Raw genomic sequence first — 57,671 nt, 5'->3', positions numbered from 1 at the left:
CAATACTACCGGATAGGTACTATTGATATCTTGGCTTCTGGCTTCAAATATTATAGTAAACATTACTATGGCGAATAATTTTATCCTATTTAACATAAAGATCTTTTTTATAGTAATGATTATGGACAAGGGGTGGTGTCTATTAAAAAGTTGGCGTTTGTAACAGCCCTTAAGTCCAGCGTGTAGTTTAAAGTACTAACTGAAAATTCATCACAGGATATATTTGTTCCATCAAAGTTTATTCGTAGTTTATTTGTAAGTGGTACATCGGAATCAGGCGGCAAGTCTTGTTCTCCGTTATTTATTAAGTGTGCATGCACCTCATAAATTCCTTTTGGAACTGTACATTGCGCCGCTGCCAGTTGCGCACTGGTGAATGTGTACAGTAAAACAGAGTTTTGATAGAAATCGAAAGTAGCCTGACTTGTATTGTAATTGTTGTAGTTTATCTTAGTAGGAATGTCTGTAATAACAAGTGTCATTGTTTTGCTATACTGTATATTATCGGGCGACGTAACTGTCAGCGTTACGGTGTAGTTGCCTGGCTGGGTATAACTGTGTTTAACAGGGTCATATGACGTGGATGTCTCAATTTGCCCATCTCCAAAATCCCATTTTAATGTGGCTCCCGCATATGTGCAAGTGGTTAGGCTATTAATAATACTAAAAGTAATTAGCGAATTAATATATTGATTAGCTGCAGAATATGTAAAGGTAGGCTGCACAAAGGTTTTATAACTCTCAGTGTAATTATATGATTTTTTCAAAAGTATTTGTTTGTCTTTATCAAACAGATAATTTAAGCGCCCATACTGATCTATTGAATAATAATGCGCTATGCCATTGGTGTTGGTTTCGGCTACTTTAACATTTGTTAATCCATCATATTGATAAGTAGAAACTTCCGCAACTTCGGGATAAAACAACGTTTCATCAATAATAACACCGGTACTTACCTGAAATTTCGCGGTAAAATCAGATGACATGTTAGTTACAGGAACTTTGATTTCGCTATATTTCCACGGGGTGTTAGTGGCTAATGATATCGTATAATTTGTTGTTTGATTAACGCTATTGGTTAATGATAGAGTAACTGTCCCGGCGGTTGTGGTCGTTGCCCACACTGAAAAAATATAATTTTTGCTTAGGCTATTTTTGTGAATTGTTTTACTATAAAATGTATTTGCCCCAGCACGTACTGCGAATTGTCCGGTACGGGTACTGTGTATTAAATCGCCATCGCCTAATACAGCGAAACCAGCGTTATCTACCGGACTATTGATATTAAAATATCCGACCTCATTACTTGATGCATTTTTTATTGTAGCAACGGGTAACTCTGTATAAGCACTTCTTAGTATTGTTTCAATATGTTTGTTATTATCATCTTTGGTTTGAACGATACCAAAATGGTCATATATTAGGTCGTTTTCTACAATACCCGAGTTATATCTATTATAATTTGTAAATATATTCGAAGTGATATCACTCGGGGCAAAATCAGTTACACCGTTAGCATCTGAAAACTTTAATACCTGAGATAAATTGTACCAACTACTAACGGTAGAATATGGCATCGGTGCATTAAATAATTTAAACTTGACTAAGTTACCACTTACAGTTTTATTAACACCATTACGCTCATCTTGAAACCATGTTTCTACCGGCAGATTTATGTTTAGTTGCTGAAGATGGTATATGGCATCAGCATTAGCATCAGAGCTTGCACCTGCAGTATAATCTTTAACATATTTATAAAAAGTTCTTTTTATCGCACCGTCGCTATTAATTGTTTTTTTCTGAGTTAACAGTTTATGATAAGGGCTATCAAAAAAATAAAAGGTTGAATTGGTTTGTGCTTGTGTTAATGTTCCTGAATCAAAAACCGTTTCATCACTTTTTACCAAAAGCTCACCAGTTGATGCGTAAATATTGTATTTAGAATACATCTTGGCATTTGAGTTATCCTCTAATATTAAACCGGTTATGATGTCCGGACTCTGAGTTCTTTGGTAGGTATAGGAAGTTTCACTTACCTCATTACCCAAATCATTATAGTTGACGACCTTTTTTATGATCCCCCGTTCAAAATCGTAATTAATATTTGGTGCAAACGGATAATTATATTTGGCGTTAACCACATTTCCTACAGATGTACACAATGGTTTTCCTGCATAAATAATTGTTGGTGTCCAATCGGCAGATACATTTGCATCAGCCGGGGATGCGGAATTATCCCAATATGTTCCCGGTAGAAAAGATTCATTGAGCGTACTACCCGCATGTGCCTGGCTTTTTCGCACAAAACGATAATAGATACTATGGTCTTCTTTAGACAGGTCCTCAGTTGATCTTATCGTCGAATTATCCCAATTTAGGCCCGTGCCCAGGTATGGCCTTGTAAATGCAAACTGGGGTAATGAAATTGGTTTCCCACTTGATAAACCTGTGACTGGATCTTCATAGCTGTAATTGGTAGCTATATTGTTTGCTACATCCACACCGTCATAATCAATAACACTTTTAACCCGTATTCCACCACCCTGGATTACATGAGAGGCGGGAACGTCATAATAATCATTGGACTCGTATAGGATAGTAGTGCTGGCATTATCGCCGTAGCCTATTTGACTTAAAGCTCCAGCCATTGCATCGTTAGCGCTAGCACTTCTATTAGTTCCTCCTGTTAATGAAACAGAATAGTCAGTTCTAACATAATTGTCAGTTACAATTTGATATCTTGGCAATGTATTATTGGAAGGGTTAACAATTAAAGCTGGCAGCAGGGTAATATTAGAGTTGGCATTGCCATTATAATATCCCCAATAGTCTATGGATTTAGATGCAGAATCTGGCAACGTAGTATAAGTTGTTGCACCGTTCGGACTGGAAAGCTCATTTTCACCCAAATAAGAGAAATGATATTTAAAGGGAGTATTGCAATCTGTAGTTGTGATATCTCTTAAAAAGCATCTCATGTAGCTATTGTTGCTATATGAGTAAACGCTTGTGTAATTTAAAATGAATGTTACTGCTCTGTTTGTAATTGTTTTTAATAGAGACCGATTTGTAACACCATTATTTGAGTAGTCGAAAACATATGAATTTGTTGCTCCTGAAACAGATGTTGGGATAATTGCGCTATAAATGTCTTCTGTGTTGTATTGATGCTCTTCTGTACTGCCAAAATATAAATTTAATGGCGTTGCCGAATCCATGTACTGACCTTCTCTATAGGTAAATATCACTGTATTATTAGTTGCATCAGTTATCGATGTTAAATACCAGCCCATATTAAACCTAACTCCATCTACATATCTGTCGTATTCTTTCTTAAAAAAGCCTATGTTAAACTCATTATTCGATCTGGTAAATCGTTCAACTTTTTGTGCTAATGTGAATTTATATACAACCCCTTTGTTGTTTACCACATGGAACTGCGAAATCAAACCCTCGCTATCTGTGGTATAGCTGATTTTTAAATCCTGGTAAGGAATTGTTTTGATGTTATGGTCTTTATCAAAAATAAAGCTACAGGACATTCCTGGAGCATTGATGTGAAATATATCCGGCTCGGTATCTGCATTATCCGAAAAATACGTCGTCAAATAATTGAGGTCATTCGTTTCACTGCAATTGCTTGGGTTGCCATCATTAGAAACAGTAAGGTTTACAAAAGCATTATTGGGAGCATATAGCCAACCTTTCCTAGGATGCCCCTGCATATCTTGAGAACAATCATCAGGTAAGCCTCGCAGTTCACGGCTTATTTGCCCGCTGGCATTCAAATGCCATCCCATCCCGGCCTGATCCTCTACATCTTTAACTCTCACACCGCTGGTATAATAGGTTAGACTAATAGGAACTGAAATATCACCGGTTTTAACTATACCAATTGGAATATCAAGGCTTGCAGACCCAGTTACAGGGTTAACGGCTACTTTATTTTTTTGACACAGCGCGTTAAGCGTTGATATTTGAAGAATTATAAACAATATTGTTCTTTTTGCTATCATTTGATCTATCTACTGTTTTTTCAATGTTTTAACTATTGCATTTATTTGTTGTTTCATCTCATTGATTACCGCATTTTGCTCTTTGACTTCCTTATCTTTCTCTATTAAGTACAACGTGAGTTCTTCAACTTTTTTGGTTAATAATTTATTCATTTCCCCTAAATCCAAGCCATCTTTCTCGATCTTTTCGGCAGATGGCATGCCTGGTAAATGATGATTTTGGTCAATATAGGTTTTGATTTCTGAAAGCGGTTTTAGAATATATTTCGGTTGAAAGACATAATCAGGCCAAGCCGACCGCAGCTTCACAGTAACGGCAGTAGCAATCACGCTTCCGCCCACAGCAAGTTTATAGCTCGAATTAGCCAGTTGCCAGTTTGAATCGTCTGTTGTACCAATGCCCAGGTTGCCGTTTGGTGATAATGCCATAGTCGGCGTGAACGTACCAGTCCCGTCCATTGCACTCGAAGTGCCCCAGAATAAAGGTGCACCAGATCCTGTCTTTGCATATACTTCCCGCATCGACGCATCCGAACCGTATGCAAAGTATCCCCAGTTTCCCATGTCAACTGCGGATCCACCATACACAATCAATCTGGCCTGGGTATAAGGAGCCATGTCGGCACCTGCACTATTTCGAATTAACCCGGCAGCCCCACTGTTAATAGCCTGACTTACACTTACAGGGCCAACATCTAATTTATACTGAGGAGAGGTTGTCCCGATACCTACATTACCCGTTTGTCCGGCAATAGTCATCCTCGGCGTTAATGAGCTCGCATCATTAACAGATGTTTCTTTTGATGCAAATATGAGTGTCCCAGGGTTAGCGCTTGCTGTTGTAAACGCAAACGTTGTATTGTTAGCAAGCCCCCACTGATCTAAGTATACCCCACCTTTTGACCCGTGATACGGCCCTGAAAAGTTATCGTTATACCAAAATAATGGATAATGGTAATTATTTTGTGTACCCGCATTTCCCAAATCTAATGTGGCTTGAGGGCTGGTTGTGCTCAAACCAACCGTACAGCCTGTGCAGCTTATTGTTGATGTTCCTGTAAATTGTGCATTTACGTGAAGTGCTACAGTGCATAGCACTGTCATGATTAGAAGCTTTTTCATTTGAATATTTTTTGTTATAAGCAGTGGTTTATATGATGGCTGGAGGAATCAAGCAACAGCGCTATAAAGACGTTTCCTAATAGTTATTTCCTGCTATAAACATTGGATTTATAATTAATAAAAACAAATATTTTATTAATTATCTAAAGCACAATTAAAATATTAATCCTGCCATTGATTTATTAATTTATAATCAACCGAATTATGCTAAATATCATAATATCTAATTATTCTCTGTTGTTAATTGGATATTTTAGTTTCACGAACCGGCCTACGAACTGAGAAAAACGTCTGAGCAGAGAGAGCCACCAGGCGACTGCTCAGAATGCATCACGAAGTAGTGGCGCATCCGTTTGACTATTGAACTTTTACGGTGCTTCAAACGGTGTGACGCTACTGATGCGTTTTTCGATGCGTAGGTGAGTTAAATTGTGATTCGCGACTGGCCGTTATAGGTTGAGTGTTGCAAGGATGCCTGGCTAAAAGCCAAGCTATACGAAGCATAAGCGAAACGTATATAAGGACAGAGAGAGCGAATATGATGAACGACTTTGCTATCTCAAACAGCATGACAAGCAAGCCACCGGCTGGTGAGGTATGATGTGGTGAAACCTTATCATACTGAACGGAGCTTGGCGTGAAGTTTTGAATAGCTTAGGAGTGAAGAATGCCTTATTTCCTCGTGCCATAAGTCAGTGTAGCGCACAATAACCACCCAAGCAAAGCTATCCTTACCCTCTTAAACAACTTCTTTGGGGTTAGGATAGCTTTTGCTTTGTGGTAACTGATAATAGTTTAGTAATTTAGATTTATGAAAATATGGAATAAGTATACAAAGGCTGCATTACAAGTCTTCGCTATGCCTACATTCTTTTTATGTTTTACTAATCTTAACCGCAAGTATTATAGTTCACTTCCAGATTGGTATCTTGAATACATGCCAATAACATTAATAATCCTTTGCTTCATTGTAGGTATATCTGCTATGGTGATAAAAATATGTAGCTATACATTTCCTTCAGGTGTTATTGACGACAATGATCCGAAAGTACCGAGCAACGAGCTATAGCTCGTTGCGATGGTTTAAACATAAGTGATAAAATCTCCAATGACAAATGGTTTAACCTGTATTGAGTAATCTTAGGGAACATGCTTTATATAATAGATTGCAATGGTTCAGCTACGGTATTGTTGGCAAAACAGGTTATAAGCAGTATAGAAAACACCTATTCACCTGAAACATTAATTAGGAGCCTACCGGATGGCAAGCTCCAATTTTTTACCTTATTAATAAGTCTGCCAACAAATGTTTCACCTAAATCACATCATTACGGCTCTGTTATTTCAGCAGAAACCAAATCTTCTGTATTGGCTCCTGCCCTGGCATAAACCGCTTTAATTTTATTACCTCTTGTTATGGCCAATTTCAAATCACTTTGAACTGCTGAAGAAGCATCTAATGGATAAAACTGAACAATATGCTCTTCGCCATCTGAATCCCTAACCTTCATTATGCCATTGGCATAGTTGGCATCCAATATAATTCCAGAACGTGTAAATTGTGTTAAGTCCAAATTATTCCTGTCGCTTTCCAAAGGATATAAATCTGTGATGGTAAACGTATAGGTTTTGGGCTTAATGGTGGTATTTTGTTCACCAGTAATAGCTTGTCCCAATGATTGTGATACTGGTGGTGCTGTTTCTATTTTAGTCGAATCAGTATTTGAAAAATACAGCTTGTAAAGTAGGCGTTGAATCCCACCATCTTTATACCAATACTCCCAGCTTTCAAACTTATTGAGTTCTGTAAGATCAATAGTGCCAATGTTGGCGTATATGGAAGATGATTTACCATACTTATCAGTTTGACTTTGCTCTAACTTTACAGTGCAGATACCTTGTTTACCTTTTAGAAGATCAAAAACATTATGGTCTAATGTTTCAAAGTCCCCATTGAATTTGTTTATCTCAGTAAGTCCATAGTTCCATTTAAAGTTAGAGATTTCCAGATAATAAGGTGCATTCTCTGATAAACTCAGTTGTGGTTTTGAATGATTACTGAGATAATTACAGCTTGATCCGACTATCAGAAAAGCTACGACAAGAAAGATGTTTTTCATTAATCTGTATGCTAAGATTATTTCAAGCTTCCTGACACATAACCCCTATAAACAAGCACATCAAGCGCCTCTGTGACTACTTTGCAAGTGAAAGCTGTTCCGTTGGGTTTATAAACCAGTTCCATAGTTATTGTTGCAGTACCTTGCTTGTTATCGTAAGAATTAGCATAAGACCATTTGAATTTATAGTTTTCAGACTTGTATTGGGTGCTTGTTGCGTCAACTTGGGAAGATTCCTGATCATAAATTCTTCCATAGGACTGAGTATGATCTGTATGTCTAATACTAGCAAAATAGAGTTCTTTTGAACCTGCCGGTGTGTACAATACCAAATAGGATTGACCATCAACGAATGTCTTTGTAACATCTATATCATTCATTCGGACGTCAGATATAATAAACCTGGCTAATTCGGTATTCTCTTGAGCATAAGTAGTTAGACCGAATATTAGGAATAACAATGTTGTAAATAAGTGTTTCATAATCAAGGTTAAGGTTGACCGATTAGTCCTTATCGGTTGGTGTGAATGCACGAAAGCGCCTGGACTAAACTCAATTTGTACACCAGAGGCACGTAGGAGAGCCTAACAGCAACAAACAAGTCTTCGCCCAGACGCTTTCGCGCTGGACGTTGAACTCATTTGTTTTTGCTGTTAAGTGAAATTTCCTACGTTTCCTGATGCAAAACAAACAAAGCTTAACGCTTTATATTTTTAAACAATTATGTTATTATAGATGCTATGTTGATGTTGACCTCCGGTTTTATGCGAAGTTAATCAATGAGATATTATATCTCACGCAACTGATAATATTTTTCTTTTAACTGCGGATGGCTTGTACTTAACCAATTTACAAGGGTACGATGGATGTTTGAACTGCAGTTCATCGAACAAACCACTGATATCGGTAATGATTGAATCAGTTTGGATGCAGTCCTCGATATCAACGTTTGTGTATTGGGCCATAGTGAGTTTGAAAACAGCCCTGATAAATTGGTTTGTAAAGACGTGGAAATCCCGATTGGTATCATATCCAAAGTGTATGAGGTAACCCATTTTAGAATCCCTCAGACAGAGATAAAAAATTGGTGATACTAACTCATGGATTTTGGGTTTAATACTCTCAAAAGCCTTGCGATCGATTTCTATCATATATCGAAGCGCCTCTTGCGGGATGCTCGAAATTATTTGTTTGGTGATTTTGGTGATCGCTAAATAGCTGGTTACGACAGCCTCATTTTTTAACTCCTGAAATGATTTTGATGGTTGTGTATTCATGTTGAAATGGTTTTTAGATGTTTATTTGAACAGTTACCTTGTAAATGAAAAAGCCCAATGGCATGAGCATTGGGCATCTGAGATATTTTTGAAAGCTGATTCAAAATCAGTTTATAAAGTATAAATGTACTGCGGATCCTGCTTGGTCAGAACGCTTTTGTGGTATTCAAAGCAGTTAGGTTGAAGTGGCCTGTGCCTGGCTTGCTGACTAAATTCAAATAGCTTGGCTATCCTTGTCCGAACCCTGTCCTCAATCCAACAATCATGGAAATCATATTCTATCCAGTAATGGAAATTGAGGTCGCACATTAGGTGCAAATAAATATTTGGTGTAATGAAGCTGTGCATAGCAAATGAATTTTCGCTGTTATCTTCCCTGTAATCCCTCTCGAATACGATTGGGTGCTGTGAACCCAAATAAATTTTCACTTCCGTTAGAATAAGGTTGTAATAGTACTCTATGGATGAGTTTTGTAGTTGGATTGTTTTAGTGACCTTTTGCTGTTTAGCGAGTTTCCACATTTTACCTAACCTGCTTCGTTGTTTTTTCTCAATTTGTTCTTCAAAATCTTTGATTTTGGGCGTGTCTTTTACTTCTTTCATGTCATTTTTTGGGTTTTAGGTTAATGATTTGATTGTTTTCTGTTTTGGGTCTGATGTGGTCTGCTGAACGTTGGCACTATTCATTGAGAATGATTTGTGCCTTGGACAAAGCGTTTCCTACGGAAACGAAATCCAGGTAAGCAGACCTGCATCTGTGCCCGAAAAGCAGAAAACATTTCGACTTATACTCGACTAAAGGAGAGGGGATGTAATACAAGCGACTTGTCCGGTCGCTGCATTCGTAATTTATTTCAAAACAATGTATCAATACATAAAAAGATCTAAAAAACTTTTAGGGGTATGGGTGTTAGAAAGGGTATGGGGATGTTTGTGGGTAAAAGGCTTTTAAGGAGTCTTACCTTTTAATGAAGTAAGGAGAAATTCCAGCTTGACTTATTACAAGGTAACTTGTTTGAATAACTTCTACAGAATTGTATTGGTATAAAAAAAGCTGCTTAAAGCAGCTTCTTTTTAGACATTCATAAGCTTTTTATAATAAATTGAACCAGTAATATCAATCGGTTCCTCTACAACCAACAAATCAAACCTAGTATGACCTATTGATTCGGCAACCTCCTTGTTTACTATGTACAACTTCTCTAGGTTTCTGTCTTGTGACGGTAGACCATTAACACGGTCCATAATACGCTTATAGATGGGTATAAGACCAAACTTGTTTACTTTATCTATTCTTTCGATCTCGCATTTGGCGTAACCCTCTGATGGTAGCCCTATCATGGGTTGTCCGTGTGCAGACGCAATACCAATCGGTCTTCCTGTATAATTTAGAACTTCCATAATTTTTATGAGTAATATTTAAACCTACACTTCATTAAATAGGGGCATAAAACCCTTTTTTTAATAGTGAAGTGTAGGTATTTGTTAACTTTTTAGTTTATCGTAATTTTTAAAACCCTATATCCCATGATGTTTTTTCCATTATCATTCGTGCCTATCCAGACTCTATCAGATAATTCACAGTATTTGGAAAGTAACTTTATAGATGGTTTTAAATGTCTTAAATTGTGGGCTGATACCCCTTGCTGTAAAACATTGACTAATGCATGAGCGGATGAGGTCTGGCCCACCTTGTAATTATTTTCAATGTACTGCATGAACCCAAAGTTTGATTGCTGACTCTCCAAATCCCTTTTGACAATTTCAGCTTTGATTTTTCGTGGGTCGAATTTCAATTCTTTTATGGCTTCATGCCCCAACCTATCAAAATCATCGGTAACCTTTTTAAACTCTTTTCTCAAAAACATCATCTGTATATTCTTTAGAAATTCACTAGTTAACTCAGGGTCATAAATATCTCGAATCAAGGGCATTATTTCGGAGTAAACTGTTTTCAATGGCATAGAGTTATGTTTTAAAACACGCTGATGGTCGGTTAATTTGTAGCTTTCAGTTTCACTACTCACCACAAAATGATTGCTCTTACTATAACCTTCCAATAAATTATTCAATGATTGATAATACCCTTTTACTTTTTCCTCATAAATAGTATTATCCTGCATGAAGAAGTTTCGGGAACCATCCTCATTAACATATTTAGCAAACTCAACACGGGTCATCATTTCTTTGATGGTGTCTACTGCGCCTTTGTCGTGGCTGCTTTTAAATAACGCTTTAAGACGCGAAAGACAACTTGGCATTCATTAATATAAGCTTTGACTTCTTCCGCTGTTTGGGAAGTTAATGTTGGCAAAAAATTAGAGATATGAATTATCTCTTTCTTTATAGTCCCATTTTCAGGTTTTCTAAACCGGCCAACAATCTGTATTGCTTCACTCATAGGATCAATCGTGGAGTGCAAAGCAGATACCAGGTCGGTTATCATTATTATTGTTGGGTCAACAATGCCCTCTATATCAACTGCTGAGAAAAAGCGGCTTGTCATCCAATTGTAAACCCTGAACTCACCTAATGAAGTAGAAACGTGCACGAAATTGTTTACTTTCAGTTTCTGCATACTTTCCTTGGCACAAAATATCGAACTTTCATCCTTTACTTCTAATTCTCTAAGAAAATGCGCGATTGTATCGGTAGAATTGAAAAAGATAAAGTATTGCTCACGTGGATTATTATCAATGAATTTCTTTAAAGTCAACATGATATTATTGGTATCAATCACTTTAATGGTTTCCTCATGGTTGAAATCCGGTTTAATGTAGACGTGGGTAAACTTTTGTGCTGAAAAACGGGGATCACTTGGAATAATGGGTGTTGCTGATACAAAAGCCTTATTTGTAAATAAAAAGAAATCATTGATTGGCAAAATAATCTTTGTTCTGTATCCTACGTCCTGTATGGTACGCTCACATTCATCCATTAATAAGAAATAATCTTCATACATGTCTATACCCAGCTCAGACATTGCTTCCTTAACCTTTAAAAATGATTCAGGCGTAGTTATGATTTTTTTGTATTTTATGTTAGATTGAAGATAATCAATGATCTGATCAACGGTCTTGCCTTCAAAAACACCTAGTACCTTTACTTTGCGCGTAGTATTATATTTTTTACATTTTCCTTGAATAACAGGTACGTTTGGTTCAATTATAATACTGTTACGATTTGATTCCAGTTCTAAAGTAGTAGCGCCAATACCTGTTAAGTTTTTAAATAGAATTATATTGGTATGTATTACTCCAATTATATCTTTAAGGTACTCGTGAAGCCCTATTTTATATGTTAAATATTTTTGCTTGTCCATGAAATTTTGAAAATAATGACCCAATCAGTAAAATTTCAGTTCCTGTGAGTTAAATTAAGGGAGGCCTAAACCTCCTTTTAAATTATTAATAATTAAATTTCACCTGCTGCGGTGCGAAGCAGATCTGCAAAAGATTTGGTTACTATAATGTTGCCCAAAGCGTACCCATTTATAAATTCAAACATGCCATTAATATTAGCAATGCGTAAATTATCAGTCGAATTTCCAAAGGCAAATCTGCACCAAATCACAGCCTCCCCATCTTCATGGGTAACGACTGGCTGTCGGGTTAACTTACGTTTCAACATACAGTTTTCAAACAATCGCTTCATGTGTTGAAGCTGCGCTGGGTGCTTTAATTTCATAGCCCTTATGTCTGATATAAGCTGCGCTTTTTCAAAAATGCCTCCATATACATTATCCTCTTTAAATAAGGATATCATTTCAGTCTCTGCTCCTGGAGCAGTACCGAATATTTCATCTAAAATACTCATTGTCATTTTGTTAATTTGAAGGCGGCGCCGACTTCAAAATGTTTAGACAAAAGTAATAAGATTATCAGTAAATTAACTCGTAACCAATTGTAAAACAATGGTTTGTGTGGGTATGAAAGCTTGGATTTTAACTACATTGATATCTTACAGCACTGTTTATTAATTATTTAACAAAAGCCATTAAGGTACTTGACATCAAACTCACTGTCATCATTTTTCTTCTCCTTATTGATTTGAATTTGCCTTTTGAGAGCAATTAAGTCTACATAAGGCTCAAATTTTCCTTCTCGAAGCAGTAGACCAGTCATTGTGAGGTAATGGAAAATTATTTTCTTTTGATTGCGACTTACTTTATTTCCCACTGATATTTTAATTTCTTCTTTATCTAAATATCTACTCATCAGCGAAATGAAATATTTAAATGTTGGTTTGTAATCAACCTTTTGTTTTAAATTTAAATATTGTTTCAACTTTTTCGCATAATTTTTGGGGTCTTCTTGGTGCTTTACTAAAATTTCAAAGAAATTAGGGTCGCGATATTTAACATCCTCGATCAATTCTTTGAGAACTAACGTAAGAATCTTGGTATTTTGGCTCTTAGGAGTTGATTTCGCTATTTTTCGTCCATTGACATTAAAAAGCAACTGTATATCCTTAGATATTATAAATAGATAACCATCAACTATAACTGATACGTTGACTTCCATGGTTAAGTTCTTAAAAATAATATCCCAGATTGCTTGCTTAATTTTAGTTCTGTCTAATTTGTTATTTGATATAAATTGCTCATGAGGTGGACTCGCATAAGAAATTATTAATCTATATAGGTCATCATCTTTTTCAAGGATTGAATTACCATGTAAAAACTCATCAACGTTAGCCTTGTTTATCATGGCAATTGGTGTCGTAACAAGTTTGTATATCAAATTGCTCTCCTCGTAACTTGCGATTTCTCGAAGATTTTTTTGTTTTGGATTTTTGCTAAACGCATAGCTCAAAAATAATAATTCATCAATTTGACTGGTTTTTAAATTATATTTTTCGTTTAGTTTCTCTAAAAAGAATTCCAAGTAATCTTTTGTATAATTAAGATGAAACGGTGGAAACTCAAAGTATACAGTGGAGGATTCAGGTATTTCACTAATCAAGTCAAATCCCCATTTTAGATAATATGCATACCTATATATTCTTTCTAGTTTGTAATCTTCAATAAATACTCTAGTGATTTGAATTTCAATTTTAAAAACACCTTCGACATCAACTATTTTAGCCATATAATTTTATTAATAAAGATATAAAAAGCACGATAGGTACTTACCCTGCTTTCCTTATTGTTCAAACATTTTCAGTTCCCAACTTTCAATTACACCAGTTTCAAATTCGTCAAGATATGTTTGTGTTTGAAATTCTGTAGAATGCCCTAATGATTCTTTTATATGGCTTACATTCGCTCCAGATCGTTTAAGTCCCGTGGCATAGCTATGCCGTAACACATTAGTTGTTAACTTTAAATCAGGTTCTTGTATAAGTTTCGCAAGCTTTTTTAAATTATCATTAACTGCCTTTAAAGCGGTTTTCTTTCTAGTATACTTTTGCTTGATTGTAATATGTATTTTGGGATTTATTATTGGGAAGACATACCCATCTTGAATTGTATATGTGGCTTTGAAATAGCCTAATATGTCCTTTATGAAACAATTTAAAGGTATTTCAAACTTACCACCTGTCTTCTTTCTAACATAACTGATATGGGTAGTACTAATTTGTTGCCATTTTAGAAATGTTATATCTATGAAGTTCATCCCCCTACAATAGTAGCTAAATAGCATAATTTGTTGAGCAAAGTGCAAAGCGGAACCAGGCTTTAACTTTAAATTTTTGAGCTTACTTATTTTATCAAGCTGTATAGCCAGCTTTTTAGTTTTATGATCAAGCCTTTTATTTATGCTGTATAGTTTCTCCCCAAACGGATAATTCTCTATTGGAAATAGCTTGTCGTCTATCGCTTGGTTAATTAAACGTTGTAAATTACGCATTTTAACACTTATAGTGGTGTCCATGTTTCCACGTACATTACGCATCCAGTATTCAAATGATTCCAACCAACGAACGTTGATATCTGAAAGAAAGGCATTTGGTTTAAACTTTTTGATAATGCTTTTATTTTCTCTGTAGATGCCAGCTAATCCTTCTCTTTGTTGTTCTTCCAAGATTAGTATTTGGCTAGTGTAGTATTCTTCAACAGTAGGAACGATTATTTTGTCTTCAGCAATAGGATTGTTTTTATTTTTAAAATCATTTTCAAACCTTTCAAAACTAAACGCGATACCAGAGTCATCGTAAGATTTTAAAATTGCATTTGCCTCCGAAAGCTTTTGATATAATAACGAATTACAATCTTGGTAATTAGGATGAGATTTTCTGAATTTGCCCAAGCCATTGTCTTCTTTTTCGGCTGGCTTCCAACCCTCCTTTGTAGACTGCAGTTTTAAAGATTGTTGATTTACAAGAGTGCTTATTACAAAATATTTGGGTTCGCGTAGATGAGTAACTCGAAGGGCTACTGAAAACTCATTGTTTAATAACTTTTTGGATGTTTTTAGAACGATTGCTGTTGTTGCCATAACTGTCGATGTTGCGACAGATTCCACAATATGGGAGTAAACAGGGGAGTAAACAAGGTAAAAAGAGCATACCATTTAAGCCTTAAAACCTAACAGATATGCTCTCAATTACTCTCTTTACAGTCGGGATGGCGGGATTCGAACCCACGACCTCCAGCACCCCATGCTGGCGCGATACCGGGCTACGCTACATCCCGAAAATGATTTGGTAGGGGATGCAAATATAATTGATGTGATAAAATCTGCAAATGCCTTTTCCAACCCATTAATAGTTTTCTGCAACGTATCTGTTATTATTCCTTTTAAAAATAAAAATTCATATTTATTATATAGTTAATAAATATTATCTATTTTAGGTTGTAAATTAAAAACCTATTTCTCAAGAGGTACGCCAGTTAACTATTGGGCATAAATTTTATAGTAATAAAATATAGTAATTTATAGGTTGAACTGTAAAATTTGCGGTTTTTAATGCAAACCAACACCCCTGATACCACCCCTAAACGTAAGTATAAACCAACAGAGGAAGCCGAAAATCTGAACCAGAGTAGGCACAAAAAAACCAATCTATTTTTATATGAAGAAGTATTTTTTAGTAACGGCGCTATTGATGCTATGTGTTTTTTTTAAAACTAATGCACAGGTAACGCACGATGATTATTACTCAAACCATACCGGCGCCCCTTATGCTTCATGGGGAAACGCCTATTTGGGCGGCACCACCTACGAGCTCTTTATAGGCTTTGAGGATAATGCCCCATATCCGGTTTTTCAGGAAATTGATTTAAACGGATTGGCAAGGGCGGGTAGCGGAGCCTCCGATTTTTCGTACCAGTCTAACATTGTAAATTTTGGCCCTTTTGGTGCCTACTGTTACCTTGATTATGATTTTGATTTAAACGATCTTACCAATTACGAATCAATAGGATACATCTACTGGGTCTCATTCTCCGACGGTAGCGTTGAATATTACTCACATACTGTAAGCGACCATTGATAAACCCTTTACGATAACTTTAATACTTATTTAACCTTAAAACCGCCCCTGTAATTTGGAGGGCGGTTTTTTATTTTTGAGGGCTATTATAAACCAAGCCCCGTCAATAAAAAATGCTAATAATGCCATAGGAGTAATTTGTCTGGTTATTTAACATAACGCGATAATTACATGCGGTAATTGCCGTTTTAATACAATCTTTTAATATATTAGCGTATTAAAGAAACCTATGCAGGGAGCAAGTAATTATGATCTGCTGATCGGGAAGATCGACACCTTTATACGCAGGTATTATCTCAATAAACTACTGCGTGGGGTTATCTTTTTGGGTGCAACCATTTTTACTGCCTACATACTTACCGTTTTAAGCGAATACTTTGGCAATTTTAGCACTATACTGCGTACTTGCTTGTTTTTTGGTTATATCCTGCTCAATTTGGGCGTTTTTGCCTGGCTGGTTTTACCGCCCCTAATGGCCTATTTTAAATTGGGTGGTGTAATATCGCATGATGAGGCTGCCGAAATTATCGGCACGCATTTTACTGATGTGCAGGATAAGCTGCTCAACACTCTTCAACTAAAACGCCTTGCCGATGAAACGCCCGGCCAGCGAAGTTTAATAGAAGCCAGTATCGATCAAAAGATCGGTACGCTTAAACCGGTAAGTTTTCCATCGGCTATTAAAATAAAAGAGAATACCAAATACCTTAAATGGGCATTGGCGCCGCTGGCAATTATTGTATTGCTCGCTTTTACGGTCCCATCGGTTTTAACAGACAGTACCGAGCGTTTGCTTAAGCATAACCAGTACTTCGCGCCAAAAGCGCCTTTTCAGTTTGTGATCACCAACGCGAAGCTATCGGCAGTGCAGGGCGAAGATTTTAAGCTTGAGCTGAAACTAAGCGGTGATAAATTCCCGAATGAGGTGTACCTGGAAACGGGTAACAATACCTTTAAGCTGGATAAGGAAAGCATCGGCAAGTTTCATTACGTTTTTAGCAACCTGCAGCAAAGCGTGCATTTTAAGCTAATGGGGAATGATTTTTCATCGCAGGAATATGAAATAAACGTTAACCTGAAACCATCCCTGCTGCACTTTGATGTTGACCTGCAATACCCGGCATACCTGCATAAGGCAACTGAGCATTTAAGCAATGCCGGCGATCTGACCATCCCCGAAGGAACAACGGTACGCTGGCAGTTACATACCCAGAATACGGATGAGGTTGCGTTTGAAATGAATAACCGCACGGCGCACTTAAAGCCTGCCGATAATGTTTTTATACATAGCGAACGGGTATTACAACCGGCTATCTACACCTTAAAGGCCGTAAACGTTGCAGTTGCCCATGGCGATTCGGCATCATACCGAATTAACGTGGTAAACGATCTGCCGCCAACCATAGCAGTTGAAGAGAAGCCGGATTCCATCAGTTCGAAGGCGTTGTATTTTAACGGGAATATTCAGGATGATCATGGTTTTTCAAACCTTACGTTTCATTATAAGATCGAATCGCATAACAATCAAAAGCCAACCATCATCACCAAAACAATTAAAGCTGACCTGAGCGCGGCCCAGTCGGACTTTTTTTACTATTGGGATTTGAAACAGCTTGGAGCCAAACCCGGCGACGAAGTAACTTACTATTTTGAAGTTGCCGATAATAACGGCGTTACCGGAGCTAAAACAGCCCGCACACCCGAACGTAATTTGCACATGCCTACCGAGCAGGAAATGAACCAGCAATTAGAAGCAGGGTCAAAATCTGTTAAAGATAAGATGCAATCGGCCATTAAACTTTCGGCACAGGTGGAGCGTGATGCGCAGAAGCTGAACCAGATGCTACTGAATAAAAATTCACTTTCGTTTGATGAGAAAAAGCAGATACAAGACTTGCTGGAGAAACGTAAAGAATTAGAGAACCTGGTGCAGGATATCCAGAAAGAGAACAAGCAAAACCTGTTTGACCGCCAGGAGAACAAGCAGCAGAGCCATGAGATAATGGAAAAGCAAAAACAGATAAAAGACCTGTTTGATAATGTGCTCGACCAGAAAACCCGCGATATGCTTAAAAACCTGCAAAAACTGCTGGAGCAAAACCAAAAGGATTTAACTCAGGATGAATTGCAGAAAATGCAAACTGATAGCAAATCGTTGAAGAAGGAGCTCGACAGGATGCTTGAGTTATACAAGCAACTGGAGTTTGACCAGAAAATGAACGAAAGCATTAGCAAGCTGGATAAAATGGCCGAGCAACAGCAAAAGGTTGCTGACCAGGCAAAACAACCCAATAGTGACCAGAAAGAACTACAGCAACAACAGGATAAACTGAATAAGGATTTTAAAGATGTAGAAAAAGGCCTTGATGAATTGAAAGAAAAAAACGAGCAATTAGAGCAGAAGAATAACCTGGAAGACCCTAAAGAAGACACCAAAAGTATTGACGATAAAATGCAGCAAAGCGCTGAAGAACTGAATAAGAACAACAAGCAGAAGGCTTCAAAATCGCAGCAGCAGGCAGCTAAAGAGATGAAGCAGCTATCGGAGAAACTGCAAAAAGAACAACAGGAGAGCGAAGAAAAGGACGATGCCATTAATGTGCAGCAACTACGCGAATTGATCAAAAGCCTGGTAAATAGCTCGTTTGATGAAGAAAAAACCATGCAAACCCTGCGCGGCATAAACACGAACGACCCAAGCTACATTGGCCTTGCCGAAAAACAAAAAGATATAAAAGACAATATGAAAAATGTGGAAGATAGCTTATATTCGTTGAGTAAGCGTGTTCCCCAGATTCAGTCGACAGTTAATAAAGAGGTTACTGCCATTAATACAAATATTGATGCGGCGATAGCCAGTTTAGGCGACCGCCGTACAGGCGAGGCTAACCGTAGCCAGCAATACGCCATGACATCGATGAACAATTTGGCACTAATGTTGGCAGAGGCGTTGGATAATGTACAAAACCAAATGAAAAATGCCAAAGGCGGCAAAGGAAAGGGGAAAAAGAAATCGCAATCCATGTCGCAACTGAGCAAGATGCAGCAGCAGTTGAACCAGAATATGCAGAAAATGCGCGATCAAATGCAGCAGCAGGGCCAAAAAGGTAACCCCGGCAAACAAGGCCAGGGCCAGGATGGCAACATGAGTGAACAGCTTGCAAAAATGGCCCGAGAGCAGCAGCAAATCAGGCAGGCCTTGCAAGAGTTTAATAACCAACAGTTAAAAAACGGGGGCAAAAGTGGGGGCAATTTGGATAATATTTCCAAAGAAATGGAACAAACTGAAAAAGATCTCGTAAACAGAAGAGTATTGGACGAAACACTGAAGAGGCAACAACAGATACAAACCCGCTTATTGGAAGCAGAAAAGGCAGAAAGGGAGCAAGAGCAGGACAAACAAAGAGAGAGCAATGCCGCAAAAGAATTACCCCCGGGTTATGTAAAGGCATTACAAAACTATCAGTTAATGAAAAACAAACAAACCGAGCAAATACAGACCGTTCCCCCGGCTTTAAACTATTATTATAAAACCAAAGTGAAGTTATATTTTGATCAAATTAATGGCAAATAATATGGAACAAGCCAATGTAGATACCGGCGCATTGTTTACTTTGCAGCTACCATCAAAAATGGAAAGTCTAACAGCGCTTGAAAACCTGATAGAGGAGCTGGCAGATAAGTATAAAATTGCTGATGATACTTTTGCAAATATGATGACCTGCCTTAACGAGGTTTTTATAAATGCTATTGTACATGGCAATAAATTGCAGGAAGATAAAAAAGTAATTATAAATGCCGAGGTTGATAACCGCCGCATTGTATGGACCCTTACCGATGAAGGCCCCGGGTTTGACTATAACCACCTGCCCGATCCAACCGCGCCCGAAAATTTAGAGAGCTTAACCGGCCGTGGGGTATTTATTATAAAGCAATTAGCCGACCAATGCATTTTTAATGCTACCGGTAATGAGGTTGAGCTGCATTTTAAAATATAGTAATGTCCATACCTGTTTTCTTTTTTGAAGAGGATATTAAATTTAAGCCTAAAAGCAAAACGGCGCTGCGTAACTGGATACACAATACCATAGTTGCCGAGGGCTACAGCCTGAGCGAGGTAAACTATATTTTCTGTTCGGATATGTATTTGCTGGCGCTAAACCAACAATACCTGGATCATGATACTTATACCGATATCATCACTTTTGATAATTCGGAGATAGAAAAGAGCGTAACCGGTGATATATTTATTTCTGTTGACCGCATCCGCGAAAACGCGCAAACTTTTGGTGTTGATACTACGCACGAGCTGCACCGCGTTATGATACATGGCGTTTTACATTTGCTTGGTTACACAGATAAAAGCAAAAAGGATAAAGCCCTGATGACGCAAAAAGAAAACCAATACCTTGCCGAAGTAAAATTTTAGCTACCTGGCTGATTTTCTTGATTATTATGTAAAAAACTTGTTAACATTGCTGACAATTAAATCATTAAAAAAATGAAAACATTAGCATTAATGCTTACCCTGTTGTTTATCGCGCCGGCATCAGTTTATGATTTTAAACTGAAAAATATTGATGGCGCCGAGTTTAGCCTCGCCAAATACAAAGGAAAAAAAGTATTGGTTGTTAATACTGCTTCAAAATGCGGTTATACTTACCAATATGAGCAATTACAAAAATTAGCCGATAAGTATAAGGGCAAATTGGTTGTAGTAGGCTTTCCGGCAAATAACTTTGGTGGCCAGGAGCCTGGCTCAAACCCGATGATAAAAGAGTTTTGCTCAAAAAACTTTGGTGTTACTTTCCCGCTTAGCGAAAAAGTAAGTGTAAAAGGAGAGGATATATCACCCTTATTTAAATACCTTACCAGTGCCGAGAATCCTGATTTTACAGGCGAGATAAAATGGAATTTTGAAAAATTCCTGATCGATGAGAATGGAAATCTGATTCACCGTTACCGTTCAACAGTTGAGCCGCTCGATCCGGCTATCACATCGAAACTTTAATATTTAAAAGCGCTGAATAAGCGCTTTTTTTATGCCTTGTGGGTGTGTAGTAACGTATTGGGATTGGAAAACTGTACCCGAAATTTTGTATATTTGTGCAAGGCTCTTTGTGTAAAAACCTATGTTGAGAAACGTAAAGATGGATATTTTAAAATACCTGATTTACCCCCCCTCCTGATAATTACACATCAGCACATTTAAAAATTTGCATACTGAATTTACCCATAAATACTCATGTGTTTTGGGGCCAATAACCTGCTTATGGTAAGATATAGATTACTGCTCATTGCTCTGCTTTTCGCAACAAGCGGCTTTGCACAAACCTATTTGGTAAAACCTTTAAACATTGAGGCTACCTATAAAAAGGAAACGCGTACACTTGGTGGCGCACCGGGCAAAAACTACTGGCAAAACACTGCCGATTACCGCATTAAAATAAACTTTAACCCCGATACCCGCTTGCTGACAGGGACAGTTGATATTGATTATATCAATAATAGCCCGGATACTTTAAAGGAGTTGGTATTTAAGTTATACCCCAACTTTTACAAAAAGAACGCGATGCGTAATTACAAGGTTGATGCCGCAGATATGGGAGATGGAGTTAAAATTAAAAAGCTAAGTATTAACCAAACTGATAAGGACCTTGGAAAAGTACAGATAGACGGCACAAATATGCGTACCGAGGTCAGTCCGTTGCTTAGTAAAGGTAAACTGCATGTAACGGTTGATTATAGCTATACACTCAATAAAACATCACATGTGCGTACCGGCCAGGTTGATTCGGGCTCATATTTTATTGCTTACTTTTTCCCCCGCATAGCAGTTTACGATGATATTGATGGTTGGAACAGGTACCAGTACCTGGGCAACGAAGAGTTTTACAATGACTTTTGCCACTTTAATGCTGATATTACCGTACCCGGCAAATACGCGGTATGGGCAACAGGCGATTTGATCAATGCCAATGAGGTTTACCAGCCTGGCATTGTAAAACAGATTGAAATTGCAGGTAAGGCTGACAGCGTTACCGATGTAATAACCGAAGCCGACCTAAAAAATGGTACAGTTACCAGTAAAAACACATTCAATACCTGGAAGTTTGAAGCTGATAATGTTACCGACCTTGCTTTTGCGTTAAGCGACCATTATTTATGGAAGGCATCCAGCCTGGTGGTTGATTCGGTTACGCGCAGGCGTACACGGGTTGATGCAGTATTCAACCCCATCCATAAAGATTATTTTGAAGTGGTTAACTATGCACGTAAAACGGTAGAAGCGATGAGCTTCAAATTTCCGAAATGGCCGTACCCTTACCCGCACGAAACTGTTTTTGACGGGCTGGACCAGATGGAATACCCTATGATGGTAAATGATAACCCACTTGATAAAATGGAAGATGAGATTGAGCTTACCGACCACGAGATATTCCATACCATGTTCCCCTTTTATATGGGCATTAACGAGACTAAATATGGCTGGATGGATGAAGGGTGGGCAACCATAGGCGAGTGGGTTATATCGCCTATAATTAACCCTACGATAGTGGATGATTACGCAATCGAATCCTACGAAAGTAATGCCGGTAAAGAAGATGATGTACCTATTATAACACTTACCCCACAATTGGCAGGAGTTAGTTTTTTAACAAACAGCTACCCTAAACCCGGTTTGGGTTATATGTATGTTAAGGATATGCTGGGTGATGCCTTATTTACCAAAGCGCTGCATTATTATATTGAGCAATGGCATGGCAAGCACCCTATGCCTTATGATTTTTTTAATTGCATGAATACAGGCTCGGGCATGAATTTGAATTGGTTTTGGAAAAACTGGTTCTTTGATAACGGCGCGCCCGATCAGGCTATCACGAAGGTAACCGTAACTAATAAAAAGGATTACCAGGTAATTATAACTAACATTGGTACCAAGATGGTGCCGGTTGATCTGACTGTACATTACATCAACGGCACTACCAAAAAGATACACCGTGATGTATCGTGCTGGAAAAATGGTAATAAGGCCATCGCCATTAATTTTATGGCCGAAAAAACGGTATTAAAAATTGACCTTGGCGGGACATATGATCCAGACGTGAATAAAAAGGATAATACCTATACGGTAACCAAATAGGTTTAGGCTTTTAACTCGGCTAAAACGGTTTTGCCGCCTTTTACAACCTCGTCTAAACCAACATTGATCTTGGTGCCTAAAGGCAAAAAGATATCAACCCGAGAGCCGAATTTGATAAAGCCGAATTGCTGGCCCTGCTCAACAACATCGCCTTCTTTTACGTACCAAACAATGCGGCGGGCCAAGGCGCCTGCTATTTGACGGAACAGTACCGTAGTGCCGTTGCTGTTTTCGATAGCGATGGTAGTACGTTCATTCTCGGTAGATGATTTTGGGTGCCATGCCACCAGGAATTTACCCGGGTGGTATTTAAAAAATTTTACAACACCACTGATAGGGTTACGGTTAATGTGCACGTTAACGGGCGACATAAATACCGATATCTGTATGCGTTTATCTTTTAAAAATTCTGTTTCTTCAACTTCTTCAATTACCACTACTTTGCCATCGGCAGGGCAAAGTACCATTTTCTCATCCATATTTATCTGAATGGCAGGGCTGCGGAAAAACTGGAGGATGATAACAAACAGTGCGAACGAAAGGATATAGATGATCCACTTAAAGGCGGTAGCACCGGGAAAATATAATTGTATAATGGCGTTAAGCACCATAATAAACAGTATGCAAAGCGCGATAGAGGTATAACCTTCTTTATGGATAGTCATGTAAATAAAATTTTATGCAAAATTACTAATTTGAAATTAAGTACAGGTATGCAAATACAATTGGTGCCGAAAGGAACAAGCCATCAAACCTGTCGAGCAGGCCGCCATGGCCGGGCAGCAGGCTGCCGGAGTCTTTTGCATTAAGGCTGCGTTTAAGCATAGATTCAACCAAATCGCCCATGGTGCCAAAGCAGGAGATAAGAATAGCCATTGATGCCCACTGGCGCCACGTAATATCGGTAAAATAGTAAGCTATAATCGCGCTGATAAAAACCGTGAACAGGGTGCCGCCAATAAAGCCTTCCCATGTTTTTTTAGGAGAGTGGCGCTCAAACAATTTTGTTTTACCCAGCCAGCGGCCAACAACATAAGCCCCGGTATCATTACTCCATAACAGTAAGAGGAATACCAGCGGAAAATGGTTGCTGTATGAGCCTTGTATAAAAGCGAGGCCAAAGAAAAAGCTAAAAGGTGCTATCGCGTAAGCTAAACCTAATATGGTATAACCAATATTAGTAAAAGGTGTTTCTGATTGCTTGTACAGTTCGGCAATAAAAATGCTGCCTATAACCGGGATTATGATGAGCAGCCATTTAGAGTCAATCATCAATACGTAGTGCAGGCCAATGCCGGCAAATATAAGGCCGCCGCCAATTAAACCGGCAATGCGGTTAGGGTTAATATCGGCCGATTTAACGATCTTGTAAAACTCGTTAAGGCATAAAAAGCTGAGTAAGGTGAAAAAGGCAGTGAAAACATATGGCCCGGTTAAAACCGAGGCAAGCATGATAGCAACAAAAAAGAAGCCTGTTATGGCACGAGTCTTCATATAAATTAAGCATTTGAGTTCAGTATGATCAGCTCAATAGCCTGGCTGAAATCTTCCTGATGTATATAAACTTCTATGTTACCAAAGGCGCGGTGCGATGAATCTTGCCTGTTAATTAGTACGCTGGCTATCTGGTGCTCTGTAAGCACTTGCTTTACAATTTCTGATTGATAATAATTAGCAGAGGTATATATTTTAACCCAATCCTTTTCCATTATAACCTTGTAACTGTTTTTTCGATAACGCTACCTTTTGATAAATAAAGAACAAAAATACAGTAAAAATTAAGCTGAGTGTGGTAATAATGTAATTATAATGAGACGAATCCGGATCGAACCCGATTATTTTTTGCTGAAAAAGGTAGGTGATGATAACAACACTGCCATTGTTGATGAAATGCCCCAGCACAGCCGTCCAGATGCTGCCGCTGTAATAAACAAAATAGCCAAAGCCAACACCCAGCATCATACGGGGTAAAAAGCCAAAAAACTCTACGTGGAAAGCACTGAACAAGATGGCGGATATCCATATGCCCGCATGCGCATTTTTTGTCCAGCGGGTAAATATCCCCTGAATGCCTCCCCTAAACAAAAACTCTTCGGCAACGGCGGTAAGCAGGCCCATTATTAACAAGGCCAGCAACATATCCCAAATGGTTTTAAACTGGGTTAACGCCTGTGTTGCTTTTTGCGCGGCATCTTCTTTTTCACGCATCCACTGCTGCAGCCAGTTTAATGATTGTGGCAATACCATTTTTTGGTTAAGCGTGACCAGGAAGTCCATTAATGGCGACGAAACGATCATGATGGCGAAGACCGTAACAAAGAACACCGGCGATACTTTAAATGTGTTTTTAAGGTAAAATTGAGGCTGTTTTACTATGTATTTGGCAAAAATGACAGGAGTTAAAAACAGGGGAATGGTGCCTCCTAACACTTGTATTATCCAAAGTCCGGATATAACATGGCTGGCTGATGTATTAAAATGAGTTATCTCGGTAAGGGTATTTGTACCATAAAGAACGAAAACGACAGCAAACCCCAATAAGCCACCGATGATCAATGATCCGATGGCAATAAACATGATATATAGGAACTGCATGCTCGGATGCATGCGGCTTTGAGCCTCTTCTGTCATTTTAGTTAATAATTTTGTATTTTTGCAGCGGTTAAAGATACTGATGTCTGTCAAAATAGGAAATATTGATTTAGGGAATTTCCCCTTATTGCTTGCGCCGATGGAGGATGTGAGCGATCCGCCTTTCCGTTATGTGTGCAAACAAAACGGGGCCGACATGATGTATACCGAGTTCATCTCATCGGAAGGATTGATACGGGATGCCGCCAAGAGCATTAAAAAGCTTGATATTTTTGAATATGAGCGCCCGATAGGCATCCAGATATTTGGTAGCGATATTAACTCGATGCGTGGTGCTACAGAAATATCTACACAAGCCAACCCCGACCTGGTTGATATTAATTACGGTTGCCCTGTAAAAAATGTAGCCTGCCGTGGTGCCGGTGCCAGCCTTTTGCAGGATATTGATAAGATGGTTGCCATGACAAAGGCCGTGGTTGAATCGACCCATTTGCCGGTAACCGTTAAAACGCGTTTAGGTTGGGATGACAACACCAAAAATGTGTATGAAGTTGCCGAACGCCTGCAGGATGTGGGGATAAAAGCCCTCACTATACACGGCCGTACCCGCGCGCAAATGTATAAAGGCGTTGCAGACTGGACGCTGATTAGCGAAATTAAAAAGAACCCGAGGATACAAATACCGATATTTGGGAACGGTGATATTGACTCGCCCGAAAAGGCTGCCAACTGGCGTTTAGAGTATGGTGTAGATGGGATGATGATAGGCCGGGCAGCTATTGGTTACCCATGGATATTCAGGGAAGTAAAGCATTTTTTTGAAACCGGGCAGCATAGGGATAAACCTACCATTGCCGAGCGTGTTGAGGTTTGCCGTACCCACCTCGAAAAATCGATTGAATGGAAAGGGCCTAAAACCGGAATTTTTGAAATGCGCCGCCATTACTCCAACTATTTTAAAGGCATCGAGAACTTTAAAGAAACCCGTATGAAGCTGGTATCATCTGATAATATCCAGGAGATATACGATATTCTGCAGTCTATCGAAAGCAATTTTTCGTTAGAACTGGCTTAATTATTGCCTGTTATAATTTATCATTACACAAATACGTTTACTATATTGTTAAACATTATGATGTTTATATGATGCTGTAAATTTCTTTAAGAGAAATTTTTGTTTAAGTTTGAATTGAAAGTTACGTTATATGATCAATACAATTACAGAAGGTGTTAAAGTTTCGGTAGAAACAATTTACCAGCCGGAGTACTCAAACCCGGCTAATGATCATTTTATGTTTGCCTACAAAATACATATTGAAAATGTAGGTAACTACGCTGTACAGTTACTGCGCCGCCATTGGACAATCTTTGATTCGAACGGAACCAAGCGTGAGGTTGAAGGCGAAGGTGTTGTTGGCTTACAGCCGATAATAGAGCCCGGGGCTTCGCATGAATATGTATCGGGCTGTAATTTAAAAACCGATACCGGCAGCATGAAAGGTGAGTATCAAATGATGAAACTGGTAGACGATACCTTGTTTAACGTTAAAATACCTGAGTTTTACTTGATAGCACCTTACAAGTTAAATTAATTACTGGTTTATTTAGCTTATAGGTTATTACCTCAAAATAAAAAAACCCGCTTTTGGCGGGTTTTCTGTTTTATGCTAAATGATAGAATACTACTATTCAAATTGATTTTTAATAGTGTACCCGTGTTTTTTCAACAGGGTTTCTTTGGTGAAGTGATCAACGTCAGCTTCAACCATTTCGTGTACCAGCATCGCCAGATCGTATTTAGGTGTCCAGCCTAATTTAGTTTTTGATTTGGTTGGATCGCCAATTAACAGATCAACCTCAGTAGGGCGGAAATATTTAGAATCAACAGCTACTACCAATTTACCGGCAGGCAATTGATATTTTTCGTTTGAGCAAGATACTACATATCCTTTTTCATCAGCGCCCTCACCTTTAAACTCAACTTCGATACCTACTTCTTTAAAGGCCATACGTACAAATTCGCGTACGCGGGTAGTAACACCTGTAGCAATTACAAAGTCTTCAGGGGTATCCTGCTGTAGTATCAGGTACATGGCTTCAACATAATCTTTGGCGTGGCCCCAATCGCGTTGTGCATCAAGGTTACCTAAAAACAGTTCATCTTGCAAGCCAAGGGCAATTTTAGCAACAGCACGTGTGATTTTGCGGGTTACAAAGGTTTCGCCGCGTAAAGGGCTTTCATGATTAAATAAAATACCGTTACAAGCAAATATACCATAAGCCTCACGGTAATTTACCGTGATCCAGTAAGCATACATTTTAGCTACAGCATAAGGCGAACGCGGATAGAACGGTGTAGTTTCTGATTGCGGAACTGCTTGTACCAAACCATAAAGCTCAGAAGTTGATGCCTGGTATATTTTGGTTTTTTTCTCTAATCCTAAAATGCGGATTGCTTCCAGTAAACGTAAAGTACCAATACCATCTGCATTCGCGGTATATTCAGGAGTGTCAAAGCTAACCTTAACGTGCGACATAGCGCCCAGGTTATAGATTTCGTCGGGTTGAACTTGTTGTATGATCCTGATCAGGTTTGTAGAATCAGAAAGGTCGCCATAATGAAGTGTGAAGTTTACATGCTCATCATGAGGATCCTGATACAAATGATCTATCCGGTCTGTATTAAATAAAGAGCTTCTTCTTTTAATACCATGTACTTCGTAGCCCTTTTTTAATAGCAACTCTGCTAAGTAAGCTCCATCTTGTCCGGTCACCCCGGTAATTAACGCTTTTTTCATTCCTGTTTTTTAATATATACCGACTTTAAAATCAAAACTAATCTCGCAAAATAACACAAAAATGCCAAGTATAATTGGTACTTAGGTGTTTTTAAATTAATATACTATGCAGTTGCATGGCACTCTCAATACACTTATCCATGTTATAGTATTCCCACTCTGCAAATCTGCCTAAAAGGTAGATGTTTCTTGTAGCAAGCAGTTGTTTTACGCGTTCTATTTTTTCGCGTGTTTGCTTTTGTTGTATAATGTACGAATTGGGCTCATAATTAAATGCCAGTGGTTTAAGGTTGCCAGGCAATAATTCCAGCTCTTTAACCATGTCAGCTTCATTATGCTTGCCCGAAAACTCTACCACACAGGTTTTTCTATTTGTGCCCTCGTTGTTTGTTGGGCTAAAGTTACCTGTATATATGATCCTGTGTGCCTTAAATTTATCTTCAGGCAAATAGAGCCATGAAATATCATTGTCATCAGTTTCACATAGCACATTCGATGTGCCGTTAGATAATAAACCGGTCACTTCTGCCAAAGCATCGTTTAATTTTTTATCGGATGTATCTATTATTGATGACAGCAACCGGATATCGCCACAATAGACCAATAAGTCACCATCCAACTCACCATTTACGATAATCCTACCATCATCGGATTTAATTGATGATACATTATATGATGGTGTAATATCTAAGCCTTGGGCAAGCCTGTTAATAATAAACTGCGAACCATCCCTTACCGGGTAGTAAAAGCGGGAGTGTACCATTTCGCTTTCTTCCTGTTTTACAATATTGCTGATGATCACATCGTCAATTTTGGGCATGGGTAATTTGCCTTCCAGCCACTCTAATGGTACCTTGCTGATATCAGTGTTCCATATTTTAGTGTTATATGGGCCAAAATATAGTTCATATAATGTTTCTCCAAAATTGCCCAGTAAAAAGGCTTTAAAATCTGAATAAGTTTCAGGTGCTTTGTAGCCTTCTTTAATGATGTTGAGTAAATCCTTCACTATCTTTTTTACCAAGTCTGGTGGTAACTGATGTAAAAAGTTCTCGATAGGGTAACCTATCAGCTTATCATTAAATAGGATCTTCGCATTCCTGATGGCTTCTAAAAACTCGGTTTCTTTATCAAAATGGTCCCAGAACCACTTTACAACTGCCGGATTTTTGCTGTTAAAAACATGCCCGCCAACGCGATGAAAAAGATTGCCATTAATACGTTCGCACTTTATCAAACCACCTATTGTAGGTGTCCGTTCAATTATTTTAACATCATATTGGGTTTGAAGCATACGGGCTATGCTAAGCCCTGATATGCCTGATCCAATTACTATAGCTTTTTGTGGCATTAATAAAGAGTAGCTGATTGTGAAGTTGAGAATATCAATGGAGTAAAGGAGGCTTTTTAGACGCTGGTTTTAGCCATTACCTGATCTTCTTTTTTGTCTAATTTTTCGAATTGAGAGTTTTTGCTAACAAACTCAGGAACAATCATTTTCATTTTCTCAACCAAAGGATTGTTATTGTTTTGTTTGTTCAGCGCTATCAACTCATCAATATCTATGGCAACCTGTTCGTACGGATAGGTGATAATCTTTGCTATCTTGATCTTTTCGTGATGAGTAGGTAGTGTTAACTCTTCCTGGTTTAGCAACTCTTCGTAAAGTTTTTCGCCCGGGCGTAATCCTGTATAGGTTATTTTGATATCCTTATCAGGTACAAGCCCTGCCAGTTTGATCATATTCATCGCCAGGTCTGATATTTTAACGGGTTTGCCCATGTCAAAAATATAGATCTCCCCACCCGACCCCATTACACCTGCTTCAAGTACCAATTGAACGGCTTCGGATATGGTCATAAAATACCGCATGATTTCGGGATGAGTAACCGTAATAGGCCCGCCTTTTTGTATCTGCGATCTGAAACGTGGAATTACCGATCCGTTCGAGCCCAGCACGTTGCCAAATCGGGTGGTAATAAAACGGGTGTTTATCACGTTTCCGTTAGCTGCATGTTTGTTTTTTAACGATTGTATATAGATCTCCGCAATACGCTTCGTTGCACCCATTACATTAGTAGGGTTAACTGCTTTATCGGTAGATATCATTACAAATTTTGCCGCCCCAAACGCCACCGAAAGATCCGCCACATGTTTAGTACCTAAAACGTTTGTATATACCGCTTCTGATGGGTTATCTTCCATCATGGGTACATGCTTATAGGCCGCCGCGTGGAAAACCATTTCTGGCTTATAGTTTAAGAACAGGCTTTTCATGCGCTGATAATTCCTTATATCGGCAATGTATATTATACTCGGAACATGGCTATAAGTTTCTTGTACCTCTAATTGCATATCATGTAAAGGCGACTCAGCCTGATCGCACAAAATAACCATAGCAGGTTCATAACTCATTACCTGTCTTACTATTTCTGAACCGATAGAGCCTGCTGCACCTGTAACTAATACCCGTTTGCCTTTAATATCTTCAGAAATTGTAGTCGTATCAATTTTTATAGGTTTCCTTTGCAGCAGGTCTTCAATTTTAAGATCTTTAACCTGTTGCATGTTGAGTTTACCATAAATCCATTGCTCGGCCGGCGGAACAGTAAGTACCTGTATATTAAGCGCCAGGCATTCATCCAAGGCTTCCTTTTTCCAATCATCCTCCAGGTTATCGTTCGTGATGATCAGTTTATCAATATTACGCCTTTCTTTAAGCTCACTTAGCTTGCTTATAGGGTATACCCTTACCTGCTCTATCTCTTTGTCAACCTTGCTTACATCTCCGTCAACAAATCCTACTATCTGGTAATCAGCCTGGCTATTTTCCAGGGCTTGCTTAATCAATACAGCTTTACTGTCTGATCCATATATAACTACTATAGTTTTTTTGGTATTAGAATAGTTCTTTAGGTAAAAGAACGTGCTCCGCACGGCGGTGCGTGTCATAATAAGTAAGGTACTTGATATTGAAAAGTTAACTAATAATACCATATAGATGTTTACAGAGTGAACACCCAAGGCAGGTATAACCCAAACCTTTACCAGGAATAAACAAATAAGGCTACTTAAAAATATAGAGCTGAAAATACGCAGTACATCGTGTGTGTTTGAATACCGCATTAAGCCGGTATGTATGCGCATAAAATACATTACCGCTATTGCAGGGATACAATAAACCGCATTATATACAAAGAAGTGACCCCTTAAAATACTGCTAAACTCAAAATGCTGTACCGTAAAATATGACGAAACGAACGACCATATTACAATTAGCATGTCTAAAAGTAGTATGATCCATCTCGGTACAGATTTACCTAACAGTAAAAAGCTTTTCATCCTATTTAATATTGATTAGTCAGGAGTGGTAAAGTTAATAAAATTACGACTATTTTTTTGCAAACCTATCAACTATACTTACGATATTTTAGCAGTATTAGTTGCCCGGTTACTTTAATTAAAAGTAAAACAGGGATTTTTTGTTTTATTGGATTTTAAATAAAGTAACAATTTCAATACAAATGCGTGAAGTCTGGATGATTTTCTGAGTGTAATTAGGTGTCATTTCTTCATTAATCGGGGCTTTAACCAAAGATAAGCTACGGCAAGGGGCAAAATTGTTATGATGAATAGTGTAAAGAATGGAAGTTGATCAAAATAGATAACCACAGCTATAATGGCTAATTGGATAATAGCATACATTGCTGAGACCACCAGGTGCGGGATCTTGTGTTCGTTGGCCAGCAGTTGGTAAAAATGCAATCTGTGAGCTTTAAATATATTTTGTTTCAGTATAATACGATGGATAATGGTAAAGATAGAATCGACGCCATATACTGCCAAAAACAGGATATAACTCCACTTGTGTGTTGTTATAAAAATGCTTAACAATAAGAATGCGATCCAGAATGCGATACTTACACTACCTACATCGCCTGCAAAACATTTAGCCCTTTTCCTGAAATTGAAGAACAGGAATACTACTGTTGCAACTATGGGCAGCCATATCAGATCGGGATTAATAAATTGCTGTTGGTAAAGGTTTATGTATTGCAGACCTAAAAATATAACCAGGCTATATGTTCCGGTTATTCCATTAATGCCGTCCATAAAGTTGTAGGCGTTAATAATACCAATAACCAAAATATATAGCATTACGCAATAGTAGAAAGGCCAAAAGGAGAATATTTTAAGAAATAAAAACAATAGGGTTACGGCAGCCAGGTGAAAGAGTATCCTTATTTTGCCCGATAATGTATGTGCATCATCTAAAAAACTTATGCTACCAATAATGAATGCGCCAAGTACAGGCAGCCAGTATTCGGCATGCAATATTACCGATAACAGCGCGGCAAACAAGAATATCACCCCGCCACCCCTGATCGTGATAGCACTGTGCGAACTGCGTTCATTAGGTTTATCAATGATATTATAACGATCCGCTATTTTGAAATAGAGAAGCATTACCGCAAAAAATACCGGGATAAGAATGATATAAAGCATGAAATTATTGGGACTGAAAACTACGAATTGTTTTTTTTAATCCTTCGGTTGATGAAACAGGGAAGCCGGAAATATTGAATGCCTTTTTGATCTTAGCGTTTGAAACCACATAACTCTCTGTTAATTTTTTTAAACGTTCAGCATTTAATGGTAAATGCAATACATCGCCAATTTTTGCCACTGCTGTAATAAGCGAGGAGTTGATCTTCCATAGTTTTGGTTTGCTGCCAACAACGTTAGCTATTAGCATGATAACGCTATTGGTTGATAAGGCTTCATCGTCGGCAAGGTTATATATTCCGCTTGCTATGGTACTACCGGTAATTATCTTTTCAATAGCATAAGTTAAATTATCAACTGATAAAAACGAACGCTTGTTTTGAAAAGCAGCTAAGGGATATGGAATGCCTTTTAAAACTACTTTATAGAGCAGGTTTAAATTACCTTTATTACCCGGCCCGTGTATCATACAAGGGCGAAGGATGAATAACCGCTTGCTTGCGTCAATGGTTTGGGCTAACAGGTATTTTTCGGCTTGCTCTTTTGATTGGCCGTATGGCGTTTTTGCCAGGTACGGAGCATCTTCATAAAGTACATCGTCAACTGTATCGGCCACAGCCTTTACACTGCTGAAATAGATAAAATCATGTACATTACTCTTTGCAAAAGCATCAAATATCTTTTGGGTAAGCCCGGTGTTCACTGCAAAGTATTCATCTGGGTTAGATGCATTTTTTACATCGTGAGCTTTACCGGCAAGGTGGATGATGGCATTAATACCGTCCAGTTCTTTAACAGTAAAATTATCCCAGGTAAAACTTTGTTTTATTTTTTTATCCGTATGATGCTTGCGGTTAAGTACCGAAACAGCAATCCCCTTATCATGTAAATGATCGATCAGGTTTGCACCTACAAAGCCCGAACTACCTGTTATTAATACGCTGATCATTTAAAAATAAACTCGAAGGGTTTGAAAATGTATTTTGAATAGATCATCAGGTAATTACTGTATATGCCATTATCGCGACAAGCACGTGCAATCTCCTTATTTAAAATCAGAATGCTTTTAATGCCTTGTGTGCTGGCACCACCCGGGCGCATTTTAGTGGTGATAAGCGGAATATATTTCCAGTTGATTTTATTCATGAACAGAAACCGGATAAGCAACTCATAATCAGATGCGATGCGATAATCTGTTTTATAATACCCAAAGCTTGTAAATAAATATTTTTTTGCAAAGAATGAAGGGTGGGCAGGCATATATCCCCATGCAAAACGGCTCGGCTGCCATTTGGCCGATGAGTATTTCCTAAGTACTTTATTTTCATCCCCATCTTTTATAAAAACGATATCGCCAATAACGGCATCAATACTTTCATTAACGAATGCTTTTGCAATATTGGTTAATACCCGGCTATCGTAAAAAAAATCGTCGGAGTTTAACGTACCCACCACATCGCCGGTGGCGAGTTTAATGCCCTTGTTCATGGCATCATATAATCCTTTATCTTTTTCGGAAACAAAGATGTTAATCTTATCACCAAAACTTTTAATAATGTCTATCGTTCCGTCGGTCGATCCTCCGTCAATAACAATGTATTCGACATTGGCATAGTCTTGCGCCAAAACCGATGTTATTGCATCTTTAATTGTTGCCGCGTTATTATAAACTACCGTTACTACGGATATCTTCATGCTATTGGTTAGTCTATTTTACGGTCTTTGATCTTCACAGCGGGATTGCCCTGGTAAATGGAGTAAGCATCCAGGTTTTTAGTGGCGATGGACCCCGCTGTCAATACCGCATGGCTTTGTACAGTAACGCCGGGGCAAACTACTGATTGTGCCCCTATCCAACCACCTTCGTTAATAACTATTGGCTTCACCATCAGATTGAAAGTTGGCTTTGAATAGTTATGGTTACCTGTGAGCAACATAGCACCTTGTGATATGCAAGCATTAGTTCCTATAGTAACCGTTGTCAAATTATCTATCCAAACGTTTTCGCCTATCCACACAAAATCGCCTACCTCTAAAAACCAGGGGTATTTAATGTTGATACAAGGTTTTAATTCAACACCTTTTCCTATTTTGGCCCCAAACATCCTGAGTAGTATTGCCTTTAAACCATTGGATGGGATGAGTGAAGTTTTAAAAACAACCGCGTTAACATAAAACCAAATGGTTCTTTTTAAAAAAGACGCACCCGGGTTATACCATGCGTTGTTATATGATGACAGATCTGTTTTCATGGTATTTTATAAACCAAAAAGCTGTTTGTATTTATTAGCGGCGTCCATTTGGTTATAATAATTAATAGCTAACTGGTGCGCACCATTACAATACTCATTATATTCCTGCTGGTCCATAGCTTTAAACTTCTCTATAGCTGTAATTAAACTTTCATCGGTTGTTATATCAGCATTAATACCTGCTTTATACTGCTCAAGGTTATTCCAGGGGGTAAAAAAACTGGTGATAATTGGCCTGCCAACACTCAGGCTTTCATACAATGCGTGCCCGAAATTTTCGCCCTTGGTTGGCAAAATAAACACATGCGCTGATGATAGCACCTGCTGTACATTAACAGGTTTTACATTACCCATGTATTTTACCTTGTTGGGTATGGTTTTCATTACCTCTTCGCATTTGTGCCAATAATCAATATCCTTGGGAGGGCCATAAACTTCAAGGCTGAGTCCCGGTTTTATTTGTGTGATCAGTTGCAATAACAGCAACAGGTTTTTTTTTTCGGCAATTAAAGATAAGTATATCAGTTTAAGCTCGTCGGGCTTTTTTGTTGGGAACGATATATTTTGTACCGGCTTTTTTGGGATATTTTCAGCAACAACAATATGCTTGCTTCCCGGGAAAGATCTTATAATATCCTCTTTCTCTTCCTGGTTAGTTGCATGCCAGCCGGCATGTTTTACCAGCCCCAAGAGCCGCACAACACTGATGTAAAACTTTTTCTTCAGTGATTTTCCTGCCAAAGCCCCCCCCTGTAGCATACCCCTCGGACAAATGATAACTCTATTGCTGTATCCCAGGCTTTTAGCGGCCAAAAGTGGCTTTAAAAAATAGCCGACCGAGAAAATACCGTTAAGGTAAATATGATCGGGCCGGATGTTGCCAATGAGTGTTTTTAATGTTTCTTTTGATAGGCCTTTGTTATCATTATACCATACCCGGGTTGGTACCGTTGCTCCCGGTAAGGTAACTATATTCCAGGCATTTAATTTAATGTCAGAATATGCACCGGTTGATTGCAAATCATAACCGCCGGTAATTACGGTAATGTCATTATCATGCTGCAGGCTTAGCACCAGGTTTGTTAACGATTGTATAGGCCCTCCGGCTTTGTAGCCCGGAAAAAAATAATCATAAATAAACAACAGCTTTTTTTTGCTCATTGATCTAAATATTTCTTAAACCCTCAGCAATTTGCACGTAGCTGTACTGATCTATAATAGCTAATGAATTTTGAGAGATCGTTACCCGATCAGCGTCCGGTTTACTAACAAAATCTTCCATGGCTTTTTGTAACTGTTCAATATTGCCTGTTTCAAAAACACGACCGTTTACTTCGTTTTTGACAAGATCGTAACTGCTGCCGCAAGTATCCGAAACAATAACAGGTAATCCAAAATTCATAGCTTCGTTTACCGACAGCCCCCAGGTTTCACCCAGCCCCGAACACATTACAAATACATCGGCAGCACGATAGTATAAAGGAATTAATGATTGATTAATAAAGCCGGTTAAAACAACTTTATCATTTAATCGATGCCCAGTAATAAAAGTTTCCATTTGTGGGCGTAATTCACCATCGCCAACCATTACTAAAGTAGCGTTTTCATTATCCATTAAACTAAAAGCTTTCAGTATGTCTAATGGGTTCTTTTTTGTAATGTACTTACCCGAGTATAAAATTATGTTTGTTGCTGCTGGTAAATTTAGTTTTTCGCGGGCCACATTTTTTAGTGTTTCTTCAAATATGCTGCGGAAACGCTTGTTATCAACACTGTATGGTGTAAATACCAGGTTGGTTTCTTTTTTACCCAGGGCTTTATAAAAAAGCTTGTTTTGCTTGCCAACGTATAAAAACTTATCGGCAAACATAAAAATGAAACGTAAGTATAAGTGCTTTAAAAAAGTAATGTATTTGTTTTTTAATAATTCCTGGTTTTGTGGTGTTTCGGCACGTATACATACGGTGTGCCCGGTAAGCTTACCGGCAATTATAGCCATGATATGAGTGGCATATGCCCAGCCGTGTATCACCAAAATTGATTTGGGCTTTTTGCGGAGGTATGATATGATACCCGGGTTAAATAAACCAAAAAAACCGGAATGGATAGATGGTTTGAAAGACCTGTTCTTTATAAAAACACTTTTGTACCCATCCATCAATGGAATATCCCACTGTACGTTTGTGCCAAAACCCTTATCCATTTTCCCTTTTAAACTTTCATCCGAACAATAAACCACCTCCAGATCAATATCGGTATTTGCCGAAATATGCTGGTAAAGCGGTGCGAAATATTGTATGGGGTGTGAGTTTAAAAATATAACCGGTTTCATGTATTATTAATTAGGGCAGGCCACCAATTTACGCGCTTAGCCGTGGCTCAAGTATGCGTATTAACCACCCTTTTACAAAAAAGATGGTGAAAAAGTAAATCGAAATATAACCTATCGCTTTTGTTGTATCGGCACCATAAACAGGTATCAGTAAGTAAAATGCACCTGTTAAAATCCAGGCCCAAAGCTGACTTGGGCTACTTTTCCATAAATAGCTAAAGCAAAGGCCTACCAAATAACCAAATATAAACATGGGTACATTCATAAATACCTCGCCAAAATCAATATAAGCGTCGGCTACGGTACCAAGACTAAAAGAAGTTGCACTTTCTTTACCACTTAAACCAAGACCTGTAAATTCGTTGGTGTGCTTGCTGTCATCAAGCGCTTCCTTATTAGCATCTAAAAAACGAGGCACTAAATAGTGAGCAATGGCTTTTGCATACACCGCGCCATTTTGATGTTGCTTCATTGCAGGAACATAAGCTAATGTAGCATCAAAATATTGGATATAGCCTATCCTGTCTACCATATCCCTTATTGCGTTTTGGTATTTTTCATCATCAATATTACTCACTAATTGACTAAGCTTTCCAAGAGCTTCACTTTGTGATACCGAAACGGATTGATTTAACTCGCCTTTATTGAGGTACTTGCGGTATTCCATTTTACTGGCTGTCCAATACACTGCTATGTTAAAGAACAAGACCATCATTGCCAAGAGTACCACAAACCCTGTAAATTTAATTTTAGGCTGTAAGGTTGCAATACCAATAAAACTGAATATAAGTACGTTCAAAAAGGCATCGGCAAAGAAAGATGACAAGCCCAATAGAACTTCAATAAGGATAGTAGCATAGAATATAATACGGAGCTGAGGCGCTCTTTTATGTATGATATAAAATGTAATAAGGAAAAACCCCCATTTAATATAAAAGAAGAAATAGAAGTATTGAACAAAACCCGAAAAACTCCAGATAGCAAAACGGGATAAATAGATAATAACAGAAACAATGATGTACCAGCGCAGGGTGTATTGAGGCGAATACTTTAGTATAGCGTTATCTATATTATCTATACGTAAGTTTTTAACTCCGACAAAGACACCAAGGGCATATACATATAATGCAATTATAGATAATAGGATTGTTTTATCGAAATATTGTAAAGGGAAACTCTGGTCCTTCATATACTCCATCAGGCTTATCCCCAAAAATGTACTGTAAAATAGCTGGGCCGAAACATTAAGCCACTGAAATATTAACCCCCAAAAAAGTACATTAGGATGTCTGGATACCCAAAAAAGACGGTAAAGAAATATCGGGTAAAGAAATACAGGAATAGAAATAAGGATATTCGGTGAATTTGTCCATGTAAATAACAAATAGGCCAATACTATAAACCATAATGCAATTGGTGGGTAACTACTTCCGTATCGCATCTGTGCTGATTTTAATAACTAAATTTTCTAACAACCCTGCCTGGTGTTTCATTGCAAAGTTTTGCTCAATATGTTGCCTGCCTTTATCGCCCATTTGAGATGCAAGTTCGGGGTTGGCCGATAAGTAACTAATCTTTTCTGCCATCATTTGTACATCACTTTTGGGTACAATATATCCATTGATCCCGTCTTCCACAATCTCTACCGCTCCGCCACTATGCGTAATAATAACCGGAAGGTTAGTTGCCATGGCTTCGGCAACAACCAAACCATACCCCTCATCATGGCGCGAAGCCAATACAAACAAATCAATACCATTAAAAAAAGTATTTACAGAGGGTAGCCAACCTGTAAATACAATAACGTTTTCCATTTGCCATTCTTTGATGCATGCTTGTAGCTCGCTATACAAGGGCTCTATAAAACGTCCGCCTATAACTAATCTTAATTTGGGGTTTTTGCTATAGGCTATTTTAAAGGCACTTAATAAATCCTGGTGCCCCTTAGTGTGGGTCATTTGCCCGGTAATGCCAACAATAAAAACATCATGCTGCCAATTAAATTGTTCGATAAAGCTATTATTACGCGCTACCCGCTTTTCAGGGGGCAGTTCAATACCGTTATGCACGGTAGTTATTTTTTCGGGCGGGCATCCAAGTTCAATGGTGCGCTCCCTTACGTTATCAGAAATTGCGATAAAATGGTTAACCACCGAGTTGTAATGAGCAAATGTTTTTTTTTGAAAGGGTATAACCGGCGCAGGGTCATGCATGTGGCAAACTACAGGTACTTTTGTAAGTTTTAAAGCGGGGTACAGTAAAATCAGTTCGTGATGATTTGCAAAAAACAGTACATCCGGCTTGAAATTTTTTAATACTTTAAAAAAATCGTAATAGAGCCGGGGCATTTTGATTAATGCAGATAAACTCATTTTAATTTGATACCATGCCAAACTGCGGCTAAACATGCCCAGCCAGCTTATGGTATATTTTAGGCCATTACTGTTAAGTAGTTTTATAAACTCGCCATCGTTCCAGCCGGAAACTAAGAAAAGGCTTTCCGTTTTATTAAAATGCTTAAAAAAATCGATAGTTACGTGTTGCAGGCCAAAACAAAACCCCGATGGCACAATAGCGAATATTTTTAATTTTTGATTAGCCATTATTGCTGATATAGTTTTGCGGCCATGCTGCCTTTTGAATATTTACAGGTAGCTTGTTAAACGGAATATGATTAAATAAGATGCGGTCAACCGAGTCGGATTCAAAATCTTTTGATTCGCGATGGCTGGATTTGCTGAATTTTTCGCTTATCCGTTTATTATCGCCGAGCCAGCAACCATGATGGAAAACACCCACCTCTTCCGGGCAAGTAGTAAAACCATACAGTTGGTTCGAAAAATCAGGGAGGTGAGCTGTTTTTAAAATCTTGGCAATACGCGATTGGTTCCACGATACGGTTCTGCGTTGTTCAAACAATACACCAGGTTTTAAAAAACCAAAATGTGTAAAATCAACAACTTCGCGAGGAACGCGCTGATGCCAGTTGCGGATGTAATTATAACCGGTTACCCGCATTCCGTTTGGTTTTTTTTCTGACAGGTATTTTAAAATGGATGGGATGGTATCGGTATCATACATTTCATCCGCATCTATCACCCAAAAATAATCGGGCGGGTTATGAAAATCCTTGATATCATCCATGCTCCGGCCGTGCGATATGGTGTTTTTATAACTCTTTTTGTTGTACGATAGCATTTCCATGTTCCTCGCGGCAGCCTCATCCGGTAAACGGCGCACCAAAAAATTGATCTTTCCATCCGGGTCAGGATAGTTGAGCACAATGTTGGCTGTATCATCGGCCTTTACGGGTGTACCATACCAATCCCTGTCATATTGCGTGATGATTGATATCCGGTTACAAAAAGGATATATGGTATCTAATTGTGCTTTGATGAATATTTCTTCATTCAAAGCCAATATAATAGCATGAATTTTTAATCCGGAGCTGATCATTTATAAAAGAAGCTTTTTCAGTTTAACAGAAATAGGTTTTTCTAATTTCCTGGTTATTAGTGTTGCCAAACCTATTACAATGGCCAACGTAATTATTACTTTCCAAAAACTTACTATGCCAAAATGTTCTAATTTTTGCATAATGATAAAGCCTACATTTTGATGTATAAGGTAAAGTGCGTAAGATATCTCCCCAAAAAAAATGAATACCTTACCAGAAAGGAACTTGAATTGAAAGTGAATGGTTAATAAGAATACCAAATAAACTATAGTTAGGGCAATAGTTACATAATTAAGATCGGAAAGTGCAATTATCCCCACAATAAATGAAAACAACAAAAGCATCCAATATTTGATTACCTGTTGTTTCGAAATATAAATATGATAAAAACAAATACCGGATATAAAAAATGAGCCGTACCTTAAATTGAAAACAGCACCGGCAAAAGGTATTTTATGAACCAAATTGTAAAATAAAATCAGCAATAGCCAGGCCCAAAGAAAATAGTAGAAGGCATTTTGTTTAGTTTTAAAGAAAAACATTGATGTAGCCATTACAAGGTAAAAAAACCATTCTACCAGCAATGTCCAATAGGAAGGATCAACACTTTTTATTTTAAACAGGCCGTTAAACATGGTAAGTGAAACCAACGCCTCTTTAATATTTGTGTTTCTGCTTGGCGATAATGGAAATATAGTGATCAGGCAAAAAGTGATGATCAGGCAGATCCAAAAGGTTGGATATAAACGGATGGCTCTTTTGAGTAAAAAATCTTTGATGGAAGTTGTTTTGGATAGGGTATAGAAAATAACAAACCCACTGATAAGGAAGAACAGCTCTACTCCAAAATAACCATGCTCAAATATTTGCGGTGCTTTAAATTGATGGCCAAACTCGTTATTATAAATAAAAAGAAAATGGTGTAGTACAACAATCATTGCGGCAATTCCGCGCAAAGCATCAAGGTATAAAAACCTACCATTGGGGTATGGAGTTTTTCTAACTAAATTATTTAAATTCATTATAAACGATATTTAATGCTTTTTTTAATGGGAGCACCTCATTAAGGCAATTCTATTGTTTTCTTTTCTATAATTTGCTTCAGATAGGCCCTGAATTGTGGTGTTTTAAACTCTGTATAGCAGGCAACTATATAAGAAACTATCAATGTTACTGAGAAAACAAACACGAATATGCCATATGCTAATATAGAGGGGGGCAAAACCGTACAAGGTATAGCATAATTATTAAGTAACGTTATGAGCAGTAGAAAAGTTGGAAAATGGATCAAATATATACTATATGAAAAAGAAGATAGTTTTTCATTAAAGCGTAGAAAGCTATTTGATAATGGTTGATCATCGTTTTTGAATGCAGCTACCAGGAAAGCAACAATCACACCCAGAACAATATCATATAAAAAAGAGTCTATCCCTCCCGATTTTTTTAAGATCAGCCAGATTACCAATACTGCCAATAAAATGTATTTGTAAAAAGCTTTATTTAATGTCAAATAAAAAGGGATCAGCCCGAAAAGCCATATCAAAAAATACTGTAATATACCTAATGGTAGTAATGTGCTCATCGAGATCAATAAAATGACAGGGATTAACGCTTTTTTTATATTGCTTTTTAAATAGGTGATGGCTAAAAGAATGCAGGGAAACAACAAGTAATACCAAAACTCATAAGATAAACTCCACAATGGGCTATTGCTTCCCAACGTTGGAAGGAGGATATTCTGTAACATAAAAAGTGATGCGAAAAAGTGCCCGGCAGACAGCCTGTCGGCAATCGAATAGTCGATCGTTGCAAAGCTCACTTTATGCGTATAAAGGCCAATATGATCAAAATAGATTCCTAAGTGATCAAAAGCCAGCGTCATTAACAATGCAACAAGTAATACAGCATACAGCCTGCTAAAACGGTTTATTGAATAAGTAGTTAAATTAAAAGTTTTTGCTTTCACCTGTTTAATAACTGAGCCGGCAACTAAATAACCACTCAAAACAAAAAATATAATTACTGATTGATGCCCCAAATTTGTTATAAAATAAAAGCCTTTAGTAAACAGCCCGCTCCCTGTTACAGCATCAAAGTTTTTAAAAATAACGGAGCGTATGTGGCTGAAAGCAACCAAACTTGCTGCAACCCAGCGTAATAAGTGCAGAAAATTAGATCTGGAAAGTTTCATTTGCTATACTTCATTTACTAAAATCTTTTCCCATCGGTCGCCATAGCTATCCCACGTAAAGTTACCTAAAGAAATTTCTCTTGCGCATGCTCCCATTATTTTGATCTGATGTGGGTTTTGGATAAAATACTCCATCGCATTAAACAAGGCTGTACTATCACCTGGTATAATTACAAAACCCGACTTCCCTTCTGCCACCAAATTTGTTGCGCCCGACTGTGTAGTGCCAATTACAGGTAAGCCACATGCTGCAGCTTCGATCTGCACTTGTGCAAGCCCTTCAAAAAAACTGGGAAAAACAAAAATATCGGCCATGTCAAATATTTTTTGCCGTTCTGCCGGGGCAATTATACCAAGGTTTTTAACATTTTCTGGTAATAGAGTACCATCGGGTAAACGTCCATAGCCAGCCAATATCAAGGTACATTCAGGATATTTTTTAATGATATCTGCCCATACTTTTAATAGAAATGGCAACCCTTTACGGGCTGTTAAACCGCCAAAAAATAAGAAGGACGGACTTGTGTATTGATGTGGGACATTATTGAATGCCGCTACGTTAGTGCCAAATGGATTAACAATAATTTTATCCGGGATAACGCCATTATTAACGTAAGTACCACGCACAAAATCACTCGGAACAACAATGGCATCGGCTAATTCAATTTCCTGGCTTTCCAGGCCTATCAAAATGTCGCTTTTCGGTTTTATTTGTTCCAGCCATTCCGGGTATAAATCTGCTAACTGTTTATATATACTTTCTTTAGCTATCGGGTGGCCAATGCTAACATCTAAAATAAATCGTTTGCCTAATTTTTTGCAGCGTTCGGCCAGTATCCACGAACTTGTATCGAACCCAATAACAATATCAGCTTCTTTTATTAACTCATCACTAATTGCAAGCTGAAACGCTTTATTCCTTTCATAAAAAGCTGCTTCGGATGTTTCACCTTGTTTTATTTTGATCAATGCTTTTAATTCAAGCACTGGATTTTGCTTTACTTTGCAAGCAGGTATGTTTATTAATCTTGTACCTAACTTACGTTTAACACTTTTGGGAAGTAAATTATAGACAGTTTTAATAACCCCGTCGCTTGGAATGGTAAAACTGGTAACATATTTATATAACAGGCCAAGGCGCTCTAATTGCTCGGCCAGATGATAAGAATATTGCGTACCCGGATGGGTAAGTAAAACTTTAGGTTTCAACTATATCTTTTTTATAAGCCTTGCGGGATACCCGGCAATTAATGAGCCTTCGGGGAAGCTTTGTGTTACAACAGAGCCGGCTGCAACTACACAATAATCGCCAAGGGTTACATCTTTCAATATGGTTACTTTTGTGCCTATCCAGCAGTTGTTGCCAATTTTTACACTGCCTTTGTCCATTGGTTGCTGGCTTGGTGCAAGCCCGTGTCCAAATGTATGGTTTGAGTCGGTGATGTAAGTATCTGGGCCTATCATAGTATAATTTCCTATTTCAATACTATTGCAGGCATCAACCATAACATTGCGGTTAAAGTAACAGTTGTTACCTATTTTAATCCTGATATCATCGCCATCTGTATCAATAGGCCAAATAAAGTAGCCTTGGGTAAAAGCATTATTGCTACCTATTTCAATGTTTTTACAACGCCTCATGCGGCCTTTTTCAAACCTGTTGGTATGCCCGATCTTAAGCCCGAAAATTTTGTACATGGTTATACGTACCCTGCTCATTAAGCCTCGCGGAACACGTAAAAACAAAGGCTCCAGTTTATCTAATTTCATTATAATTTTTGTTTTATTGTAAATACACGCGCCATAATGGTGTTGTCGCTTTCGCGATATAAGGTGCTGCTTATTTTTACCTTATCGCCAGGTAAAAAGGTATAACTGTTCAGTTCGTATCTTATGCTTTCGTTAATGTTACAGTTGGCAAAGTACATTACGTCCCTGTCTATAATATGATAGTCAACTTCCCACCTGCCTGTATTTTGTTCGTGTGTATTAAAAAAACGCGCTTCGCAGGTGTTGTTGATGATAGGGTAAGCCGCAAAATATAAAAGGCCTACGCCATTCAGATCATAATAAGGGTTAAGGTCATAAACAGTGCTGAATATAACTTCATCAGTAACATTAAAATGCTCACCGGCCAGATCCAGTTCTTTAAGCACCCCTTTTTTTATCAACCTGTAATCATTACCAAAGGCCGGGCTTTCGGGATATTCGGGAATGGCGTCGGCTTTTGCGGCGGGCTGGCTTTTCATCAGTTTGGTATTATCCGTTTCGTTGCGAATAGAAAAGCTGGTCATCAGGTTAGCTTCCACAGCGCCATTTTCGCCATCAAGCGTAATGTCGCTAAAATACATGCCGTTACCAAAACGCATTATTTTGCTATCCATTTGCAATTGCTCGTTCTCAATAAATTTGTTGAATGGAATAGTTGACCGCATACGGATACGCACAAACGTAGCGTAAAGCCTGTTGCCGGCATCATCTTTTAACTGCAGCGATGGTGTGTTCAAGCCTTCACAAAGCAAATCCCAATGAGTATCGCCAATTTCTTTAAATAACCAGTTTTCTGATAAAGCGCCTATAGCCATTTGGGGCATGCCTATCTGGATTCTTTTTTTACCGGTAATATCTGTACCCGCTCCGGTACCATTATTATCGGTTTTTTGAAATGCACTGCAAAAAGTAATAATATCGGTCATCGAGTTAAAGCTTAGCCATTCCTCGTCTGTAAATTGCCTGCCTGCTACATTTTCAAACTCTACCCTAACGGTAAGCAGGTCCATGCTATCTACACCTGCATTACTAAAGGGCGATGCGATATGTGCCTCGCTAAAATCAGGGATGATCGATTTGATCTTTTTGACGTATTGTTCCATGTATATTATTTTACGGCGTTTTAAATAAAGCCGTCCATTTTTTAAATTGTTGTTGCGAAAGAGGCATACGATCTTTACGTAAAGAGGGTATGCGGCCTATGAACGCAAATATAGCATTTATGGTAATGGAGATTGTTTTTCCGCGGGCTACACCGGTTTTTATCGCGAATACAATATGGCTCAATGCCCGCCCCGGCAATACCCATATTAAGCTTAGCGCAGGGTAATACAGGTAGGCTATAATGAGCGAGTTACGGGTGGTTTTATAGCGTACATCCAAATACCAGTCAACGCTTCTTTCGCCGGGATCAAATTTGTGGTAAACATGTACCGAGTATAATGAGCGGATATCCCAATTAGCACGGTAAAGCTTAAGCGAAATGTCAGTTTCTTCAGCTCCCGAATGTATTTTTGAGTTAAAGCCACCTATTTGTTCGAGTGCGTTACGGCGGTAAGCGCAACCGCAGGTAACATGCAGTGGCAATAATAAGCCATCAACATCACCAATGTAATCAGTTTTTGGGGTGGCAATATTGAACATAAGGCAGCCTGCATCTGGGTATGTACTAAATGCTTCGGCAATTACTTTCAGATCTTGCGAACCGGCAACAAACCAGGCATCGTCATCTAATGATATTACATAAGGCGCGTTGCCATTTTTTATAGCATAATTACGAGCCCCGGCTTGCCCAATATTTTCGGGAAGTTGAATATACCTGATGTTATCCCAGGCAGGCACTATTGATGCATCCTTTTTAGGCGAACAATCATCGATAAGCCATAAGGTATATAACGTTTTGTCTATCGCCTCAAGATTGGCAAAAAACTCCGGTAAAATATCATACCTGTTATATGTCGGAACTATAATATCAAACATTGCTTAATTGCTATTTTTAGCAGTTAGTATAGTAAACACCCCGCTTATTTTACCGGCCAGTACCGATGGTAGTGATTTAAGACCTTTCCATGAGGATAGATTTGCTATGATAAAAAAGCTTTCTAAAACAAACATCTTAAAATAGTCGGACACCTTATTGCGGTACAATATATTGCGCATTACCCATGCGCGGTTAACCAGTTCCATTTTAGCCAGTACTGCTATATTATTTTTGTGCGATCCGGGCTGACTGTCGTGAAAAATGCGCGCGTTGCGTACATTAAACAGTTGCCATTCCCGACCTACTACGGATGACAGCGTGAGGTCTTCCATCATAGAGTACCCTTTAAAGTGGCTCGAAAAAACGGGCGTTGGCAGCGCTTGTCTTTTATATAAGGTACAGGTAGTATTTAACCATTCTACCCGGTTAACGTAAGGTAGTTGCTCATCATCTTCGGGTAGCAAATTCCAGGCGGGGCCAATGCATTTACCGGCATAGGTAGCTAATTTTTGACCACTCATCAGCTGGTACATCATCCTTGTAAGTTTGCCGGGTGTTAAGTACCGCTGGTTAGTAACCATGGTATTTACTCCACCTATCTGCTCATCAGCGTTAAGGGCGTTCCATAAACGCTCAACGCAAAATGGCTCCAAAATAATATCATCGTCCATCAGCAAAATAAAGGCATTTTGCGCGTTTGCAATACCTTCATTACGTTGCGATGCGGCACCCTTTTTTACTGCTTTTTGATAAACCACTTTTGTGGCAAGGTTTTCTACCGGGTTTTGGCATACCGTAAAAGTTTCATTATTCTCCGATGCATCGATGATGATAAGCTCTGCAGGCTGCACATTCTGCTGCGACAAACTAACCAGTGTGGCATGCAAAACCCGGGCCCTGTTAGCGGTAGGAATAATTGCCGAAATAGGTTGTATTATAGCTTGAGCCACGTATCGGGTATTAAGTCTTTAACAATAATATCGCTGCTGTTCAACCATTTTTTTGGTGCGATAACCACTTTATCGGCATCAGGGTTTAACCAGGCGCCCCACCAGCTGAACGAACTGTTGGCAATAATATGGTGCTTACAATTACTCATCAGGCGCATATCCTGGTAGCCGCTGTCGGGCGTTGTGTTGCAATCTACGTAATGGGTTTCCGCGCCGGTTTTCAGGTTCGCTTTGGTCCACTCAATATCATCCGAAAAACAAAAGAACACCGGATTTTCAACCTTGCCGGATATGGCATTGATGGCCTGTTGATAATAGTCCAGATTGCAGGTACCATGCAGTTGATTGGTATGTGCTACCGAAACATAATCGCCGCGGCGGATATGGATAGAAACAGCATTGCAGGCTTTTATTTTTTCGAGCCAGGCACTGTTTGCTGCTGATGGCCTATTTTTAAAAGAAAAATCGCGGCGGATGGTATCTGCTATATCCAAAAAATACTTTTCGGATTGCCAGAATCCCGAAATATATGATCCATCATTACAATCAAAAAACTCTGGCTGATAATGAAAATCCTTTTTTTCGCGGTACAGGTATTTATCAGGGTTATTGCCGGTCCATTTATACAGGCGGCGCATTACCTTGGTTTTAGGCTTCGATTTTGAAAGTTGTTTAGTTGTTGCCGTTTGATATTCCAAATTAAACACATCCAACCCAAAGCTTCTTTTGGCATAAATATACGGGTCATCAAAATCAGTGGCGAAAGGGATATTTCGTTTTAACGATAACGCCTTTGCAGCTGCGTATTGAAACATTTGATTACCCAACCCCCCCATTAGTTGCATTATAAACATATACCTACAGCTTTTCTAATTCTTGTTTAATAGATTGGGCCACCGTGCTCGTTAAATGTTGTTTAATAAACACGTTGTATTTGTCTTGCAAATTGAATGGAGTTTTAAGCATAGATAAAACAGCCTTTTCAAATTCGTCATAATTTTCCGGGCGCTCGCATACGCTGCTGATCTTGTTCAATTCAAAATCGGGCGCATCGGGGTAGCGCCCTATCATATAACAATAATTTACCGCCGACTCGTAAAAACGTGGTGTTACCGGGTTAAAGCCACCAGTGCGTATTTGGTCGCCGCCATCAATACCCGGCGCTGATAGCAGGCTTACTTTGGCGCTTCCTAAAAATGCCATAAACTCTTCGCGGCTTCCTGTCTTTTCGTTCAGGATGCCTTTGGTTGTTGAGAAGTAAACGTTTATGCCGTTTTCGTTCTTAGCATAAACGTATTCAATCTCCGGATATTTATTAGTCACTTTAAGCATCCATTCGTGCAAAACCGGATTCTGCCTTCCCATCTGTAATACATCTATCTTTTTAACCGGAACGTTTGCATTAAAATACTTATCACTGATAGATAAAGGGATGTAACGCATTCTTTGCGCTATGGCCTTCCCTTTAAAATGATCCAGCACTTCAATATTGGTAACAAATATTAGTTTGTTCTTAAAATATTGCGGTACCAGGTCTATATTATTCGCGAAAACATCCAACAAAATAACTACCGAGTTTTCCTGGTATATATAGTGATTGGGAATATCTATCGGGTTTAGTAAAAAGCTGATGATATACTCGCCTTTACGTATCCGCTGAAAATAGTTGAATGACGAATCGATAAAGTTTTTTAACGGTGTACGCCTTACTATTTTTTGCAGCCAATTATTGGGCTGTTTGTCAAATAAGCTATTGGCTATTTGCTGGCTATCGTAATCTATCGGGATACCTAACTTTTCTGATATCACTTCTTCCCACTCATAAACAACCTGCAGCGGGAAATAGGTTGACCATTTTTTAGCACTCAGTATAAAAAAGCTATTGGATTTACTCACGTAGTTGGCAGTTGTTTAATTCCTTTGATGCAAAAGTAAATGTTAACAAATAAGGTTGGTACTGCCGTGACCATAGCATAATACCAAACGTGGCTAAAATCGCTTGGTGGCATATATTTCATCATAATTATTTGTAACAGAATAGTCATTGGGATAGATATCCAGACTTTTTTTATCCAGATCTTGGAATAGTTGATAGAGTATATCAATCCCGAAAAATTGCCCAGGCAAATATTGATCACCACGAGGTATAAAAGCGGGGCTATATTCACATACTTTTCGCCAATCAGAAATATAAAGAGCATCGGAAACCTGGCGATGAGAAAAATGGCAATACAATAAATGAGTATAAAGAAGCCGCATGTTACCATCAAAAACTTAATAAATTTTCCGCGCGTACTGATCTTGGCAAATTGCACTATCATAAAATTATTAATAAATGCATTTACCGCCACAACGATCAACGATAATTTGGATGCCGCGTTCAGATCGGCCAGCAGAGAGATGTTTCCGAAAAAGGTAACGATAAAAACGCCCAGCTGGGCATCAAAATAGGTATATAAATTACCGGGTAGTTGGCTTACATACAATTTCTGAAAATCAGGATAACGGTCTTTATCAATTGCTGCAACCGGGATAACAAATTGCTTGCCATAATGTAAAAGCACTCCCAACTGTACTGCATATGATATTACAATGCTTATGTAAGCCGTTTCTGCCGTAAAAAATTGACCAAGCGTGAGCACCAGCAACAACCTTACTACGCTACCCGCCAGGTTAAAAGTTTGCAACGTATTGTAACGCTCCCAAATGTTAAAAACAGATTGGTAGAGTTGCATGCGCACCCTGATAATGATATCGATGGTAATGATTACCAAAAAGCCCGCAATACGATAATTGCTAAGATCATTCCGATAAAACATGAAAACGATTAGCGGTATTGATAAACCAATAACGATCCACTTTTTTTTATTGATAAAAGCATATATTTCGGCATATAGCTTACTAAATATGGGTAGCTTCTCTTTTAACTGAATACCTTCGGCTATTAGATAGCTACCTAACCCGCCTATGGCAATATTTAGTATGGAAACACCCAGCGTGCTTGCTATGCCAAAATAAGCATATTCAGGTTTGCTTAAATGCCTTACAATCAATACGCCGCTAAATGCATCGGTGGCCTGTATGAGTATTTGGAACGAAAAGAAATGTGCAACCAGCTTAATTAGCTTATTAAACCTGGGCATGTTCCTTTTTAATGCTATTAACGACATTTAACCTGCTTAATTAGTTGATGTTGTTTTTAAATTGTTTTTAAAAGCATCAAAACCAAATGCATTGAGCACTTTCTTTTGTAGTGCAGCTTTTAGCTCCAGGTTATTTTGCATGGCTAAGTTTTGCAGGCCATTTTGTAACGCTGCTAATATTTGGCTCTTATCATCAGGGTCTATCAATGTGCCTAACTGCCCGTTCATTAAAGCATCAACGCTGCCATCTTTATTACCTGCAATTACCGGCAGCCCGCATGCCATAGCTTCTATAAATACAATACCAAATCCTTCTTTCTGACTTGGCATTATAAAAATATCGGCCATAAGGTAATGATCAACAATTTCTTCGTCTTTGATAAAGCCTGCCAGTATAACTACATCTTGCAGTTGATATTTGTCAATTAATGCGGTAACGCGTGCGTATTCAATATCATCAGCTTTGCCTGCAATAACATACTTTACGTTAGGAATTGTTTTAAGCAAGGCCGGTAAGCATTCCAGCACCTGATCATAACCCTTATATTTTTCGGTATGCGAAAGACGGGTAAGCGTAAATATAACCTTTTCATCTTTACGGATATTGTATCTTTCGCGCAGGTAATCGGGATGCTCAAATTTATCGGGGTATTGAAAATACGGATCAATCGTATTAGGGAAAATTGATATCCGCGATGCCGGGACAGTGTATTTATCTAATAACTGCTGTTTGGTAAAATTACTAACTGATAAAACATGATCGGAGTTATTTACAATCCATTTTTTTATACCGGTTAAGGGTTTCCAAACCTCAATACCGTGAGCAATCAATGTAACCTTTACTTTTGGATTAAATATTTTTATCAGGAAAGCCACTACCCCGAGATTTACGTGGCCAATAAATATCTCGTCGTATTTTCGGCTGCCAAATGCCTCATTAACTACAAAAATGTTGCGGTGCTTTTTATAACCCCGGTAAACCTGGGTAGGGAAATAGTGCGGATCAGAATCACCATCATAAGCTGATGATGCATCGGCCAATAATACACCGGCGCTTTCCAGGTCCCATAATGCTTTTAAAAATGAGCGGTTAAACTTTTCAATCCCCCCCGTTCCGGAAAAGGCAATCAGGTTTAAAAATTTTACCTTTTTAAAGTCCTTTTGTAAAAAGTGCAGGTGCGAGTTTTTGTTTACCAGGATAGAGGCCCAATACCTGCTCCAATGCAGCTTACCGGTTTTAAAGGCCTGGTATTTTTCCTGGAAGCCTACGCTGCGTTCTTTTGGTACAATATTTTCCATCCATTTGGCAAATGGAAATGTAAAGCCTTGTTTTTGGCGGTTGTATATTTCTTGTGGTAAAATATCTTTAAAAGCTTCTATTAACAGGTATTTTTTAAGCTTTTTGGGGTCGTATTTAATTTGAGGCGATATGCGGCTGGCCAGGTTTATAAGCTCCTTATCCAAAAATGGTACCCTTACTTCGAGGCCGTGCCACATACTCATATAGTCGGTATCTTTAAGTAACTGGTTCTGCATAAATAAATGCGTTTCCAGGTGTGCCGCCTGTTGGCGGGTATCGGGGCTGTTACAAGGTGCTACCGTTACCTTTTTTAGTGTTCTGTGAACAGTTTCTTCATCACAGCCTAAAATTTTGGAGATCTGGCGCGGTGTATAAAGCCCCCTGTAAAACAGGTAATCGCTGGTTAATGAATCATCGGCCAGGTAAGCCAGTTTTGTTTTAGGTGAATTGCCCAAAATATTACTAATTGCCCATACAAACGACGGAACCTTTTTTAGTAAGGTTATGTGTGAACTGCGGCGGTTTGAATCATATCCCCCAAACAATTCATCGGCACCTAAGCCACTCAATACAGCTGTTAAGCCGTACTCGCGTGCATATTTACTAATAAAGTAAGAGTTAATACCATCAATGGATGGCTGATCCATGGCTTCCATAATATCACTGAACGAAGCGCGGAACTCATTTTCGGTAACCAAAAATGACTGGTGCTTTATCCCCGCCTTTTCGGCAATAATTTGCTGGTATTTTTCTTCAGAGTATTTTTGGTCCTCAAAAACGATTGATAGCGTGTGCAAGGTTTCTTTTGGCTGTTTTGCGGCCAGTAAGGTTAATAAACTTGAATCGATACCACCGCTTAAAAATAAACCAATCGGCGCATCAGATACCATTTGCCTGTTAACGGCTTCGGGTAATATTCTTTTAACCTCATTGATGCAAAAATCAAGATCGGTATAATCTTCTTTATAGGTAAAATCGGCAAAGTTTATCTTTTCTTCCTTCATTGTAGGAAGGTGTATTTTCAATACACTTCCTTTTTCGAGCGGGTGCACATTAGCCAGCGTGGTTAATGGCTCAGGTATATGCCCGTAAGCTAAAAAAGCAATTTTCCACTCTTCGTTTTCGGGCCAGGCTGGGTCTAAAGCCTTAAATGCCCTTATCTCTGATGCGAAGATGAGCTTCTCGTTATCTTTAAAATAATAGAGTGGCTTAATGCCCGCAAAATCACGTACCAGGAAAAGATCAGAAGTTTTAAGATCAAGCAACGCTATTGAGAACATGCCGTTAAAGCGTTTAAAGCACTCAACCCCCCAATGCAAATAGCTGTAAATAATAACCTCGGTATCGGTTGTGTTGGTAAAAGTATATCCGTTGGCTATCAGCTCATCCTTGATCTCCTGGAAATTGTATACCTCCCCGTTAAATACGATAGCTATGCGGCCTTTGGCATCAAACATAGGCTGATGCCCTGCCGGCGAAAGATCTAATAACGACAGGCGCCTGTGGCCAAAAGCCAGATTTAATGAAGGGTTGATATAGATACCTGCATCATCCGGACCGCCACGACGCATGCTGTCTCTCATTTTTAATATATCATCTTCAAGGCTGTTTGATGATGAATTAACTATTCCTGCTATCCGGCACATTTACTGTTGTTTTAATCGTAATTAATGTAAGCCATACATGGCTTCGCCCCCTCAGTCACATTTTTAGTTTATGCGGCTGACCCAAAATCACTAAATAATAGTGATGATATATTTAAAAATATGGCTCTATAAAAGCCATAGGTATTTCAACCAATAAGGCATGGCTAATATGCTCCAGCCGTATCAGCATTTTTTTTTGTAACCTAAAATCTATCAGTTCGCCGGTTAAGCCTTGCATAGGGCCTGTTTTAACACGCACTTTTTCTCCCTTTTTATATCCCGGATCAATAATTTCAAATGGGATAGCGTTGCTTGTAAGCAATTTTATATTGTTGATCTGCTGCTCGGGAATAAAAGATGCCTTGCCCGAAAAGTATACAAAGCGGCATACGCCGTTAGTTTGCAGTACATCAGTATATTCTTTTTCTGATATCTTAACAAAAAGGTACGAGTTGAACAGGGGTTCTTCAACCCATTTTTTCCGGTCACTCCATTGTTTCAATGTTTTTTGAGTAGGAAAATAGGTTTCTATCCCTTTTTTGTTTAGTTGATCAAATGCCTTTTTTTCGGCCCGGGGATTAGTATAAACAGGGTACCACGAGTATGTATTTTGGGTACTCAACATATCAGCCTTGTTAAATTATGATTTTTTCCAGAATTTCCACCATGGTTGCTGTACTTCTTCATCAGTGTAATAGCCCGATGAAAGATTGTAAGTACCGTAATATCCATCGTACTTACGTTTGTTAGAAACATAGTAGTTATCATAAATTGCATCCTCCTTAAATCCGTTTACAACCATCACCAGGTTATCTAATCTCAATTCACTTCGTAATGAATCGGCCAGTGCCACTGATGATAGTTTTGATATGCCCCCCCTGATAACAAAGAGGTTTATGTCGCATTGCTTTAACAGCGGCATCGCATCAGACACTAAGCCAACCGGTGCATTATCCAGAAAAATGTAATCGTATTTATCTTTTAGCATAACAATCAGATCGTGCATTGTTTTGCTGTGCAGCATCTCCGAAGGGTTGGTTGGTACCGGGCCCGATGGAATAAAATCAAGATAGTTAAGTTTTGATTTATGTATAACCTCCGGCAGGGTGCTCTTGCCATCAAGGTAGGTACTTAACCCTGTTTTATTAGATATATCAAAAGTGAGGTGTAATTTTGAACGCCTTAAATCTGTACCAATTACAACTACTCTTTTATCTAAATAGGATAAGGTAATGGCAAGGTTAATGGATACGAATGATTTACCCTCGCCGGCTATTTCTGATGTTACACCAATAACCTGGGCACCCATATCTTTTGCCATAAAACTCAGGCTGGTTCTAACCGCCCTAACCGATTCGGCAAATACTGTTCTTAATTTAACTGTAGATAGCAGTTGCCTGTTAAATGGATCTATTTTACCCGGATATCTTCTGATGATACCTAATACAGGCGTATTGGATAACTCTTCAACAGTTTGGATAGAGTTGATATATGGGTTAAATAACCTGATCAATATAATAAGCAATACAGGTATTAATAAACCTATAGCAAAGGCAAACATATAGGTTTTATTACGCACGGGAGCAATGGGCCTTTCGTTTGGCGTAGCTTTCTCAACTACGGTAGAGCCTGGTAATAAACTTGCGCGGTTTACCTGGGTTTCCAGCTTTTTTTCCATTAAGTAGGTAAATACCTTCTCGTTAATGTTAAAATCACGGGTTAGTTTTATAATGTTCTTTTGAACATTTGGCAAAGTATGTATGCTGCCGTTTGTTGTTGAAACCTGGTTATTTAAATAGGCTATGGTACTGGCTATCCTTTTACGGGTTGATGCGATGTTTGAAAGAATAGATTGCTGTATTTCAATAAGCTTTTGATTTATTGCTGCAATAACGGTTGAGGTTGGCTTATAAGTAAGTTCTTTTTCTGCCTTTTCGGAAATTACACTATTGTATTGCCCAACCAGGCCGATCAATAGCGGATCTGATGCTCCTTCAACATTAAAATTGTAACTGATTTGGCCTTTGCCGGCATTAACCTGCCGTTCCAGCTGATTAATGGCCAGGCTTTGAATCTCGAGCAGGCTTTTCTGGGATTCGAACGAAGTGAGTTGGCTAATAGCTAAGGACGATGCATCGCTAACGTTGATCATCCCTTTATCCTTTTGGTAATCGGCAAGGGCAGTTTGCGATGAATTAACTTTAATGGCCAGATCGTCTAACTGGTTATCAATAAACTGTAGCGTTTGCGTTGCAGATTGGGTGCGTAACTCCTGGTTGTAAGATTGATACTCATGAGTTAGTTCATTTAAAAAATCGGCAGCAAAATTAAAATTATTATCGGTTAAGGTAATAAGCAATATGTTTGAGCCCCTGCTCACTTCATTAACAATGAGGTTGTTGCGCACTCTTCCCATTAAAGCACGTGCATTATTGAAGCGAAATATATAAGCCCCGGTAGTATTTAACGGTTTATGTATCCTAAACTTAAGATCTTCGTAAGTGATAACCTGGTTATAACCGTAACGTACCTTAACATTTTTATTGGCATGAAGATAAGACAACAAAAACGAATCGTTGTTTATGGGTTCAATGGTATATGCCGGATATACGCCATTTATATTATCAATTGATAGTATATCAATTTGATACGGTTGATACGGGTACGTTTCTGATAATAAAACAGCTCCTTTTTTGTAAAAAGCCACACTGTAATTGAGGCTTTTAAGGGTACGCTCTATTAACGTTTGCGATTTAAGGATATAAGACTCTGTTTGTACAGGATCGGCAGCGTTGGTACCTGATGCTGAAGAAAGCAGATCGGCAAGGGCTGATTTTTTATCCTCCAGTTTAATGGTAGTTGCTGTTTGATAGGTGTTGGGCGTATATCTTAAATTAATATAAGCCGCAAAAAGGCATATCGTTATTGAACTTACTACCCAATACCACCTGCTTAAACCGATTATAATAATGCGGTTTATATCAATTTTTTTAGGTGAAATAGCACCCTGTTCCTGAATTTCGGCCATATTATCTTCTAAGCGCTATCACTAAAACCAAAGCATTTAATACTAAGAGTAGTGGTTGTAAAATAGATGTAAAACCCTGTAACTGATCGCCTGTGCCATTAAGTTTGGCTGGTTCTACGTAAACTATATCGTGGTTTTGTATGGTTAACCGCGGGTCTTTTAACGTATTGCTGTTCCTGAGGTTTACCAGTAAAATTTGCGGATCAAGCTTATCACCACGTACAATTTTTATTTGTCGCAGGTCGGCACGTGTATCTGTTCCGCCTGCCTGGCCCAGTAATTGGATCAGGTCTGTTTCTTCATGCTCAAGTACAAAATTGCCGGGGTTGCGTACTTCTCCTAAAACAGTTACCTGCATATTGACCACTTTTACTTCGATAACCGGGTTTGCAAGCCCGATAGCGCCGGTACTATACAACTCCTGCAGCTTTTTTGAAGCTTCAACTATAGTTAAACCGATAAGGTTTATGCGGCCAATAACAGGTACAATAACCTGCCCGTCTAAGCCAACCTGGTAATTTTGCTCCGTGCCTACTCCGGCCGCAGCAGGTTCGCCACTGATCAATAATGGGTTTGAAAGATTTTTGATCGAAAGCCTGTCGCCGG

Annotated in this window: 51 protein-coding genes and 1 tRNA gene (2 of these 52 cut by a window edge); 8 read left to right on the top strand and 44 right to left on the bottom strand. The window is 38.6% G+C overall.

Going from position 1 to position 57,671, the window contains the following annotated elements:
* The 14 genes from KXQ82_RS10385 to KXQ82_RS10320 form a co-directional block, all read right to left on the bottom strand.
* Nucleotides 1-63: the 5' end (the start) of a DUF6443 domain-containing protein gene (locus tag KXQ82_RS10385; RefSeq protein WP_219488230.1), read on the bottom strand. Its footprint begins 3,744 nt before the window's first position; only the first 63 of its 3,807 coding nucleotides appear in the window; it begins with the start codon at nucleotides 61-63; the stop codon falls past the left edge of the window.
* 56 nt (nucleotides 64-119) lie between these two features.
* A complete protein-coding gene (locus KXQ82_RS10380; RefSeq protein ID WP_219488228.1) occupies nucleotides 120-4,016 on the bottom strand; it encodes a PKD domain-containing protein in 3,897 nt (1,298 codons plus the stop codon).
* Nucleotides 4,017-4,025: 9 nt separating this feature from the next.
* Nucleotides 4,026-5,138 carry a hypothetical protein gene (locus KXQ82_RS10375; RefSeq protein ID WP_219488227.1) on the bottom strand — a complete coding sequence of 371 codons (1,113 nt, stop codon included), beginning with the start codon at nucleotides 5,136-5,138 and terminating at the stop codon, nucleotides 4,026-4,028.
* Nucleotides 5,139-6,466: 1,328 nt separating this feature from the next.
* Nucleotides 6,467-7,258 (bottom strand): hypothetical protein, encoded by a 792-nt coding sequence (locus tag KXQ82_RS10370; protein WP_219488226.1) that lies wholly within the window; start codon nucleotides 7,256-7,258, stop codon nucleotides 6,467-6,469.
* A gap of 17 nt (nucleotides 7,259-7,275) precedes the next feature.
* Nucleotides 7,276-7,740, bottom strand: a complete 465-nt coding sequence (locus tag KXQ82_RS10365) for a hypothetical protein (RefSeq protein WP_219488224.1) — start codon at nucleotides 7,738-7,740, stop codon at nucleotides 7,276-7,278.
* A gap of 312 nt (nucleotides 7,741-8,052) precedes the next feature.
* Nucleotides 8,053-8,535: a hypothetical protein gene (locus KXQ82_RS10360; RefSeq protein WP_219488222.1), complete on the bottom strand. Its 483-nt coding sequence runs from the start codon at nucleotides 8,533-8,535 to the stop codon at nucleotides 8,053-8,055.
* Nucleotides 8,536-8,646: 111 nt separating this feature from the next.
* A complete protein-coding gene (locus KXQ82_RS10355; RefSeq protein ID WP_219488220.1) occupies nucleotides 8,647-9,138 on the bottom strand; it encodes a hypothetical protein in 492 nt (163 codons plus the stop codon).
* A 471-nt stretch (nucleotides 9,139-9,609) separates the two neighbouring features.
* Nucleotides 9,610-9,936: a hypothetical protein gene (locus KXQ82_RS10350; RefSeq protein ID WP_219488219.1), complete on the bottom strand. Its 327-nt coding sequence runs from the start codon at nucleotides 9,934-9,936 to the stop codon at nucleotides 9,610-9,612.
* Between the two features lie 92 nt (nucleotides 9,937-10,028).
* Nucleotides 10,029-10,718, bottom strand: coding sequence for a hypothetical protein (locus KXQ82_RS10345; protein ID WP_219488217.1), 690 nt, complete (start codon nucleotides 10,716-10,718; stop codon nucleotides 10,029-10,031).
* Nucleotides 10,719-10,732: 14 nt separating this feature from the next.
* Nucleotides 10,733-11,857, bottom strand: a complete 1,125-nt coding sequence (locus KXQ82_RS10340; protein ID WP_219488216.1) for a DEAD/DEAH box helicase family protein — start codon at nucleotides 11,855-11,857, stop codon at nucleotides 10,733-10,735.
* 92 nt (nucleotides 11,858-11,949) lie between these two features.
* Nucleotides 11,950-12,351 carry a hypothetical protein gene (locus KXQ82_RS10335; protein WP_219488211.1) on the bottom strand — a complete coding sequence of 134 codons (402 nt, stop codon included), beginning with the start codon at nucleotides 12,349-12,351 and terminating at the stop codon, nucleotides 11,950-11,952.
* 167 nt (nucleotides 12,352-12,518) lie between these two features.
* Nucleotides 12,519-13,625 carry a hypothetical protein gene (locus tag KXQ82_RS10330; RefSeq protein ID WP_219488210.1) on the bottom strand — a complete coding sequence of 369 codons (1,107 nt, stop codon included), beginning with the start codon at nucleotides 13,623-13,625 and terminating at the stop codon, nucleotides 12,519-12,521.
* Nucleotides 13,626-13,679: 54 nt separating this feature from the next.
* Nucleotides 13,680-14,975, bottom strand: a complete 1,296-nt coding sequence (locus tag KXQ82_RS10325; protein WP_219488209.1) for a site-specific integrase — start codon at nucleotides 14,973-14,975, stop codon at nucleotides 13,680-13,682.
* Nucleotides 14,976-15,098: 123 nt separating this feature from the next.
* A tRNA-Pro gene (locus tag KXQ82_RS10320) sits at nucleotides 15,099-15,172 on the bottom strand.
* 380 nt (nucleotides 15,173-15,552) lie between these two features.
* Between KXQ82_RS10320 and KXQ82_RS10315 the strand changes: the two genes are divergently transcribed.
* From KXQ82_RS10315 to KXQ82_RS10290, 6 genes are all read left to right on the top strand, one after another.
* Nucleotides 15,553-15,972 carry a hypothetical protein gene (locus KXQ82_RS10315; RefSeq protein ID WP_219488208.1) on the top strand — a complete coding sequence of 140 codons (420 nt, stop codon included), beginning with the start codon at nucleotides 15,553-15,555 and terminating at the stop codon, nucleotides 15,970-15,972.
* A gap of 229 nt (nucleotides 15,973-16,201) precedes the next feature.
* Entirely contained in the window at nucleotides 16,202-19,546 is a 3,345-nt protein-coding gene (locus tag KXQ82_RS10310) for a DUF4175 family protein (protein WP_219488206.1), read from the top strand.
* Nucleotides 19,536-19,970: an ATP-binding protein gene (locus KXQ82_RS10305; protein WP_255563596.1), complete on the top strand. Its 435-nt coding sequence runs from the start codon at nucleotides 19,536-19,538 to the stop codon at nucleotides 19,968-19,970. Before KXQ82_RS10310 ends, KXQ82_RS10305 begins: the two co-directional genes overlap by 11 nt.
* 2 nt (nucleotides 19,971-19,972) lie before the next feature.
* A complete protein-coding gene (ybeY, locus tag KXQ82_RS10300; RefSeq protein WP_219488204.1) occupies nucleotides 19,973-20,401 on the top strand; it encodes an rRNA maturation RNase YbeY in 429 nt (142 codons plus the stop codon).
* A gap of 72 nt (nucleotides 20,402-20,473) precedes the next feature.
* On the top strand, nucleotides 20,474-20,983 hold the full coding sequence (locus KXQ82_RS10295; RefSeq protein ID WP_219488203.1) for a glutathione peroxidase: 510 nt from the start codon (nucleotides 20,474-20,476) through the stop codon (nucleotides 20,981-20,983).
* A 261-nt stretch (nucleotides 20,984-21,244) separates the two neighbouring features.
* Nucleotides 21,245-23,116 carry a M1 family metallopeptidase gene (locus tag KXQ82_RS10290; protein ID WP_219488201.1) on the top strand — a complete coding sequence of 624 codons (1,872 nt, stop codon included), beginning with the start codon at nucleotides 21,245-21,247 and terminating at the stop codon, nucleotides 23,114-23,116.
* Between the two features lie 2 nt (nucleotides 23,117-23,118).
* Here the strand turns inward: KXQ82_RS10290 and KXQ82_RS10285 are convergent, their stop codons facing one another.
* From KXQ82_RS10285 to KXQ82_RS10270, 4 genes are read right to left on the bottom strand one after another with little or no spacing between them, the layout of a single operon-like run.
* Nucleotides 23,119-23,781, bottom strand: a complete 663-nt coding sequence (locus KXQ82_RS10285; protein ID WP_219488200.1) for a phosphatidylserine decarboxylase family protein — start codon at nucleotides 23,779-23,781, stop codon at nucleotides 23,119-23,121.
* 25 nt (nucleotides 23,782-23,806) lie between these two features.
* On the bottom strand, nucleotides 23,807-24,610 hold the full coding sequence (locus KXQ82_RS10280; protein WP_219488199.1) for a phosphatidate cytidylyltransferase: 804 nt from the start codon (nucleotides 24,608-24,610) through the stop codon (nucleotides 23,807-23,809).
* 5 nt (nucleotides 24,611-24,615) lie between these two features.
* Nucleotides 24,616-24,825 (bottom strand): putative signal transducing protein, encoded by a 210-nt coding sequence (locus KXQ82_RS10275; protein WP_219488197.1) that lies wholly within the window; start codon nucleotides 24,823-24,825, stop codon nucleotides 24,616-24,618.
* Nucleotides 24,806-25,747 (bottom strand): CPBP family intramembrane glutamic endopeptidase, encoded by a 942-nt coding sequence (locus KXQ82_RS10270; protein WP_219488195.1) that lies wholly within the window; start codon nucleotides 25,745-25,747, stop codon nucleotides 24,806-24,808. Before KXQ82_RS10270 ends, KXQ82_RS10275 begins: the two co-directional genes overlap by 20 nt.
* A 43-nt stretch (nucleotides 25,748-25,790) precedes the next feature.
* Here KXQ82_RS10270 and dusB point away from each other — a divergent pair, with 43 nt between their 5' ends.
* Nucleotides 25,791-26,783 carry a tRNA dihydrouridine synthase DusB gene (gene dusB, locus KXQ82_RS10265; RefSeq protein WP_219488193.1) on the top strand — a complete coding sequence of 331 codons (993 nt, stop codon included), beginning with the start codon at nucleotides 25,791-25,793 and terminating at the stop codon, nucleotides 26,781-26,783.
* Between the two features lie 130 nt (nucleotides 26,784-26,913).
* A complete protein-coding gene (gene apaG, locus KXQ82_RS10260) occupies nucleotides 26,914-27,300 on the top strand; it encodes a Co2+/Mg2+ efflux facilitator ApaG/CorD (protein WP_219488191.1) in 387 nt (128 codons plus the stop codon).
* 93 nt (nucleotides 27,301-27,393) lie between these two features.
* On the opposite strand, the gene gmd is transcribed toward apaG, so the two are convergent.
* The 26 genes from gmd to KXQ82_RS10130 form a co-directional block, all read right to left on the bottom strand.
* Nucleotides 27,394-28,506, bottom strand: a complete 1,113-nt coding sequence (gmd, locus tag KXQ82_RS10255; RefSeq protein ID WP_219488189.1) for a GDP-mannose 4,6-dehydratase — start codon at nucleotides 28,504-28,506, stop codon at nucleotides 27,394-27,396.
* A gap of 91 nt (nucleotides 28,507-28,597) precedes the next feature.
* Complete coding sequence (locus KXQ82_RS10250; protein WP_219488187.1) at nucleotides 28,598-29,857, bottom strand: protoporphyrinogen/coproporphyrinogen oxidase; 1,260 nt, start codon at nucleotides 29,855-29,857, stop codon at nucleotides 28,598-28,600.
* 56 nt (nucleotides 29,858-29,913) lie between these two features.
* Complete coding sequence (locus tag KXQ82_RS10245) at nucleotides 29,914-31,848, bottom strand: polysaccharide biosynthesis protein (RefSeq protein ID WP_219488185.1); 1,935 nt, start codon at nucleotides 31,846-31,848, stop codon at nucleotides 29,914-29,916.
* A gap of 222 nt (nucleotides 31,849-32,070) precedes the next feature.
* The gene (locus tag KXQ82_RS10240) at nucleotides 32,071-32,973 is read right to left on the bottom strand and encodes an MraY family glycosyltransferase (protein ID WP_255563594.1); all 903 of its coding nucleotides are present in this window, start codon (nucleotides 32,971-32,973) and stop codon (nucleotides 32,071-32,073) included.
* A gap of 43 nt (nucleotides 32,974-33,016) precedes the next feature.
* Complete coding sequence (locus KXQ82_RS10235) at nucleotides 33,017-33,961, bottom strand: NAD-dependent epimerase/dehydratase family protein (protein WP_219488181.1); 945 nt, start codon at nucleotides 33,959-33,961, stop codon at nucleotides 33,017-33,019.
* Complete coding sequence (locus tag KXQ82_RS10230) at nucleotides 33,958-34,707, bottom strand: glycosyltransferase family 2 protein (protein ID WP_219488179.1); 750 nt, start codon at nucleotides 34,705-34,707, stop codon at nucleotides 33,958-33,960. The genes KXQ82_RS10235 and KXQ82_RS10230 overlap by 4 nt, the downstream gene beginning before the upstream one ends.
* 8 nt (nucleotides 34,708-34,715) lie before the next feature.
* Nucleotides 34,716-35,264 carry a putative colanic acid biosynthesis acetyltransferase gene (locus tag KXQ82_RS10225; RefSeq protein WP_219488177.1) on the bottom strand — a complete coding sequence of 183 codons (549 nt, stop codon included), beginning with the start codon at nucleotides 35,262-35,264 and terminating at the stop codon, nucleotides 34,716-34,718.
* Between the two features lie 6 nt (nucleotides 35,265-35,270).
* Entirely contained in the window at nucleotides 35,271-36,425 is a 1,155-nt protein-coding gene (locus KXQ82_RS10220; RefSeq protein WP_219488175.1) for a glycosyltransferase, read from the bottom strand.
* A gap of 4 nt (nucleotides 36,426-36,429) precedes the next feature.
* Nucleotides 36,430-37,596: a glycosyltransferase family 4 protein gene (locus KXQ82_RS10215; protein WP_219488172.1), complete on the bottom strand. Its 1,167-nt coding sequence runs from the start codon at nucleotides 37,594-37,596 to the stop codon at nucleotides 36,430-36,432.
* 28 nt (nucleotides 37,597-37,624) lie between these two features.
* Entirely contained in the window at nucleotides 37,625-38,794 is a 1,170-nt protein-coding gene (locus KXQ82_RS10210) for a hypothetical protein (protein ID WP_219488169.1), read from the bottom strand.
* Between the two features lie 226 nt (nucleotides 38,795-39,020).
* Complete coding sequence (locus tag KXQ82_RS10205) at nucleotides 39,021-40,199, bottom strand: glycosyltransferase family 4 protein (protein ID WP_219488167.1); 1,179 nt, start codon at nucleotides 40,197-40,199, stop codon at nucleotides 39,021-39,023.
* Nucleotides 40,192-41,052: a hypothetical protein gene (locus KXQ82_RS10200; protein ID WP_219488166.1), complete on the bottom strand. Its 861-nt coding sequence runs from the start codon at nucleotides 41,050-41,052 to the stop codon at nucleotides 40,192-40,194. Before KXQ82_RS10200 ends, KXQ82_RS10205 begins: the two co-directional genes overlap by 8 nt.
* Nucleotides 41,053-42,075: an acyltransferase family protein gene (locus KXQ82_RS10195; RefSeq protein WP_219488164.1), complete on the bottom strand. Its 1,023-nt coding sequence runs from the start codon at nucleotides 42,073-42,075 to the stop codon at nucleotides 41,053-41,055.
* Between the two features lie 41 nt (nucleotides 42,076-42,116).
* Complete coding sequence (locus tag KXQ82_RS10190) at nucleotides 42,117-43,247, bottom strand: acyltransferase family protein (protein ID WP_219488162.1); 1,131 nt, start codon at nucleotides 43,245-43,247, stop codon at nucleotides 42,117-42,119.
* A 3-nt stretch (nucleotides 43,248-43,250) separates the two neighbouring features.
* Nucleotides 43,251-44,456 (bottom strand): glycosyltransferase family 4 protein, encoded by a 1,206-nt coding sequence (locus tag KXQ82_RS10185; RefSeq protein ID WP_219488161.1) that lies wholly within the window; start codon nucleotides 44,454-44,456, stop codon nucleotides 43,251-43,253.
* Entirely contained in the window at nucleotides 44,457-45,017 is a 561-nt protein-coding gene (locus KXQ82_RS19920; protein WP_304610811.1) for an acyltransferase, read from the bottom strand.
* Nucleotides 45,017-46,120 (bottom strand): Pnap_2097 family protein, encoded by a 1,104-nt coding sequence (locus KXQ82_RS10175; RefSeq protein WP_219488159.1) that lies wholly within the window; start codon nucleotides 46,118-46,120, stop codon nucleotides 45,017-45,019. Before KXQ82_RS10175 ends, KXQ82_RS19920 begins: the two co-directional genes overlap by 1 nt.
* A 10-nt stretch (nucleotides 46,121-46,130) precedes the next feature.
* Nucleotides 46,131-46,997 (bottom strand): glycosyltransferase family 2 protein, encoded by an 867-nt coding sequence (locus KXQ82_RS10170; RefSeq protein ID WP_219488158.1) that lies wholly within the window; start codon nucleotides 46,995-46,997, stop codon nucleotides 46,131-46,133.
* Nucleotides 46,998-47,000: 3 nt separating this feature from the next.
* Nucleotides 47,001-47,948, bottom strand: coding sequence for a glycosyltransferase family A protein (locus KXQ82_RS10165; protein ID WP_219488157.1), 948 nt, complete (start codon nucleotides 47,946-47,948; stop codon nucleotides 47,001-47,003).
* Nucleotides 47,933-48,802 carry an alpha-1,2-fucosyltransferase gene (locus KXQ82_RS10160; RefSeq protein WP_304610810.1) on the bottom strand — a complete coding sequence of 290 codons (870 nt, stop codon included), beginning with the start codon at nucleotides 48,800-48,802 and terminating at the stop codon, nucleotides 47,933-47,935. Before KXQ82_RS10160 ends, KXQ82_RS10165 begins: the two co-directional genes overlap by 16 nt.
* Nucleotides 48,803-48,806: 4 nt before the next feature.
* A complete protein-coding gene (locus KXQ82_RS10155; protein WP_219488153.1) occupies nucleotides 48,807-49,844 on the bottom strand; it encodes a hypothetical protein in 1,038 nt (345 codons plus the stop codon).
* Nucleotides 49,841-51,091 carry a hypothetical protein gene (locus KXQ82_RS10150; protein WP_219488151.1) on the bottom strand — a complete coding sequence of 417 codons (1,251 nt, stop codon included), beginning with the start codon at nucleotides 51,089-51,091 and terminating at the stop codon, nucleotides 49,841-49,843. Before KXQ82_RS10150 ends, KXQ82_RS10155 begins: the two co-directional genes overlap by 4 nt.
* Before the next feature lie 36 nt (nucleotides 51,092-51,127).
* Nucleotides 51,128-54,037 (bottom strand): asparagine synthase (glutamine-hydrolyzing), encoded by a 2,910-nt coding sequence (gene asnB / locus KXQ82_RS10145; RefSeq protein ID WP_219488148.1) that lies wholly within the window; start codon nucleotides 54,035-54,037, stop codon nucleotides 51,128-51,130.
* Between the two features lie 112 nt (nucleotides 54,038-54,149).
* Nucleotides 54,150-54,662, bottom strand: coding sequence for a UpxY family transcription antiterminator (locus KXQ82_RS10140; protein WP_219488146.1), 513 nt, complete (start codon nucleotides 54,660-54,662; stop codon nucleotides 54,150-54,152).
* A 15-nt stretch (nucleotides 54,663-54,677) separates the two neighbouring features.
* Nucleotides 54,678-57,065, bottom strand: coding sequence for a GumC family protein (locus tag KXQ82_RS10135; protein WP_219488144.1), 2,388 nt, complete (start codon nucleotides 57,063-57,065; stop codon nucleotides 54,678-54,680).
* Nucleotide 57,066: 1 nt separating this feature from the next.
* Nucleotides 57,067-57,671, bottom strand: partial view of a polysaccharide biosynthesis/export family protein gene (locus KXQ82_RS10130; protein WP_219488142.1) — the 3' portion only. The gene runs 193 nt beyond the window's last position; only the last 605 of its 798 coding nucleotides appear in the window; its start codon lies off the right edge, out of view; it ends in the stop codon at nucleotides 57,067-57,069.

It is taken from the genome of Mucilaginibacter rivuli (assembly GCF_019391655.1).
In the GTDB taxonomy this organism is placed as follows: Bacteria; Bacteroidota; Bacteroidia; order Sphingobacteriales; family Sphingobacteriaceae; genus Mucilaginibacter; species Mucilaginibacter rivuli.
This window is presented reverse-complemented; position numbering and strand designations above follow the sequence as displayed.

Coding starts and splice junctions, on each gene's coding strand:
- KXQ82_RS10305 (WP_255563596.1), top strand. CDS start 19,536: ATGGCAAATAATATGGAACAAGCCAATGTAGATACCGGCGCATTGTTT.
- KXQ82_RS10355 (WP_219488220.1), bottom strand. CDS start 9,138: ATGAAAGAAGTAAAAGACACGCCCAAAATCAAAGATTTTGAAGAACAA.
- KXQ82_RS10135 (WP_219488144.1), bottom strand. CDS start 57,065: ATGGCCGAAATTCAGGAACAGGGTGCTATTTCACCTAAAAAAATTGAT.
- KXQ82_RS19920 (WP_304610811.1), bottom strand. CDS start 45,017: ATGAAATTAGATAAACTGGAGCCTTTGTTTTTACGTGTTCCGCGAGGC.
- apaG (WP_219488191.1), top strand. CDS start 26,914: ATGATCAATACAATTACAGAAGGTGTTAAAGTTTCGGTAGAAACAATT.
- KXQ82_RS10280 (WP_219488199.1), bottom strand. CDS start 24,610: ATGAAGACTCGTGCCATAACAGGCTTCTTTTTTGTTGCTATCATGCTT.
- KXQ82_RS10345 (WP_219488217.1), bottom strand. CDS start 10,718: ATGATGACCCGTGTTGAGTTTGCTAAATATGTTAATGAGGATGGTTCC.
- KXQ82_RS10235 (WP_219488181.1), bottom strand. CDS start 33,961: ATGATCAGCGTATTAATAACAGGTAGTTCGGGCTTTGTAGGTGCAAAC.
- KXQ82_RS10290 (WP_219488201.1), top strand. CDS start 21,245: ATGGTAAGATATAGATTACTGCTCATTGCTCTGCTTTTCGCAACAAGC.
- KXQ82_RS10230 (WP_219488179.1), bottom strand. CDS start 34,707: ATGAAGATATCCGTAGTAACGGTAGTTTATAATAACGCGGCAACAATT.
- gmd (WP_219488189.1), bottom strand. CDS start 28,506: ATGAAAAAAGCGTTAATTACCGGGGTGACCGGACAAGATGGAGCTTAC.
- KXQ82_RS10245 (WP_219488185.1), bottom strand. CDS start 31,848: ATGAAAAGCTTTTTACTGTTAGGTAAATCTGTACCGAGATGGATCATA.
- KXQ82_RS10375 (WP_219488227.1), bottom strand. CDS start 5,138: ATGAAAAAGCTTCTAATCATGACAGTGCTATGCACTGTAGCACTTCAC.
- KXQ82_RS10175 (WP_219488159.1), bottom strand. CDS start 46,120: ATGGAACAATACGTCAAAAAGATCAAATCGATCATCCCTGATTTTAGC.
- dusB (WP_219488193.1), top strand. CDS start 25,791: ATGTCTGTCAAAATAGGAAATATTGATTTAGGGAATTTCCCCTTATTG.
- KXQ82_RS10140 (WP_219488146.1), bottom strand. CDS start 54,662: ATGTTGAGTACCCAAAATACATACTCGTGGTACCCTGTTTATACTAAT.
- KXQ82_RS10310 (WP_219488206.1), top strand. CDS start 16,202: ATGCAGGGAGCAAGTAATTATGATCTGCTGATCGGGAAGATCGACACC.
- KXQ82_RS10170 (WP_219488158.1), bottom strand. CDS start 46,997: ATGTTTGATATTATAGTTCCGACATATAACAGGTATGATATTTTACCG.
- KXQ82_RS10370 (WP_219488226.1), bottom strand. CDS start 7,258: ATGAAAAACATCTTTCTTGTCGTAGCTTTTCTGATAGTCGGATCAAGC.
- KXQ82_RS10205 (WP_219488167.1), bottom strand. CDS start 40,199: ATGGCTAATCAAAAATTAAAAATATTCGCTATTGTGCCATCGGGGTTT.
- KXQ82_RS10365 (WP_219488224.1), bottom strand. CDS start 7,740: ATGAAACACTTATTTACAACATTGTTATTCCTAATATTCGGTCTAACT.
- KXQ82_RS10250 (WP_219488187.1), bottom strand. CDS start 29,857: ATGCCACAAAAAGCTATAGTAATTGGATCAGGCATATCAGGGCTTAGC.
- KXQ82_RS10200 (WP_219488166.1), bottom strand. CDS start 41,052: ATGATCAGCTCCGGATTAAAAATTCATGCTATTATATTGGCTTTGAAT.
- asnB (WP_219488148.1), bottom strand. CDS start 54,037: ATGTGCCGGATAGCAGGAATAGTTAATTCATCATCAAACAGCCTTGAA.
- KXQ82_RS10340 (WP_219488216.1), bottom strand. CDS start 11,857: ATGGACAAGCAAAAATATTTAACATATAAAATAGGGCTTCACGAGTAC.
- KXQ82_RS10285 (WP_219488200.1), bottom strand. CDS start 23,781: ATGACTATCCATAAAGAAGGTTATACCTCTATCGCGCTTTGCATACTG.
- KXQ82_RS10335 (WP_219488211.1), bottom strand. CDS start 12,351: ATGAGTATTTTAGATGAAATATTCGGTACTGCTCCAGGAGCAGAGACT.
- KXQ82_RS10215 (WP_219488172.1), bottom strand. CDS start 37,596: ATGAAACCGGTTATATTTTTAAACTCACACCCCATACAATATTTCGCA.
- ybeY (WP_219488204.1), top strand. CDS start 19,973: ATGTCCATACCTGTTTTCTTTTTTGAAGAGGATATTAAATTTAAGCCT.
- KXQ82_RS10380 (WP_219488228.1), bottom strand. CDS start 4,016: ATGATAGCAAAAAGAACAATATTGTTTATAATTCTTCAAATATCAACG.
- KXQ82_RS10270 (WP_219488195.1), bottom strand. CDS start 25,747: ATGACAGAAGAGGCTCAAAGCCGCATGCATCCGAGCATGCAGTTCCTA.
- KXQ82_RS10360 (WP_219488222.1), bottom strand. CDS start 8,535: ATGAATACACAACCATCAAAATCATTTCAGGAGTTAAAAAATGAGGCT.
- KXQ82_RS10350 (WP_219488219.1), bottom strand. CDS start 9,936: ATGGAAGTTCTAAATTATACAGGAAGACCGATTGGTATTGCGTCTGCA.
- KXQ82_RS10240 (WP_255563594.1), bottom strand. CDS start 32,973: ATGCTTCTCTATTTCAAAATAGCGGATCGTTATAATATCATTGATAAA.
- KXQ82_RS10225 (WP_219488177.1), bottom strand. CDS start 35,264: ATGAAAACAGATCTGTCATCATATAACAACGCATGGTATAACCCGGGT.
- KXQ82_RS10325 (WP_219488209.1), bottom strand. CDS start 14,975: ATGGCAACAACAGCAATCGTTCTAAAAACATCCAAAAAGTTATTAAAC.
- KXQ82_RS10160 (WP_304610810.1), bottom strand. CDS start 48,802: ATGTTTATAATGCAACTAATGGGGGGGTTGGGTAATCAAATGTTTCAA.
- KXQ82_RS10295 (WP_219488203.1), top strand. CDS start 20,474: ATGAAAACATTAGCATTAATGCTTACCCTGTTGTTTATCGCGCCGGCA.
- KXQ82_RS10220 (WP_219488175.1), bottom strand. CDS start 36,425: ATGAGCAAAAAAAAGCTGTTGTTTATTTATGATTATTTTTTTCCGGGC.
- KXQ82_RS10315 (WP_219488208.1), top strand. CDS start 15,553: ATGAAGAAGTATTTTTTAGTAACGGCGCTATTGATGCTATGTGTTTTT.
- KXQ82_RS10195 (WP_219488164.1), bottom strand. CDS start 42,075: ATGAATTTAAATAATTTAGTTAGAAAAACTCCATACCCCAATGGTAGG.
- KXQ82_RS10190 (WP_219488162.1), bottom strand. CDS start 43,247: ATGAAACTTTCCAGATCTAATTTTCTGCACTTATTACGCTGGGTTGCA.
- KXQ82_RS10330 (WP_219488210.1), bottom strand. CDS start 13,625: ATGGCTAAAATAGTTGATGTCGAAGGTGTTTTTAAAATTGAAATTCAA.
- KXQ82_RS10150 (WP_219488151.1), bottom strand. CDS start 51,091: ATGCCCAGGTTTAATAAGCTAATTAAGCTGGTTGCACATTTCTTTTCG.
- KXQ82_RS10210 (WP_219488169.1), bottom strand. CDS start 38,794: ATGGAGTATATGAAGGACCAGAGTTTCCCTTTACAATATTTCGATAAA.
- KXQ82_RS10275 (WP_219488197.1), bottom strand. CDS start 24,825: ATGGAAAAGGATTGGGTTAAAATATATACCTCTGCTAATTATTATCAA.